This window comes from Methanobrevibacter oralis, assembly GCF_001639275.1.
GTDB lineage: Archaea > Methanobacteriota > Methanobacteria > Methanobacteriales > Methanobacteriaceae > Methanocatella > Methanocatella oralis.
Genome location: NZ_LWMU01000043.1, coordinates 1 through 44,969, shown reverse-complemented (window position 1 = coordinate 44,969; position 44,969 = coordinate 1). Strand labels below are relative to the sequence as shown.

Sequence of the window (44,969 nt, the reverse complement as noted above, 5' to 3'; positions counted from 1 at the left end):
ATCATAAATAACTATAATATAATAAAAATATAATTTACTAATATTTAATATTAACTATTAATAATACTTAAAATTAAACATAAAATAATTTAAACAAATATAAAAACTATTAAAATAAACACGTCCAATTACAAGCAAATTAAAGGAATTTAAAACAAAAAAAATAATCAAAAAATGAAAAATCAATAAAAAAAATCAAAAACCCATAAAACAAAGTAAAAAATAAAAAATAAATCATATAAACTAATACAATATCAAATAAAAGATTTAAATAAGAAAAATAAGAAAATAAAATAATATAATTAAAAATTAAAAAATAAATTTCCTAAATTAACTGGATTGTAATATTAGAAACATTTATGTATTTAGTTGTTTATAAACCTATTTAATTATATTTTTTTAAATTTTATTTTAATAAAATATAATTGAAAATAATTATTTAAATCAGGAGTTAATTATGAAAAATTCTAAATTGATTTATTGTTTAGCATTTATGTTAATGTTTATAAGTATTGGTGGAGTCTCTGCTATTGATGATGGTGATGTTGCTATTTCCGATGTAGGTTCTTCCGATGATGTTTTAAATGATCAAACAATTGCTGCAAGTGAGCAATCTTTTGAAAATGATGCGCTTGCTTCTGGTGATCGTGATAATACTGCTCAAACTTGGGTAATTGATAATGATAATTATGCTAATTATTTCGTTGCTGATAATGAAAGTGAAGATGATATAGCTGGAACAATCAGAGATGATGCCCCTATTAAAGATGGAGATATTTTAAAATTATCTAACTTAGAAGGTAAAGTATTTAATATTAATAAATCTTTAACCATTACTTCTAACTCTTCTGCTGATGTTCTTCATAATTGTATGATTAAATTATACAAAGGTGCAGATAATAGTATTATTTATGGTTTGAATATAACTGTAGATACAGATGCTAAGAATTATACTGGTGCAGATAATTTGCCATTATGGCCAATTTTAGCAATTCAAGTTTCTAATATTACAATTAAAGATAATTATATACGCAATAATGCAACTAATTCACATGCTTTAGGTTTAGGTGATGTATTTCATTCCACTATATATAATAATACATTGATTTCTGGATCACATCCATTTTATCTTTTAGGTTGTGATAATTTAATTAGTCATAATTATATCAATGCAGGAACAGTTCCCGGAGTTAATGGTATTCCCTATGTATTTTACATTACTCGTATATTAGGACATTCTATGGCAACATGGTATAGAAATCCTCAAAATGGAACCATAAGTAATAATATTATTGAATATAATACTATTGATGGTTCTGGTTCTGGATGGTTAGTTTATGGTAATGGATTAAGTGCAACTAGTACTTCTAACAATACATTTAGATATAATAATATTATTAATGGTAATATAGCATTCCAAGTTCAAAATGCTATAAATTATAAAGTATATGGCAATAATATAACCAACGTTTCTAATGGTATTAATGCAATTCAAAACACTATAGATTGGGAAGTATATAATAACTATATTAATGCTAAATTTATTGGAATTATAGTAGATTTTGAAGATAAAGTTTATAATAATACTATCATTGTAAATAGTTCATCTACTGCTACAGGTATTCAATTTAACAATGCTAAAGTCAACGGTACTTTTATCTCCAATAACAATATTACCTTAATCGGCGTTGATTCTAAGGGTATTGATATGTCTGCTGCTAAGGATATTAATGGCATTACAATTGAAGGTAATAATATTAATGTTTTAGCTATAAAAGGCTCTTCAATAGGTATTTTTGGAGGTAAAGATGCTCAAAATAATAAAATGACATACAATAATTTGAAAATTACTAATAATAATATTAATGTTAAATCTGAAAATATATCTGCTAATACAGTAGGTATTGAATTGCATCCTGTTAACAACTCTGTCATATCCAATAATATAATTGATGCTAAAAATGGATTAGGAATTTATGCTTATTCTGGTACTTCAAATTCTGGTAAAACACCACTTACAAATTTAACTATAAGTTCCAACAAGATTAATGGAAGATTTGGTATTAAAATTGGTAATTCATATAAAAATACTAAATCGAACAATATAACTGGAGTTAGTATTTTTGATAATATTATCAATTCTACTGCAGTTGCTATTGATATTTCATCAATTGATAAAATTTCAAATACTAGTATTTTAAAAAATGATATTATTGTTAATGCTATAAATGATTCTAATGCTTATGCCATATTCTCAAAAACAGTGCAAAATTTAATTATTAATGAAAATACTATTAAATTCACTGCTAATACTAATGGTACAGTTACTCAATATGCTATAAGTTTATCTGAAATTGAAAATCTTATCTTTAAGGACAATAAACTTGATGCAAATCTCAAATCTTTACTTGTTCACTATGACCCTATTACTTTGGCATCTAATTACACTAATTTAGGTTTGTATCTTGTAGATTCTAATAATATTGTAATTAAAGGTAATAAATTTAATGTTGTTGATACTGTACAAGGCGAGGGTTCTGATAATCTTTGTAATATTTATTTAAAAGATAATACTAATGTTTCATTTAATAGCAATGATGTTTCTATTTTAGCTTCTGCTAATGCTTATGTTATGAAAGTTGAAGGATATAAAGGTCATTTTAATTTAATGATTAATAATAATAAAATAACTGGCCGTTCTAATTCTATTTATGGTATAGGACTTTATGGTTGTAAAGATGTAACTCTTTTAACTAATAAAATTAATCTTGAAGGTAATTATACAATTGGTATTGCAACTAGTTCTGATTTAACTGAAATTATATGTAACGAAATTGTTACTAAAGGTTTAGCTCTTGGTAATGCTACATCTGGAGAGGAATTTATTTCTGATAACATAGGAATATATGCTAATGCTCATGCTAACAGAGTTTTTATTTCATGTAATAATATTGATTCTTCTAAATATGGTATTTTATCTGATTCTAAAGAAGCAAATATTATTGAAAATGTAATTAATATTGTTGGTATTCCAGGCAAAGACGCTATTGGCGTTAAAACTTCCACTAAAACCAATTTTATCGGTAATACCATTGTTGCTAAATGTAAACAAAATTGTTGTGAACTTGGCTTACCAATCAACACTATTACAGGTATTCTAGCTACTAATAATGCTAAAATCATTGCATTTAATAATAAAATCAATACTAATGGTAATTATACTATTAATTTAACTGAATCTTGTAAAGAGGGATTTTCTCAAAATACTATTTATAATAATAATTTAATTGCTAATAAATTAGTTGGTGATGATAGTGTCACATTTGATAAAGGATGTGAAGCTAATAACCTTATCTCTAATAATACCCCACTCATTGTTGTGATTACTGCAAGTAATGTTGTTAAAACTTATGGAAATGCTAATAAATTAGTTGCTACTATTAAAGACAATAAAGGCAATGCTATTGTAAATCAAAAGGTAACTATTACCATTGGCAAATCTACTTACACTGTAACTACAAATAATAATGGAATAATTTCTTTAGCTATTAAACAAGCTGTAGGCACTTATACAGCTTATATTAAAGTTAGTGGAGAAAAATATGTTACTGCAACTAAAAAAGTTTCTATTAAAGTAAATAAAGTTTATACTTCTGTGAAAGCTAATAAAGTTGCTGCAAAAGTTAAAAAAGCTAAATACTTCCAAGTTTTTATTAAAAATAAAGTAACTAAGAAGGTTATTAGTAAATTATCTATTATTATTAAAGTTTCTAATGGTAAAAAATACAAAACTTACAAAGTAAAAACTAATAGTAAAGGAATAGCTAAAATTAGCACTAAAGGTCTTACAAAAGGTGCCCATAAAGTAATTATTTCTTCTGCTAATAAAAATTACCATGTAAGTAAAATTGGAAAGCTTATAGTGATCAAAAAATAATTTAATTTGGGAGGATATTATAATCAACTAATTTTTATTCTTTATTTTTCCCATTTTTATTTTTTTATTAGGTTTAACAAATCTCATCTATTCTGCTAAATCCATAATTTATTGCCATATAAAGGATTAATTTGTTTAAATATTTTAATTTTGTGTTTGAACTTTTAAAAAAGAATTTTTTGATTGTATTGTAAATATGATAGCATTATAAGTTAAAAATTTAGTCATTTTATCAAAAACTTATAAAATTTAATTATCTTAATAAAATGTCTTTTTAAGTAAGTTTTTATAATATAAATAGTTAATAATTTTTATTGATTTTAGAGAGATATTTTCTATGTATTCTTGTGATTATAGTAACTCATCCATATTATAGTATATTACGAAAATTTTATCCCTAATGAGTGACAAATATTTAATCATGGAAACTATAGATAAACTCGAAGAACAAGGAATCGCAGAACTTGATAAATATTTAAAAGAATATAGGCAAGCACACAATATTTATATGAGATTATTAGCAGTTAGAATGGTTAAATTGGGTGAAACTAGAACTACAGTTGGGGAATTCATTCGTAAGGATAGAAAAACAGTAGGAAATTGGGTTAAAGATTATGATGAATATGGAATCGAAGGTTTAATACCAGATTACTCAAATTGCGGTACAAAATCCAAATTAACTAATGATCAGTTAATTGAATTAAAAATACTCTTAAGTGATCCCGATAAACATTACACCATTATTGGTGCACAAGAACTAATTAAAGAGAGATTTGGAGTCAAATATTCTTATAAACAAGTTTGGGAAATTACAAGAAAGAAATTAGGGTTTAATTATTGTAAACCGTTCCTTATTTACAATGAAGCTCCAGCAGATGCCGAAGAAATACTTTTAAAAAAACGTTCGTAATTGATTTTGAAATTGAAGATGTTATTGTCCTTGATGAATCTAGATGTCAAAATACAACTAACACAACCAGGAGATTATGTAATCCGACAATTAATGGTGTTAAAGATAAAAATAGGTTTAAAAAAAGTGGTGAGCGATATGGGGTTAATGGAGTTGGTTTTCAAGGAATTAATTGTGAATCTGCAATATTTTTCAACCCAAAAAAAATAATGCTAATAATTTTGTGTTAACTATCTGTAAATATTTAATTTCCAGAACAGAAAATCCAAAAGCACTAAAAATAATCTCTGAGATCATATCAAGTTCAAAATTAGAAATTGATAATGTAAAACTTGAATTATTGGAAAAATGCATGGATGAAAAAGAATACAAACAAATGTTTGATGATGAGCAAAAGATTATCCCAAAAAAAAATTCAAATCCAAATGCAAAAAATACCATATTAACTACTACAAAATCAATCAAATAATAAAAAAACACCTGCAAAAGATGTTAATCAACAAAAAATTAAGTTTACTCATGAAAGAAGAAAAATCATTGAATATTTTTTTTAGATAATGCAAAGATCCACAAAGCGAAAATTGTTGAAGAAGCATGTGAAATTTTATCAGTAAACCTTGTTTATTTACCTCCATATTGTCCGTTTTTAAACCCTATAGAAGACATATGGAAAGATATAAAGAGAGAAATATATAACACCGATCATAAATCATTGGATGAATTAATTAAACTTTTTGAGTCAAAATTTTATGAAAAAATAGATAAGATTTCATATTTTGAAAATTGGGTGATGAAATTCTTTGGGGTAAACATTTCGTAAAATACTATAATTAAAAGTTAATTCAAGCAAATTAAATAGGATATTCTTTTTAAACAATTAGAAGAATTATTTAAACAAAAATAGATATTAACTTGGCATGATTTTTATAAGATTAAATTTTAAAAAAAGAGGGCGACTCAAAATTAATTATTTTTTTAAAATTTTTTGGCATTAATTTTATTATTTTCAGGTATTTTGTTTGTTTTGTTGGGGGTATGAGTTCTTTTTGTATTGTTTCGTTGTATATTCTTTTTAAATTGTGTGATATTGCGAGTAATTTTGCTTCTGTTTGTGTTCTTTTTAGTCCAGTTGTGTTGAATTCTGTTACTTTTAGATTTTGTTTTATATTTCCAAATGGCTATTCTGCTGTTTTTGATCGTTTTTTATAGATTTCTTGTGCCTATGGTGTTTCCATTTTTCTGAGCATTTTTATTTTATTTGGATTTTCATAATCTGTTATTACTCTTGAATAATTATTTCCACAACATTCTTGGTGTTTTTTGCATGTTTTTGCAGTTTTTTGTCCAGTATGCGATTCGTGTGTTCTTTTTGTAGCTTTTTTTTGGTTTTCTAGTATTTGACCCATTGGGCAGATATAGGTGTTTTTTTTCATGATCGAAGATAAATTTGTCTTTTTTGAATGGTTTATCTTTTTTGTTGATTTTTTTGAGTTTTTTTGAGAGTTTTCTGGTGGATATGTTATCCATCAAGATGATTTTCTGATAGATAGTTTATGTTTTCGTTTGTTGAGTAGTCGTTGTTGGGTGAAATTTGTGTATTTGGTGTTAAATTACCAAAGGTTTCTTTTATTTGTTCTATTTGTGGAATTAGTTCGAATACGTCTGTTGGATTTTGTGTTAGTGATGATGAGACTATTATTCCTTTGTATTCGTCTATTCCGATTTGTAAATTGTAATTGAATTCCCATTTGCTTTTTTTGTTTAGCATTCATCGTGATTCGGGGTCTTTTATGCTGATTGCATCGTTTTTTTTTTTTTGTCTTTTTTAGTTCTGAATCGATTTTTTCGACTTTCTGCAAAACTTTTTTGGCAGATTTTTTTATCTTTTTTTGCTTGGTCAAGGAGCTTTTTACTGCTTCTTCGTAGTTTGAATTCGTTTCTATTTCCTTTTGTGGTTTTGGTTACTTTTTTGTAGATTTCTTCAAAGGATTTTTTTGTCAATTAATTCTTTTGGTACAGAATTTCCTGATTCGTCTCCGAGAAGTTCATCTTCTTCTTCATCGAGTTCAATACTCTTTTTTAAGATGTCTTTAAGTAAATCTATTTGTTCTTGATTGGTTAAATTATTTATGGATGCTTTGGCTTTGATTTTTATTCCATCTATTGCTATGTGTTTGAGTTTTACTAAATCTAGATGATCTTTTGGAATCAAATCTTTCAAGTCCAAAGGAACCAATAATTGCTGATCAATTTTATCCTCTCTCAAAACCATAAGAAACACAACCAAAAAGTTAATTAACTCTAATAATAAATTGTACTTCCTAATATATAAAATTAAAAGATAATAAAATAAGAAAAAAATTTAAACACAAAAATTATGAGTCAGCCTCAAAAATAAAGAAAAGAATAGATAATAAATAATAATCAAATATTAAATATCTTTTCTACCTCTATAACATCCATAAATTAACAATATAGCTAAAACAATAATCAAAATAGCAAATAGATTCATATTAGAATTAATTGAAGTAGCTGGTTTTTTTTCGGATAAATCATAAGCAATTGATCGAGAAAGTTCTTCAGAACTTATTTCCTTAGCAGAATCAGTAGTTGGTTGAGAACTAACTTCAATACTTTGATCTTTATCAAGCTCATGAGATTTACCAACATCTGAAGAACTATTAGTAATAGAACTATTAGAATTTAATGTTCCAACAGAAGAAATAAAAGAACCATCAGAACTTCCATCACTAGAACCATTTATATTATCAATAATATCAGTTATATCATTAATAATATCAGTTATATCATCAACAATGTCATTAATCATCTCTTCTATATGCTTTGGTTCAGTATTACCAGAATCAATAGGGTCGGAGTCATCATCTAAATTAACATTATTCTCAGTAGCATTACGATAATAAATAAAATCATCCTTAGTTCTTTTATGAAGGTCTACAAGATTCTCAACAGAAGAATTATTTACACTACCATCATCATTTACCAGAGTATTATCATAAATAACATTATTCAAATAATATTCAATTTGACCTCTTTGTTTAATAATTTTATGTAGATTATTCGAAATAGTGAATTTATTATTTATAGCATTAATCTTACCATATTTTGTATAGATAGAACTTTCATCTTTATAAATAGAATTAATAACAAAATCATTATTTGTTATCTTCATATCCCCATAAATTGAGTAAATATCTCCACCACCCTCAGAAGTAACATGATTGCCTATGAAAGTATTAGAATCAATTGTTAAATCTCCCCTACATAAAAGACCAATAGCTCCTGCAACAACACCAGTGTTATTGACAAATGTATTGCCTTTAATAAGAGTGTTACGAGAACCTATATCAACAGCACCATGATATCCATGATTATTCTCAAAATAATTATCTAAAATATTTAAATCCCTACCTGCATAAGTTTGAATAGCATTTTGTCTTTGATTAGTGAATTTATTATTTGAAATTTTAGCTCCACCAGAACAATATAAATAAATACCCATATCATTACCATTAAACTTATTATTTGAGATTTTAATATTAGTATTTCCTGCATCTGATCCTCCTTTAAAAGTAGGATTATAAATATAAATAGCAGCATTATTAAAAGAATATACACTACCACTTGTATCATAATTATTAAGAAAAGTATTATTTTCAAAAGTTACATTACAAGCATTAGCATATACAGTTCCCTGAGCTTGATTTTTAGAATCATTATTATTTAAGAAAGTATTACCAATATAAAGATTATTTTCACCATTATCATATATTGAAGAACCCATAAACATTGCTTTATTATTATCAAAAGTGTTATTTTCAAATATAGCATAATTAGCATCATTTTTCACAACACCATTAGCAGAACTACAATTTGTGAAAGTATTATTTAAAAGATAAAAACTTTTACCTGAAGCAATACTAATAGCACCACCATAACATCTATTACCATAGATATTAATTTGATTGCTAGAATATCTACAATGAGCAGTATCCTTATCAAAATGACAATTTTCTACTTTAGCACCTGCAACAGTATAAATAGCACCACCTTCAGCAATATTTAAACAAACTTCACCAGAACCAGCATCAGTTCTAACTTCAACATAATTACCTATAAAGTCACAACCATAGACATAAAATCCTTTTCCATAATTAGAAATAGCACCACCATAAATTGGATCATTTTTAACTTTACTAGTTTCTTTCGCATAATTACCCTCAAATAGAGAACAAGAAACAGTGAAATTATTACCAAAATTAGAAATAGCACCACCAGAAACTCCAGTAGTTTTACTCTTAGCACAATTCTTTTTAAAAATAGAATTATTAACTAAACTATTATCAGCTGAGCAGTATATAGTTCCTCCGTATGCTATTGCTCTATTATAATAGAATCTAGAATTGTTTAATATTAATTTGCCTTTAGAATAAATGGCTCCTCCATTATTAGCAGTACAATAGTTAAATTCACATCTTTGAATAATTAAAATACCTTCTGAATATATAGCCCCACCATTAGAATTATCTAAATTAGAAACATCAGCATGTGAAAAAGATAAATTACTAACAGAAAAAGTACATCCTTCTAAAACATTAAAAATCCTATTTTTAGAACCACAATTAATATATGAAAGACCAAAAGAAGTAATTGATAAATTTTTATCTATAAATAAATTACAATTTTTTTCACCAGAAAAAGAACCATTCAAGCATATTACATAACCATTTTCAGATTTGTTAATTGCTTGAGATAAACTTGCATAAGGAGAATCTATAGAACCATTACCACTTTCATCATTACCATAATTTGAGACATACACAATATTATCATTTACAGAAACAACATCTTCCAACGTATCAGAAGATAAAGAGGAATCATCTAAAACTGCTTCATTGACAATATCAATAGAGGCAGAAACCATATTTAATGATCCAATAAGTACAAAAACAACTAAAAGAATCAATGAAAACTTAAAAGATTTTTCCATTATTAATCACCAAAATTTTAATACAATATAAAGTATACTTAATAATTCATAAAGCACATTTATTAAAATAATATATTTTAAGTATAATATAATAGTTTCTAAAAAAATAGAACTCTTTTAAAAAGTTAATTGAATTGAATCAAACTGAAATTTTGGATGTTACATTTTTTTCTTTATTATCAATTTAAAGTCAACCCAGTTAATTTAAGAAATTTATTTTTTAATTTTTAATTATAGTATTTTATTTTCTTATTTTTCTTATTTAAATCTTTTATTTGATATTGTATTGGTTTATATGATTTATTTTTTATTTTTTTTACTTTTTTTTATGGGTTTTTGATTATTTTTTTTATTGATTTTTCATTTTTGATTATTTTTTTTGTTTTAAATTCCTTTAATTTGCTTGTAATTGGATGTGTTTATTTTAATAGTTTTTATATTTGTTTAAATTATTTTATGTTTAATTTTAAGTATTATTAATAGTTAATATTAAATATTAGTAAATTATATTTTTATATGGTTATTTAGAATTTTATGATTGGATTTTTTTGATTTAGGGGGATTGTTTTTGATGATAAATTTCAGGGAATATTTTGTGATGAAACTTGGGAAATAAATTAGGATAAATATGAAAATCGAAAATATATAATTAATGATGGAAAAGCACATTTTGTTCGTAATCCAACCCAGTTAATTTAAGAAATAATTTGAAAAATATTTTTTTTTATTCACATCTTCTTTGTGTTGGTGGGAATTTGTTAGTTGGATCTTATGATTAGTCTATCAGGATTTCGGTTATTTTCTCTATTTTTTTTCTACTAAATATTGATTGTGCGGTGTTTAATATTCTTTTTACGGCGTTTATTCTTTCTTGATAATCGTCAGATTAGTAAGTCAGGCATGTCTAATTTGATTAAAATCCGAATAGTACATTGAGATTGGTTTTGTATTTGTGTTTTAAGTTTTTGTTTTTTGTTTTTCTTGTATTTTTTTTTGGTCCGCGTCGATTTTCATGGCCATTAGGTAATTAAACATTGAATATGTTGGCGTAGAAGTCTCTTGTTGTATGATTTGTTCTGAGTATCCGCTGAAGTTTTCTTATGTGGATTATGTTTTTTAATCTGTCAAAATTGGTTTTCTATTTTCCATCTTTTGTTGTATAGTTCTTTTAAATCCTTGTGTGGTGAATTTTTCGGATGGTAAATTGCTTGCAAGTATTTCTGTGTATTTTTTTCCCTTTTTTTTGGTTTCGAGTTCTATTTCTGTTATTCGTATTTCACCACTTCGTGATTCTAATGCTTTTTTTTCTTGGTTTCTTCATCATGGAAGTTTTGTGTGCGTATTGCATTTATTGTGATGTCTATGGTTTCATCGTTGGTTTTCATGTTTTTTCGTTCATGGTCAAAGTCATCTACTCTTAGTCGTATTATGAAATGGGAATTTATACTCATATGTTTTAGCATTAGTTCAATGGAAGCATATCCTCTGTCGTAGGTTGTGATGGTGTTGGTCATGTTTATTCTTTGATTTAAATATGTCTAAATGTTTTAATGCTAGTTCTATTTCGTTTATTTTTTTTACTATTGGTTATTGTGGATGTTAATAATGAAATCTGTTTGTGTATCTGCTATACATGATAAATCTGATTAATTCCTTTTTTAATCTATTGAGGTGAGGATTATTTAATTCTTTTAGTTGTTTTTCACTGTATCCAATTATTATGGTGCATCGCAGATGCTAGTATCACCTGCCAGTACTGAATATCCTTTATAAAGACCAGGTCTATCCGGATCATTGTAAATTCCATCAATAAAGTCTTCATTCATATCTAACATAGCAAATATGATTAAGCAATTTTCTTCTTTGAAAAATATCGGATTTAATTAAAATCATATTTTTATCCTTCTTATCACTTCTAATAAAAATTTATAGCCTCTACAGCAGTCGTTCGACCACAATCATAGAAAGGATACTTAATTATACTTCCTAAAGTAGTTTTTCGATTACGAACAAAATGTGCTTTTCCATCATCAATTATATATTTTCGATTTTTCATATTTATCCTAATTATATTTCCCAAGTTTCATCACAAAAATATTCCCTGAAATATTTAATCATCAAAAACAACCCACCCCCATAAATCAAAAAAAAATCCAATCATAAAATCATAAATAACATATATAAAAATATAATTTACTAATATCTAATATTAACTATTAATAATACTTAAAATTAAACATAAAATAATTTAAACAAATATAAAAACTATTAAAATAAAAAAATCCAATTAAAAGCAAAATAAAGGAATTTAAAACAAAAAAATAATCAAAAATGAAAAATCAATAAAAAAAAAAAAGTAAAAACCCATAAAAAAAAGTAAAAAAAATAAAAAATAAATCATATAAACTAATACAATATCAAATAAAAGATTTAAATAAGAAAAATAAGAAAATAAAATACTATAATTAAAAATTAAAAAATAAATTTCTTAAATTAACTGGATTGATTTAAAGTAATAAATTTAATATATAAGTGAAGCTAACATATTACAGTAATAAAAACAAATATAAAAGTTTTAGATAGTAGTATTTCTGATAACAATTTAAACTTTCCAATTTGATTCCAGAATTTTCCAAATAGCTTTAAGGATAAATCTGAAATTAATTGTGATTCTATTGATAATTATTTTATAACTTATTAATTTTTAAATTATACATTGTTAAAATTTATTTTAAAAATATAAAATTAAAGATTAATTTTATAATTAAATTTATACAACTTTAAACTTAATATTAGTTTTAGTAGTACCATATGTTGAAGTAGATTTAAATCCTACAACACCACTATAAGATCCTTTTTTAATATTACAAGTTAAAGTAGTAATTCCTTTTGAATTAGTAATTAAATTATAAGTTTTTCCTTTAAATTTGAAATAAACTTTTTGGTCTTTTATAATCTTACCATTATAAGTTTTAAATACTACAATAAGTTTTTTACCTTTTTTAACCTTTTTACTTAAAGCAAATACTTTAGGAGCTACAACCGAAACTTTTATTTTTTTAATTGAAGTTTTATGATAAGTAGCTGAGAATTTAATAGTTGCTTTATAAGTTTTTTTAGAAAGACTAAGAGCTAAACTAACTTTGCCTTTCTTATCTGTAGTTCTCTTATAAGTCTTGCCATTAATTTTGATAGTTATAGATTTACTTGCAACAGCTTTATTATTAGTATCTTTTAAATAAATAACTAATTTTTTACCGTCTCCATAATATTTAACTAAATTGCCCGCAATAATTTTTGTAATTCTTGTTTTTACTTTAACTTTCATGGAGTTATATGAAGATTTATAATTAGAATCCCCCGAAAATTTAAGTGAAACTGAGTAGGTTTTAGGAGGTAAGTTAATAGCTAACGCAACTTTACCATTTTTATCTGTGATTTTCTTATAAGTCTTATCATTAATCCCTATCACAACTTTTTTATCATTAATACCCTTCCCTGTATTATCTTTTAAATAAGCAACCACACCAGAACCATCATTATAAAAAATTACAACATTGCTCGCAATAATACTAGTTGGCATCATATTAACAAAAATCTTTGAGCTTCCACCTGATCCTGTACAATTTTCATCATCATAAAATAAATAATTTATAGAATAACTACCTTTAGGAAGAATTCCAATATTAAAAGTAACTACACCATCAATAGTGATATTTTTATAAGTTTTTCCATTAACTGTAATATGTACTATTTTATCATCTAAAAGAACATTACCCTTACCTTTAAGAGTAGCTTTAATGACAATAGGGACATTATAATATGTATTAATGTCAGATGCAACTAATGAAGTACTCATATAAATGACATCTAATTTTTTATTTAATACTTGAGAAGGTTTATAAATATCATTTCCATCATGAATAACAGAAAATGTATAATTATCTATAGAGATAGCTTCTTCAAATAAAGCAATCCCATGATTATTAGTAAATAAAGAATATAACCTATCTTGACCTTTTGAATCAGTTAAATAAATTCTAATTTTTTTATTAGGGATAAAATTACCTTCAAAATCGATTAATTTAATTACTAACATAGGATTTTGATTAATAAAAGATATAGTATCTTTTACCACTAAATTAGAGATAAGACCGTCATTATCATATATAATACTATTATTTTTACAATTATTTGAATAAGATACACTCTCATCTCCTTTTAAATTAGCTAATAAATAATTATTAGAAATATTATTCTTAACAAAATCACTTGAGAAATCTCCACTATTAGTTAAATCAATAGTATAATCTCCTGTAACATTAATTAAATTATTATTTACAATTACTTTGCTTCCATAATCCACAACAATAGCTAAATTATTTGATTGAATTTTATTAGATAAAATAGTAGTAATAGATTTAGAAACAATTATTGTAGGATTTGAGGAAGAAGATACAATTAAATTTCTAATTAATGAAACATTATTCACATTATTGAAATAAATAGTAGAATTATATTCAACATCGAAATTAATATTCTCAATTATTATATTATTTGAAGTAATATTAAATTGAATATTTTTTATATTAGCATCATTTCCTAAAATATAAATAGGTTTATTAATATTAATAGAATTAATATTTAAATCGTCACTATCAAAACGTCCTTTAAATACTAAAATATCTATATCCTCACAGTTTAAATTACCATTATTATCAAAATAACGAAAGAAGGTATTTTTAGTCACGACAAAAATTTTTTTATAAGTATTATTTTCACATATGAGAGAATTTTTATTTAAAACATCACTTAAATCCATAAATAGATCATTAAAAGTTAAAATATTATTATTTATAATAAAAACATTTGTTGGATATTTGGAATTAGATTGTTTTTTAATTTGAATTCCCATACCAGACTCAGAAGTAATAACATTATACATGATACGTAAATTATTCATATATCCTAAAGTATAAACACCATTGCCAGATTCAGTGTTAATAATATTATCATAAATATTAACATTACAAGAAGAAGCACCTATATGGATACCTCTACTTGAAGCAATTACTGTAATTTTATTGCCATAAATCTCATTATTAGGGCCTGCATAAATTGCAGACCCTCCTGAACCTCCAAAAGTATACATTTTAGAATTATAAATAGTATTATTAGCAATTAAAGACCCTAAAGATCCAACAATTGCATAATCTCCACCTAAAGTACCATCATTTCCTTCATTGTAACCACCAGTAATATTAAATATAATATTACCTACAATTTCATTACCTTCACCATCAGTAGAAATTCCTCTAAAAACATTATAGATTGTATTATTTAATGCTTTATTATAAGACCCAAACATTTGAATACCATATGTCCAAGAGGAAGGATTTGACAATCCTGTTTTTGTACTTTTTGATGAACTTCTAATAGTATTATTAAAAATTATATTATAATTAGAAGGACCACATCCATATGATGATAAATAAATGGGATTAGACTCTTTTACTGTGACATTATTATTTGCAATATAATTATAATGAGATTCTCCTAAAAGAATACATGAACGAGTCCAAGAAGCATTAAAACCACTTGTAGATTGATACCAAGTTTCAAAAATATTATTTGTAACTCTTGTATGATTTGAAGCAAGCAAACGAACTGGATTTCCACTTGCACTTTCAGTATAAATAACATTGTTTGTAATCTCAATATATGCAGAATTTGTAGCAATCACTCCATTAAATCCTGAAGCAATAGTATTATTAATTCTTAAATTTGAAACTTTTGCCCATTTAGACTCAGAAGCTATTACTTTATCAAATTGAATAGTACAATCTTTAAGGTACGCATCACAAGATGTACTTATAACAGTTACCGGGATAGTGAAAATCATTACTTCAACATTATGAAAATTCCCAGATAAGTCAAGAGTATCATAAGGAGAAACTTTAGTAGTATCCACATATCCCTCTTCATTAAAATATTTATTAAAATCAGATTCTGTTAATTTAATAACTTTTCCACTAGTTTCTGAATTATTAATTGAATCATTTAAATTAGTTTCAATATCAGAAATACCAATACCCTCTTCAGAAGATTCTTCTTGATAATCTGAACTAGCTAGACTTAAATAATTATTATCAACATGATTAGAAGTTTGAATATCACTAACTAAATCCATATCTGTAGCATTAACTCCCCCTATACTTATAATCATTAAGATAAATGTTAAAATTAAAATTTTATTTAAATATTCCATTTTACCACACAAATAATTTAAATATTAATATATACTTTTAAAAAATTCAAATATAATTATATTTTAAAATTCAAATATAGTTATATTTTACTAAATAATTATTAATAAAGTTGAGTGTTGACAGAGTAGGCTCTTTCAAAACTGTGTGATTTTTTTTAGTTTTTTATGTTCCGCATGTTTCTAATTTTAGCATGAAATTCTTTAAAGTATATTTTTTAGATTTAGAACTTGTATAAACAAGAATCCTATTTTTAAAATCTATTTATCACATTTTCTAACATTAATAATTATCCTCAATTATTTTCGCAACAGGAAAAATCATCATTTGATAGAATTAGAAAACCCCAGAACAAAATCAAAAGTTTTAAATTATTTAGACTCCATACAATAATATGAAGCTTCTATTTTTAATTTAAACATGTGAATTATATTATTTTCATTCAATATATTAATTTATTCCTTTAAAAACTAAAATAAGAAAAAAATTTCATGACTCAAAAACTATGAAAAATTCAAATCACATAATTTTTTGAAATCGTCAAAAAAAAATAAAAATTTAAAATTAACTAACAATACCTTCATTAGTAATTTTAAATACACATTCACCTTCAGGTAAATGAGGACTATCTACCAAACGTGCAATTCTTTTACCTGCTAATCCTTTTTTAAGCCAAATTCTATAAGTAGACGCATGCCCTAAGACGTGACCTCCAATAGCTTTAGTAGGGCTTCCAAAGAATGAGTCTGGTTTAGCTTGAACTTGGTTTGTAATAAAAATAGCTACATTATAAGTATTAGCTATTTGTTGAAGTGAATGTAAATGTTGATTTAATTTTTGTTGCCTTACAGCTAAAGACTCCCTTCCAACATACTCTGCTCTGAAATGAGCCATTAATGAATCAACAATGACTAATTTAATATTACTTCCTTGTTGAATAAGTTCATTAACCTTATCTGCCATTAAAATTTGATGAGCAGAATTAAATGCACGAGCAACATGAATTTTTCTTAAAACTTCATCAATATCTAATTCAAAAGCATTAGCTATTTGTTCAATCCTTTCTGGACGAAAAGTATTTTCAGTATCAAGGAATACGCATTCTGCATCAAGACCACCTAATTCTTCAGGTAATTGAACTGTAACTGCTAATTCATGAGAAATTTGACTTTTACCCGATCCAAATTCTCCGAATACTTCTGTAATTGATTGAGTTTCAATTCCACCACCAATTAAATCATTGAATTCTTGACTACCTACAGTAATATGACCAACTTCTTTTCTCCTTTCTAATACATCAAATGCTGTTTCAAAATCAATATTTTCAGATTTACGGGCTGCTTCAATAACTTTTTCAGCGACTCCTTCCCCAATTTCTGCTTTAACAGATAATTCTTTAGGAGTAGCAGTAGCTAATCTCATCATATCTGCAAAACCTGCGTCTCTTAATTTTTCTGCTGTTTTTTCACCAACACTTGGCAAATCTTCTAATTCCACCATAATAATCATTCCTCTAAATTATTTAATTTTAAAAAGTTTTGGATAAAATTTTCTTAGGTCTAAGCCTATTTGTTTCATTATATTCATCGAAACTGACATCAGCAATAATTTCTAATGTTAATCCTTCTAAATCTTCAACTTTATCTTCAATACCATATCCATCTTCTACAATGTCAATAATTTCCTCTTTTTTCATACCAATAAGTTCTTCAGCTAATTTATCAAAGAAAGTAATGGATATTTCACCAGTATCATCTGAAAATCTAGCTGGAATCATTAAAAGATATTTAGGTTCTTCAATTTCTTCACCACAGTAATCACAAACAATATTTTCTTCAAATTGATCAAGATTATTATTACAGTGAGGACATTTTCTAAGTATTGTTCTGTCACTAGAAATATCTTTAAGAATACCTGTTATACGAACATTCCTATCATCTTCAGTTAATGATTCTATTGTTTTTTCAACATAGATTTCTTCTATTAATTCCTCATGAGAAGGCAAATCTTTCAATTCTTCACCAGTTGGATTAATTATTGAAGTATTTCTTGAAACAGTAAGTTCAAGATGATCTTCATTATAAGTTATACGAGGGTTTTGCAATTTGATAGCTTCACCGACTTTAAAATCTTTTTTAGCATCATTATCCCATAAAACAACTCTTATTGATCCAGTATCATCGGCTAATTCGATGTTTCTAACATGCCCTCTGTCTCCAGTGTCCCTATCAAATTCACGAATATCATACACTTCAATGATTCTACCTAAAACTATGATATTATCCTCATCCTCGTCCTCAATATCACCAATTTTCATATGAGTATAAATCATTTTTTCAAGAGTAGATAATTCTGGAATAAATCTTGCAGAAGCTTCTTCATCAGTGAGTTTAATAACTCTAGAAGCGCCACCAATATTTAAATCAACATCATACATTCCTAATCGTGTTCTTGCATTTTCAATTTGATATGCTGCTCCTATTTCATAGTCTTTTTGAGCTTTGGCATCCCAAAATGAAAGTTGAACTTTACCAGTCTCATCAGCAAAAACAGCAGAACGTACAATACCTACACTTCCATCATCTCTTTGGAATTGATTTTCATCATTTATAGAAAGTATTCTTCCAACAACATCAACTTCTAACCCATCATCATCCATTTCGGCAATTTGACCAATAGTTATAGGCCTTAATTGTTCTTTTAATTTGTCAAATAAATCTTTTTCTTCAATAGATAAATTATCTGGATTAATAGTTATTTGAGTATTAAAACCTGTGTTCATTGAATATCCACTTGAAGTGTAATCATCAAAACGAACCTCTCCTCCGATGATTTTCACAACGTCTCCCTTGTTTATTGGTAACTCTGTATCGTTACCCCAAACAGTTACTCTAATACTACCAGTATCATCTAAAACATCAAAATTTCTTAATTTACCTTCTGAACCATCAGTTTTTCTCTCAAATGTTTTAACATCCTGAAGTTTAGAAACAACGCCTAAAATTGACACATCTTTTTCTTCACTCAAATCTCCAATTTTAGAGATTTCTTGAACCAATTCAGGAGCATCATAATCACCTTTAATGATTCTACCATCCCAATGAGTTAAAGAAATTTCGCCGTTTCTTTCATTAGCTTGAGCAGCAAGTATTTTAATTGTATCTCCATCATGCAATTCTAAATCTTCAATTAAATCAACATTTTTATTCCATAATGTATAAGAAATTTTTCCACTTTTATCCTGTAATTCAAGAGAAGTAACTTGGCCTGTTTTACCATTTTTTTCATATTCTCTAACTGGTGGAATTCTAATAATCCTAGCAATAATATTTACTTTTGAATCTGGTATGATATCTGCAATATCAGTGATATTTTCTTCATAAGGAGGGAACTGGGATTCATCAGCATTTTTTAAATGTATTATACTGGATCTTGGTCTCATGTTAGCTTCTGGATTACCAGAATATCCTTCTTTAATATCAAGATTTTTAATTTGGATTAAATCTCCTTCAGAAAAATTTTTTAAAAGAGGAATATTTTGAGTCCAAAAAACAATTCTTATATTTCCAGTATTATCTGCTAATTCAACATTACAAACTTGTCCTTTTCCGCCTTTACGAGTGGTGAATTTTTTTGGATTGGAAATAGAAATTACTCTTCCAGAGATGTTTACATCTTGTTTACCTATTTCTAATTTAGAAATTGTGTTCGTTGAATATTCTTCTTTTTCTGAGAGAATATCATTTTTTTCATTAATAAATTCGCCAACAACCATATCTGCTAATGAATCATCAGTCATAAATGGATTATTTTCTTTTTTATTTATCTCTTCCATTCTTTTTAAAAATTCTTCCTGAGAAATCTCATCTTTAACTTTATCATATTTTTCTAAGATTTCATCACTCATCCTAAATCTTTCTTTTTTATCTGTTGAAATAGTATCTTGACTTAAATTCTCATCGTTTTGAGAAAAATCTTCATTTTCATCAATATAATTATTAACAACCATATGAGCGATGTCAGTATCATTCATAAAATCAACATCCTCATAATTCTCACGTAAGTTCTCCATTTCAGCAAGGAATTCTTCTTGTGAAAGTTGATCTTTTATTTTTTCATATTCTTTTAAAATTTTTTCGTCCATACCAAACCCTTCTTTTAATAAAAAGTTAATTATACTATTTATAATTATAATGTATATAAATTATAAGAAAGAGCATTTGAAAAGTAATTATATTATAATTTATTATCAAATAAAATATAAATTTTAAGTATCTACACATCTATGATAGTGTGAAAAATAGTTAATATGCATTAGGATTTTTCTTTAAAATAGTTTTAATCATTATTCCTAAATCCAATCCCATATGCCAGTTTTCTACATACTCAATATCATATTGTATACGCATATCAATTGAAGTATCCCCACGATAACCATGAATCTGAGCCCAACCTGTTAGTCCAGGTTTAACTTGATGTTTAACCATGTATTTAGGAATGGATTCTTTGAATTGATTTACAAAATATGGTCTTTCAGGTCTTGGACCAACAACACTCATTTCTCCTTTTAAAACATTGAAAAATTGTGGTAATTCATCAATACTATTCTTTCTGATAAAATCACCAACTTTTGTCTTTCTTGGATCATTTCTTGTGGTCCATTCTGATTTTTCTTCATTAGGATTTTGAACCTTCATACTACGAAACTTATACATCATGAATGGTTTTCCACTATATCCTATTCTTTCTTGTTTAAATATAATGGGTCCTGGAGAAGTTAATTTAATAGCTAATGCTGTTATTATCATGACTGGAGAAGTGATTATAATAGCTATAATTGAAATTATATAATCCGATGCAAATTTTAAGAATTTATTAAAATTATCATCTAAAGGAACATAACGAATATTTATAATAGGAATATCTTCTACCATGTCTACAGATGGTTTGGCAGGAAAATATCTAATATAATCAGGAATAATTTCTGCTTTAATTCCTACCTTTTCACAACACTCTACAAGTTCATTAATTTTATAATAATATTTTAAAGGAATTGCTAAAACCACCCTATCATACCTATTTTTTTCTAAAACACGATTAAGTTGTGAAAACGAAGCAGTAACTTTACTCCCTTCAATTTCCATCCCCACATGCTCAGATCTTCCAACAAAACCACTAACCGCATATCCTAAATAGGGGTTATTTCTGATTCTACTTGCAAAACTAAAAGCTAAATCATTATCTCCAACAATTAGAATGTGTTTTAAATTTTTATTATTAATCCTGATCCTTTTTAAAATACTTCTAACAACAAATCTTTCTATTATTCCCAAAAATGTTCCAATAACTGCTAAAAGGAAAAGCAGTATTCTTGAAAAATCTGGCTGTTCTATAATAAATAATATTGTTACTAAAACAAAGAATGCCAAAGTATTAACTTTAATTATCTGATTAGCTTCAGAAAATGCTGTTTTATAAGTTCTACGAGGTTTATATAATCCTAATCCAAAATACAAAATTAAATAAACGGGTTCAATAGCTAATAATAAGAAAATAAGATAACTTTGATAACTTAAATGTCCTCCTATTGGACCAAATAGTGTTGTTTCAAATCTTAACCAAAATGAACAGACTAAGGAAATAGCTATTACCAATGCATCCATTGCAACTAATGCTATATTCAATAATCTTTGATTTTCCCTTATCATGTTAACTACTCTTAGAATATATAATTAGTAAAACTTTGTTTTTTAATATATAATTAATTTTTCTTTTTGAATAAATTAGTTAATAATTTTAAAATACATAATATAATTATTCCTAAATAAACAAAGATATTTACTAAAAAGAAAGTTTCATTAGCATGATGTTTTTTATAATAAATATACATTGCTCTGTAGAATTCATAAATCAATTTAGATTTTTGTTTTTTGCTACTAGCTCCTTTAAGATGAGTTATACAAGATTTCCCATAATAAATTATTTTCCATTCATCTTGTTTAATACGATAACATAAGTCAATGTCCTCACCATACATGAAAAAATTTTCATCTAAAAAGGCGGTTTTGCCTAAATCACCAAATCGCATGAAGATAAATGCTCCAGTTAGGCAATCGATTTCATAAATTCCATCATCAGGCAGATTATCTAAATTATAGCTATCATTTTTACTTTTTGTTGGAATGTGAAATAATCTAAAAAAAGAATTTTTTACATTTGGAAAACTTCTTTTACAAGCTTTATCAAGCTCACCATTTTCTAAAAGAACCCTGCATCCAATTGCTCCTACATCTACATGTTCTTCCATATAATTATAAATATTACTTAAAGTATTTTCCCAAACAATAGTGTCTGAGTTTAAAAGCAATACATAGTTAGATTCACAAATCCTTAAAGCTTGATTATTACCCGCTGCAAATCCCTTATTTTCACTTGAAGCTATAAATTTAACTTCATCTTTAAAATATTCTTGTAGTTTAGCTAAACTATCATCACCAGAATTATTATCAACTACAAGAATTTCATAGCTAAAAGGATAGCTATATTGAAAAACTGAGTTGATTGTGTTTTTTGTTAACTCAAATGTTTGATAATTTACTATTACAATTGAAAGATCCATGAAATTCACTATTTATTTTTTTAAAAACTTTAAAGTGTTAATAATTAATCTGTACTCAAGTTTAAAATAATTTTTTGTATTTTTGGAATTAAATTTTACTTTATCTATTTTATTTCTAGTTTTTAAACCTTCTTTGATACCTTCTAAATAAGCCGAGCCAAATCCTTTTTTTAAGAAGAATAAATACTTAATAAAAAATCCTAAAAATAAAAATATAATATTTATAATTTTTTGAGGAATTGGAAAGTTTTTATAAACAACCCAAATATTGTTTCTAGCAGATAGTCTTACTTTAAACTCATTATATCTACTTCCACTAGTTGCGCTTCCAACATGATAAACAATAGCTTCGGGACATAAAAAATTTTTATATCCATTAATATGAGCCCTTAAGCTTAAATCAATGTCTTCTGTATATGCAAAAAAATTACTATCAAAATATCCAATTTTATCTAATATTGATTTTTTATACATTGCAGCTCCAGCACAACTTGAAAAGATTTGTGAAACTTCATTAAAATCAGAAGCATCTTGATTTTCACCTATTTTTTTACTCCATGCAAAAAGGGTATATTCATCCCCTGCATCATCAATTAAGTTTTTATTTTTATATTGTAGCATTTTAGCTTGTACAGAAAAAATATCTTTATTAGATGATATAACTTTTATTAACTCTCCAATACATCCCTTTTTAACTTCTGTATCATTATTTAATGAAAAAATGTATTCATATCTAGCTTCAGTTATTGCTTGATTAACTGCTGGTGCAAAGCCTAGATTTTCTTTATTTTCTATTAATTTAATTGGAAAATTAAAAGAGTTATTTTTAATATAATCCACACTATTATCAACAGATCCATTATCTACAATTATAACTTCACCTATGTATTCTTGATCTTCATTAAGTGAGTCAAAATAATTTTTAAGGAATTTTACGCCATTATAATTTGGAGTAACAACTGAAACTTTCATATTAATCAAATTGAGTTTTTAAATTTCTTCCACATTTTATAATATAATTTTGGGTTAAATAAAAATAATTTTATTTTAAGTTTAAATTTTTTATTTCCATCATATTCAGATAATTTTTTAAATAAATCTAATTCATCCATTTTGGAGATTACTTCATTAAAATCATAATCATTGTAAAAAAAATAATTCATATTGCCAAAAATGGCTTTTGGAATTCTTGAAGTAATAATTAATCTAGCTAAATCATTTTTATCTTGTTTTTTAAAGAACTCAGCTAAATTTTCTAAAATTTGAATAAATTCAAAACGTTTAAAGCTTGAAGTATTTATTGTAGATGATTCGTGCTGGATATAATAATAAGTGATTTCATTGCTAATAGCTATTTTATCACCAAAACTTAATGTTTTAAGAGCAAATTCTGTATCTTCACCATACATAACACCAGATGTGAATTTTAAATTATTATCTTTAATAATATCCGCTTTATACATTATTTGCCATAAGTTAACTGTTATTTCCATCATGAGTTCTTTTTTAATAAATTCATCAGTTGCCATTAGTTTTTCGTGTAAAAAATGTGGATTTGATATGGTATTTCCTTCTTTTTTGACAAATTGTACCAAGCTAAATTCATTTATATTTTTATAAAGCTCTGATAGGTGAGTTGTTAAAATATAATCATCCCCATCTACAAAAACAAAGTATTCACCTCTTGCAACTTCCATTCCATGATTTCTCGCTACACTTACGCCCATATTTCGTTGGTGAATAATTTTGTGAGGAATATCTGTTTGTTTTAATGTATCATATATAATATCTAAACTATTATCATTTGACCCATCATCAATAACAATCATCTCATAACCATCAAAATCTTGATTGATTATTGAATTTAGAGTCGTTGATATATATTCTGAACAATTGTAAACTGGAACTATAACACTGACTTTAATATTATCCATTCTATACACCATTATTTAAAATAAAATCTACAATTCGCTCACTAGATTTGCCATCGATTCTATCAAATTGGGTAGCTACAAAGCTTGCACTTTTCTCTTCATCAAAATTTTTATTTTTTATTACTTCAATTAATTGATTTGAATCATATGCAATAATCCCAGGAACATTTTCTTTAAAATCAAAGTAAAATCCACGCTCATTAGCCATATAATTATCATAATCATAAACAAAAAAGATTATAGGTTTATTTAACATTGCAAATTCAATCATTATAGATGAATAATCAGTGATTAAAATATCACTTATTAACATAAGTGCTTGTTCTGATTCATAATTACTACAATCAATATAATTACCATTATAAGAAATATTCTCTTTTGAAAAATTTTTAATTTTAGGATGGAATCTTAAAGCCAAAATATATTCATCCCCTAAATACTTATTAAAATCATCTAAATTTAAATAATTAAAAACATTATTATATTCTTCTTCATTTCTAAAGGTTGGAGCATAAAGAACTATTTTTTTATTTTCAACACCATATTTTTTAAGGAAACTTTCTTTTAACTTATCAATATCATGATTTTCAAAATAATAATCCATTCTTGGAATTCCCAATGGAATAATTTTAGAAGAATCTATTTGAAATGCTTCTTGGTAAAACTTTTCAACATGTTTAGATGTTGTGAATAAAAAATCAGTGTTTTTAGCTATTTTTGAAAGCACTTTTAAGTCTTTTTTATTAGATACTGATCCTCCAAACTTTTTAGATGCACCTGGAGCATGCCATAATTGAATAACTTTTGAATCCTTTTTAAAATTCATAAAAGCTAGTGGAAAAAAATTATCATTTAAAAATATATATTTAGAAGTAGCTAATTTCTTAAAACCCTCAAAAGACAAGTTATCTTTATAAAATAAATTAAATTCGAAATTTCCTCTTTTTCGAAGTTCTTTTTTAATATAATCAAAATTACCTCTAAATGAATTGTTTGAATCAATGATAAAAGTTATTCTATTATTTTTTAATGAAAAAATTTTAAAAAAATTAAATAGAATTCCATAAATTTTATGTTTTAAATATTTCATGAAATCAACTGAATAATGAAATTTAAATTATTAATTATAAAAAAAAGAAAATTAAGGAATAATTATAATAATTTTAGGTATTGACTCAACCATAGCTTGTATACCTAAAATAAAAATTGCTAAACCCCCAATAAAATTAATGTGTCTAGAATATTTAATAGCCATTCTTGTTCCAAAAGTTCCAATTAAAAGCCAACTAATAACAGCAACAATACTTAAAAATCCCAATATTATTGGATTTACACCAGCACTAACACCCTGAGCGGCTAAAATTAAGTTTTCTATGTTTCCAAATATTAATAAACCTAAAAACTGTTTTAAATCAGGTCTCATATTTCCACCTATTTAGCCCTAATTGAATTTATCATAGCTTGAGCTCCTAAAACAAAAATTGCAAATCCACCTATAAAATCAATTACATCCACATAATAAGCAGCAATTTGAGTTCCTAAAGTACCAATAATTAGCCAACAAATTACACATATTAAACTTGCAACAGCTAATTTGATTGGATTAATTCCTGCAACCACCCCCTGAGAAGAGAGAACCAAATTTTCAATATTACCAAAAATTAATAAACCAACGAACGGTAAATATTCTTCCAACATTAAATCACCATTTCCCATTTCATACTAAATATTTTTAGTATAATTTGACACGATTAATACTTAATACAATCATTCTATATAAAACTAGTTAATTATTGTTTCTTATTATATATAAATTAAATTTTTTATATTATAAAAAATAAAGTTTAAATTAATAATAAAATAAAAAAATAGAGTTAAAACTGTGTAATGGAAAAATTAAAAGAATTTAATTAGTTTATGAAAATTTAAAGGTAAATTTTATATTTATTTATCGCCATAAACTTTTTCATAATATTTTTGATACTGTCCACTTTTAACTTGGTTTATCCAATTTTGATTATCTAAATACCATTGTATTGTTTCTTTAATCCCTGTTTCAAAAGTATATTTTGGTTTCCAACCTAGTTCTGATTGTATTTTAGATGAATCAATTGCATAGCGTCTATCATGCCCTAATCTATCTTTAACAAATTCAATTAAAGATTCGCTACGAGATAATTCATTTAATATTAATTTTACAATTTCAATATTCTCTTTTTCATTATTACCACCAATATTATAAACCTCTCCAAGTCTTCCTTCATGTAAAACCAAATCAATGGCACTACAATGGTCATAAACATGTAACCAGTCTCTAATATTCTTACCATCACCATAAATAGGTAATTTTTTATTTTCTAATGCATTTGAAATCATTAAAGGAATTAATTTTTCTGGAAATTGATATGGTCCATAATTATTAGAACAACGAGTAATATTTATTGGTAAATCAAATGTTTCATAATATGCCCTTACAACTAAATCAGCACTAGCTTTTGAAGCAGAATATGGACTATTTGGTTGTAGAGGAGTGTTTTCCGTAAAATATCCTGTTTTACCAAGTGTTCCATAAACCTCATCTGTAGAAATTTGGATATATTTTTCAACACCATGTTCTTTAGTAGCATTAAGTAAAATTTGCGTACCTAATACGTTGGATTTAATAAATATTTCAGGATCAACAATACTTCTATCAACATGGCTTTCAGCAGCAAAATTAATTACATAATCAGTTTTACTAACTAACTCATCAACAATAGCTTTATCACAAATATTTCCCTTAATTAATGTATAATTGTCTTTATTTTCAATATCTTTTAAATTTTCAAGGTTTCCACAATAAGTTAAAGCATCCAAATTAATAATTTCGTATTCAGAATACTTGTTTATCATGTATTTTATAAAATTGCTTCCAATAAATCCTGCTCCACCCGTAATTAAAATTTTAGTCATGATAATCCCTTAATATTTAATTTGTGATTCTTTTAGTGTTTTCCATCTCTTATCTTTCTCAGACAAAATAATCTCATCAATGTCATCTAATGGCCAATTAATAGCTATATCCTCATCATTCCATATTATTCCACTTTCATCTTCACCATGGTAAAATTCTGTACAATTATAAGAAAATATCGCTTCATCAGATAAAACTAAAAACCCATGAGCAAATTTTGGAGGAATATAAATTTGTTTTTTATTATCTTGAGATAATATAGTTCCAGCCCATTTTCCATAAGTTTTTGAGTCTCCTCTTAAATCAACCCCCACGTCAAAAACTTCTCCTTTAATTACTTGTACCAACTTTCCTTGAGGATGATTAACTTGTAAATGAAGACCTCTTAAAACTCCTTTTGAGGATCTTGATTGGTTTTGTTGGACAAATTTTAAATCATGACCCGCTTGTTTAAAATCCCCTTCATTATATGTTTCCATAAAGTATCCTCTGTTATCTTCAAAAACACTAGGTTCTACAATGAACATGTCTTTAATACCTGTTTGTGTAAATTTAAATTTTCCCATATATATCATCTTTTTACTAAATTAAACAAATATTGACCATAATCGGTTTTTTTAAGTTCACTAGCTGTTTTTAATAAAATTTCATCATCAATATATCCTTTACGATATGCAATTTCTTCAAGACAAGCAATATAAAGACTTTGTCTTTTTTGTATTGTTTCAATGAAATTAGAAGCCTCTAAAAGACCTCCATAAGTACCTGTATCTAACCAAGCCATCCCTCTTCCTAATAATTCAACTTTAAGTTTTCCTCGTTTTAAATATTCTTCATTAATAGAAGTAATTTCAACCTCCCCTCTTTCAGATGGTTTTACATTTTTAGCTATTTCAATAACAGTATTATCATAGAAATAAAGTCCAGGAACAATATAATTAGATTTTGGTTTATTTGGTTTTTCTTCAATTGAAATAACATTCCAATCATCATCAAATTCAACAACACCAAACGCTTCTGGATTGTTTGTATAATATCCAAAGATTATTGCACCTTCTTGTAAGTTAGATGCTCTTTCCAAGATTTCTGTAAATCTATGTCCATGAAAAATATTATCTCCAAGAATTAATGCAACATTATCATTACCAATAAAGTCTTCACCAATAATAAATGCTTCTGCAAGCCCATTAGGATTTTCTTGTACTTTATATGTGAATTTAATCCCCAAAGAACTTCCATCACCTAATAAATCTTTATACATAGGTAAATCCCTAGGAGTTGAAATGATTAGTATTTCTTTAATTCCAGCAAGCATTAAAATAGATATCGGATAGTAAATCATCGGTTTGTCATATAACGGCAATAACTGTTTAGATACTGCTTTTGTAATTGGATAAAGACGAGTTCCAGACCCTCCTGCAAGTACTATTCCTTTCATAATAATCCCTATTTAATATTTAATTAATTAAAAAATAATTTTGTTTTTTATAATTAATTAAAATAACTATTATTTTAAATCAAAAAAGTAATTTAAAATTTAAAAATTCATTTTGTGAACATGCATCTTTAAAAGTGTTAATTAATTCTTTTGAAAGATCCTCACCACCTACAATGCAAATTTCAGTCTCAACACTTATTTCAGTTAAACAATCATATAATGCATCTAAATTTTTACCATAATACTCAGGAAAATTTAAAGCTTTTTTTAAATAATCATGTCCTTCTTTTTTGATTAATTTGGCATTTAAGTTTATAACTTGCACAGGATCACCTTATAACTTCTTTAAATGATTTATAATGGTCTTGAGTATAATACACTCTGTAATCGCCAGTGTTATAAACAATTCTCTCAGCACCCCTACTTGTTCCATTAGCATTTATATCACATTCAATGTATGCATAATCGCTATTTGGAAGAATATGTTGTCTATTTGTAAATACATCCCCACCAATACTTTTACCAGAAATATGATAATTTAAAGGTCCACCTTTCCAACCAAGAGCATGTGCGTCTTTTTTAGTAATGTAATTACTTGGTAATCTATGATACTCTTTAATATACAATGCTACTTCATCAAGTGTGCAATACTGACCTGTTTTCTCTACAGAAACTGTTTTAGAAATAGTAATAGTATCATCTTGACCTAAATTAGCAATTAATAATCCAAAAATTGCAATCACTAAAACTATAACTAATAAAATAAACTTATTATTCATTTAATCATCAATTAATTTAATATAATCAACAATAGCTTCCTTATAACTTCTTAATGGAGCAAATCCTTTATCTGTCCAATTTTTATTTTTTAAAACTGAATAACTAGGTCTAGGTGCTAGCCTTGCAAATTCACTAGCTGTAACCGGAATAACATTAATATCCTTATTAGCTATTTTAAATATATATTTAGCAAATTCACACCAAGAACAATAGTCAGAATTGGTTAAATGATAAATACCATAATAATCCGTTTCAATTAAATCAGATATTGCATTAGCTAAATCTAAAGTATATGTAGGAGAACCAATTTCATCATAAACAACGCTTATTTCTTTATTATTTTTAGAAAGTTCTAACATTGTCTTTGGAAAGTTTTTACCATTAACACCATATAACCAAGCAGTTCTAATTATAAAATATTTCTCAAGAATTTCAACAATACTTTCTTCTGCTTGAAGTTTACTTTTACCATAAACACTAATTGGACCTATTTCATCATCTTCAACTAAAGGTTCGCTTTTATTACCTTTAAATACATAATCTGTACTAATTTGAAGTAAAGGGCAATCAACTTCCTTACACCCAATAGCTAAATTTTTAACCCCCTCTGCATTTACACTAAATGCTCTATTCTGATTATCCTCACAGTCATCAACATCAGTATAAGCAGCAGCATTAATAACTAAATCGGGAGAATTTTCACGAATAAAATTAATAGTCTTATCTTTATCTGTAATATCTAAATTTTTAGAATTTGTAAGAATTAATTCGTGCTTTGGTTTTAAAACTTTAATTAAATCATGACCCAACATTCCATTAGAACCGGTAATTAAAATTTTCATATTATCCCTTAAAACTTAATATATATTAGATATATATTATCATCTAATATAAAAAGAACGGAGCTAAAATTATGAAAATATGTATTATTGGCCAAGGATATATTGGACTGCCAACAGCAGCTCTTTTTACAAGAAACCATTGCGAAGTTGTTGGAGTAGATATTAATAAAGAAATAGTCAATAAACTAAATCAAGGTATTACTCACATCGAAGAACCAGGAATAAGTGAAATTATCAAAAATGCGGTTGAAAATAAAATTTATATGGCAAGTTTAACTCCAAAAAAGGCTGATGCATATATAATAACCGTTCCAACACCATATATTGTTGAAAATTATAGTTGTGATTTAAGTTATGTTGTAAGTGCATGCAAATCAATAATTCCCTATTTAGAAAAAGAGAACACAATAATTATCGAATCAACAATAGCTCCAATGTCAACTGATGAAGTAATTAAACCAATTTTTGAAAATGCTGGTTTTACTATAGGAAAAGATTTATACCTTGCACATTGTCCTGAAAGAGTTTTACCTGGAAATATTATTTATGAATTAATCCATAATAACCGCATTATTGGTGGAATTACCCAAAAATGTAGTGATAAAGCTTGTAATGTATATGGTAAATTTGTTGAAGGTGAATTGATAAAAACCGAAGCAAAAACTGCTGAACTATCAAAATGTATAGAAAACACCTTTAGGGACGTGAACATTGCTTTAGCTAATGAACTTGCAAAAATATGTGCAGAAATTGGTGTAAATGCACTTGATGTTATTGAAATGGCAAATAAACATCCAAGAGTTAACCTTCACTCACCAGGTCCTGGAGTTGGAGGGCATTGCCTTGCTATTGATCCTTATTTTATTTATGCAAAAGCTCCTGAAACCGCAAAAATAATAAAGTTAGCAAGAGATACAAACAATTCCATGCCAAGTTTTGTATGTGAAAATGTTAAAAAAATCATTTCAAAAGGAAAAATAGCTATTTTAGGTGTTTCATATAAAGGAAATACAGATGATGATAGAGAAAGTCCAGCATATGAAATAATATCTAAATTAACTAAAGAAAATTATGAAATAGCTATCCATGACCCACATGTTAAAAATAATAACTTTGTAAGTTTAGATGAAGCATTAAAAAATGCTAATTTGATTTTAGTTTTATGTGACCATGATGAATTTAAAAAACTTGATTATAACTTAATTAAGAAAAATATGGAAAAAGCAATTATTTTTGACACTAAAAACATTGTAAAAGATGTTCCAAAAGAAATTAAGTTGTATAATTATGGAAATTTATATGAAATTTTCTAAGTTTAAAAATCAATAGATTGATCTTTTTCTATTTTATGAGAATTCCATGCTTTTAGAGAACTCCATTCAGCAAATGGATTTGACCAAAACGAATCATTGAAATCTAAACCTAAAGCTAAAAATACAGAACAACAGAAGTAAAGACTTCCCGTATTAATATCACTTTCAGAAATATCTAACTGATTCCCGTTTAAACCAATTTTTAACCAACCATTTTCATCGAAGTTTTGATTATCTTGAAATTGAACTCTCAAAACTTTGGTTAAAGCAGATCTAACTTGAGCAGGATTAATATTTTTAGGTAAAATTTTTAATAAAGCTGATTGAGATAATAAATGAAAAATTCCACAACGATAAGATAAAGATTTGCCTATAAGCGGATAATTGCCATCAGAAGAAATCATTCTCTCTAATTGAGCTGCGTGTCTACTGGATCTCATTAGTTGAACATCTAAAAATTCTCCTTCAGAAATTCCATATTTCCTCATTATTATTAAAATATCATTAAGCATTGGATGAATAATTAAGCTATTGTAAAAATCCAAATTAAATTGTTCACCATCAGCATAAAAAGAATCACCTACATATAATTCATCTCTAAATTTTCGAACACCATAAACTAAACGTTCTTTATCACATTCACCAGTGAATTCTAAAAGAGCAGCTTCAATAATAGAAGTAAATAACAACCAATGATTTTCATAAGGAGCTATTATTCTAGTTTTTTTAAGTTCAGATATAATTCTAGCTTGAACATCCATTGGTAAATTTAACCAAATTTGATTTTTAGATCTAAGTAAACCCTGAGCAAATAACGCAACATCCATCAAAGATTGTTTAGGTTCAATAACAAAAATATAATCATTGTTTTTAGGATTAACAGCATTTGCAATAGCTTTAATAGTTAAATAAATATATTTCTCACGAATAATTCCTTCTTCAGAATCATCTGCCCCTAATTCTAACCAAGGAGAGATTCCATTAAAGACGCAGGCAAAAGCTTCAAGATAAACAAATTTTTGACCCTCTAAACTTGATGACTCATAAGGCATTTTTTTCTTAAGTGAACTTTTACTAAGGTTGTTTAAAACAGGAAAAGCTATTTTTTGTAATGTTGAAACCCAAAAAATTCTATCTTCCAAAATAGGAACTTCGTCTTCAATTAATGGTTTGTCCTTTTTTTTAAATCGTCCGAGAAATGAATTATTCATAGATAAATATTTTGTCGAAGCTAATATATAATTGATTTGGTATTTAAAAATTAATAGAAAAAGGAAAGATCAAACTTCCTTTTTATTTTATAGCAACAATCTTCACAGTTTTGATTATAGTTTTAAAGTATTTGTTTCCTGCAAATTTAACTGTTCCTTTGTATGTCCCTTTTTTGTTTAGTTTTACTTTGAAGGTTGTTTGTCCTTTTTTGTTGGTTTTTGCTGTGTATTTTTTACCTTTTATTTTTAAGGTTAATTTTGTGTTTTTGAGTACTTTACCTTTGTTGTCTTTTAAAGTTGCTGTTAGTTTTTTAGTTTCAACTTTTACTTTAAAAGTTTTTTTAACAGCAATTAATTTAGGAATAGCTTTTTTAACTACGATATTTGTATTAACAGAAGTTTTATCATATTTATTATCACCTTCAAAGTTAATAATTACTTTATAGATTTTTGGAGTTAACTTTGAAATATTGAATATGGCTTGACCTTTACTATTAGTTTTAAAATAATATTTATGGTTGGCAATTTAATAATAATATTTTTTTTATTTAAAAGATTATTATTAATGTCCTTAAAAGTAATTGTTAATAATTTATCCAGATTATAAACAAAAACAATACCATTTGTTATGAGTTTAGTAGTTATTTTTGGAGCTTAAAAAGTGAAATTCTTTTTAATAGATGAAAAAGCATAATCATCATCCCTGACATATTCAACTTCAAAAGAATAATTGCCTATTAAATCTTTTAAAATGATTTGGCCATTTTTATCCGTGTATTCATATGAATTACGATTATTTTAACTACTAGCAACTCAAAATCCTCTAAAGCATTACCTTTATCATCACTAAAAGTAATAATTATTCCATTAGGTATTAATAAATAAATTAATTTCATCTAATAATTTTTAATATAATGTAAAACTATTTTAATAAAATATATTTTAAATTAAATATTTATATTTAACTAGACCAGTAACATGTTAACTATCTTTATTTAATAAATTAGTAACACAAAAAATTGAAAATTTTATCAATAAATTATATATTTTATAAAAAATAAATTTTTATTATTATATAAGAGGTTAAAATTATGCCAACAATGTCTGAAAAAATATTAGGTAAAGCAACTAAAAAAAGTAAAGTTGAAGCTGGAGATATTGTTATATCAGATATTGACATTGCAATGATTCATGATTTAACTGGACCTCTTTCAATAGAATCTTTTAAAAAAATTGGAATTAAAAAAGTATGGAATTCATCAAAGATTGTTATACCTTTTGATCATCAAGTGCCAGCTGATTCAATTGATTCTGCTAATAATCATATAATTATGAGAAAATTTGTTAAAGAACAAAATATTGAAAATTTTTATGATGTTAATGCAGGAGTCTGTCATCAAATTCTTCCTGAATTAGGCCATGTAGTACCTGGAGAAGTAATTGTAGGAGCTGACTCGCATACTTGTACTCATGGTGCATTAGGAGCATTTTCAACAGGTATTGGTTCTACAGACATGGCTATGGTACTGGCAGAAGGAAAATTATGGTTTAAAGTTCCTGAAACAAACAGATTCAACATAACTGGTGAATTAAAAAATAATGTTTATGCTAAAGATGTAATTTTAAATATTATTAGCCAAGTAGGTGCTGATGGATCAACATACAAAGCTTGTGAATTTGCAGGAGAAACTGTTAGAGATATGAGTGTTTCTGACAGGATGGTTTTGTGTAATATGGCAATTGAAATGGGTGGAAAAACAGGATTAGTAGAACCTGATAACAAAACAATTGATTATATAAAAAATCGTTCAAATAAGCCTTATGAAGTATTTAAAACAGATTTAGACTCCCCATCCCTCAATATAATAGATATTGATGTAAGTGATTTGGAACCTCAAGTTGCTTGCCCTCATAATGTTGATAATGTAAAAACGGTAAATGAAGTTGACCAAGAGATTGACCAAGTATTTTTAGGATCATGTACAAATGGTAGACTTAGTGATTTAAGAGATGCTGCAAAAATATTAAAAGGCAAAAAAATATCTAATAAAACCAGAATGTTAGTTATTCCTGCATCTAGAGAAGTTTATTTAAATGCTCTTGAGGAAGGGTTAATTAAAATATTTGTAGAAGCAGGAGCTCTTGTATCTGCTCCATGTTGTGGGCCTTGCCTTGGAGGACATACTGGAATTATTGGAAATGACGAGGTAAGTCTTTCAACTTCTAATAGAAATTTTAAAGGTAGGCAAGGAAGCCATAATGCTAAAGTATATTTATCTTCTGCGGCAGTAGCTGCTGCTTCAGCTATTGAAGGTAGAATTGTAGCTCCTGAAGTGATATTATGAAAGGAAAGGTTTGGAAATTTGGAAATGATATTGATACAGACTTAATAATTCCTGGGAGATATTTAATTTATACTGATGAAAAAATATTATCTAATCATTGTATGGAAGGATTAGATAGTGAATTTAATAAAAAATGCAAAAAAGGAGATTTTATTGTAGCAGGAACCAATTTTGGTTGTGGATCTTCGAGAGAACATGCTCCTATTGCCATTAAAGGTCTTGGAATTGCATGTGTAATAGCCGAATCATTTGCAAGAATTTTTTATAGAAATGCAACAAATATTGGAATACCCCTTCTTGAGGCGCCAGGTATTACAAAACTTGTAGAAAATCAAGATGAAATCACAGTGAATATGGAAACTGGAATTATAACTACAAATAAGAATGAAAGTATTAAATTTAAAAAATTACCACAATTCATGTTAGAGATATTAGAAAAAGGTGGATTAATTGAGTACCTTAAAAACAAAAAATAAATATAAAATTGCAGTTATTCCTGGAGATGGAATTGGTAAGGAAGTAATGGAAGCCACAATCTCTGTTTTAGATGCATTAGATATTAATTTTGATTATAATTATGCTTTGGCTGGAGATGAATGTTATGAAGAAAAAGGAACTCCACTACCTCAAGAAACTATTGATATTATAAGAGAGTCTGATGCATGCTTATTTGGTGCTGCTGGTGAAAGTGCAGCAGACGTAATTGTTAAATTACGCCAAGAACTTAAAATGTATGCAAATTTAAGACCAATTAAAGCTTATCCAAGTACTAATTCATTATTTGATAATATTGACTTTATGATTGTCCGTGAAAATACAGAAGGGTTATATATTGCTGGCGAAGAAAAAGAAACTGATGATGGAGCAATAGCTAGACGTATTATTACAAGAGAAGCTGAAGAACGTATTATTAACTATGCATTTAAATATGCAAAAAATAATAATAAACATAAAGTAACAGCTGTTCATAAAGCAAATGTTTTAAAGAAAAGTGATGGATTATTTAAAAAAATTTTTTATGAAGTTGGTGAAAATTATCCTGACATTGAAAAAGAAGATTTTTATGTTGATGCAACAGCAATGTATCTTATTACCCAACCACAAAACTTCGAAGTTATTGTAACGACCAACCTTTTCGGAGATATTTTGTCTGATGAAGGAGCTGGTCTTGTTGGTGGTCTTGGATTAATTCCTTCCGCAAATATTGGTGAAAATGGTGCATTATTCGAACCAGTTCATGGTTCTGCACCTGATATTGCAGGTCAAGGAAAAGCAAACCCAATAGCTATGATGCTTTCAGCTATTATGATGTTAAGACACTTAGGTGAAAATGCTGCAGCAGATAAATTTGATGCTGCAATTTTAAAAGTTCTTAATCAAGGAAATGTTTTAACTGAAGATTTAGGTGGAAGTTCTAGCACTATGGAAATTACTTTAGAAATTAAAAAAAATTTATAGGTGAATTAAAATGAAAAAATTAAGTGGATTGCAACTTGCAGCACTATTTATCATAACTATTATGGTATTAAGTGGGGTTGCTGGATTTTTACTTATGGTATTTTATTAAATAAAAAGAGGTTATAATAATGGTAAAATATGAAATAGCAGCAGTAGTTGCTGAATTTAATTATGATATTACACAAATGATGTTAGAACTAGCTAAATCAGAAGCTGAAAATAGAGATTGTAAAATTACAAAAGTAGTTTCAGTACCTGGTGTCTTTGATATGCCGCTTGTAATTAAAAAATTATTAGAAAAAGGTGAATATGATGCAATAATCACATTAGGTGCAGTAATTGAAGGAGCAACTGACCATGATCAAATTGTTGCTCAACATGCTTCTCGTAAAATTGCAGATTTAGCTTTAGAATATAACACCCCAGTAGCTCTTGGAATTACTGGACCGGGTATGACTAGGTTAGATGCTCATAAACGTGTTAAAAATGCTAAAAGTGCAGTTGAAGCAGCAGTTAAAATGTGTAACAGATTAAATGAGATTTAGATGGTTAGATGGAAATTTTAAAACCTAATGAATTAAAAGAAAAATTTAATGACCCATGGATTGCTCCATATGAAAAAGTATTAACAATGGTTGACAACGATAAAGTAGAAATTGTCGAGTATCATCCATGCATATCTGGTTCCCATTGGTTATTAAATCAATACAAAAAGAATTCTAAATTAATTGATTCTGCTTATCGTGATGGAAATAAACATGTTTATTCCTGTCATGTAGGATGCAGTCTTTTAGATTTAAAAGCAAGTTTTAATGCTGCTGGAATTGAAGAAATCATTATTGATGGAGATGAAGTTAAAGTAACTCATTCAGGTCTTGCTGGAGCAGGTGTTGGAGCTGGAATGTGTAGAGGAATGGGTAAAGGTGTTAAATACATAGAACTTATTGAAAGTGGTGGAGGCTCAAAAGTTGGAAAAGCAACTGTAGTAACTCCCAAACTTGAAAAAGTAGTTATTGGTATTGATGATACTGATACTAAAGATGAAGGAGCTACTTGGACAATGGCACATAACTTAGGTGTTGAACTTGCAAAAGAAGGTTTTGAATATTTAGATCATATTATTGTTCAACTATATCCCCACAACCCACATAAAACCCAAAATTGTGTTTCAATTGCTCTTACTTTTGCAGTTGAAGAGTCTAAAAAAGAAGAACTAATAGCTAAAGTCATTGAAATTCTTAAAAGAGATACTTTATCTGATAAGACAGCAATAGCTATTTTAGAAGGACTTAGCATTCCTAAAGAATTAAGGGATTATTCAATAGCAACAAAGTCTGGAATGATTGATGTTAAAACTGCTGAAAAATTAGCGAGTGAATTAAATATTCCGTTAATTGCAATAACAGGAGAACAAGGGAAGGTTGGGGCTTTAGCTGCTCTTGGTCTTTACAATGATGTTGAAGAAGCTGTTAAAGCTTACGATGAATAATTTTTTTCTTTTTTTATTTAAAATTAATAAAATTACCGTTTCCAGCATTTATAAAGGTTTTGGTTGAAGTTATATTCTCATTTTTAAATAGTATTTTAACAGTTGAATTGTCATATTTAAAAGAAGTTTCATTAGTTTTATTATTATATTTAATAGTTTCAATGACTTCTCCATCAAATGCAATACTATAAGTGTTATTTTCTATAAATTTACCAGTAAAATTAGCTATTGAGGAATTATTAAGCATTATTTCAACGACTGAAGAATTTTGGTGTCTTTGGTTTATTATAAAGCTTTCAGCAAAGCTGAAATTATCTATTTTATGATTATGAAAAACTTGTGATCCTTCAAATGATTGAGTTAAAAGACTATTTTGAATAACATCCCCTACCTCTACATTTAATCTATTTTTAGCCTCAATTGGCACTCTCAACATGTTTGGTTCTCCATCTCTTGTTTGATTAATAGTGTATTCTTCCCCACTAATAATGAGCGTGTCATTTACACCAACACCTAAAGTAGCCATTGCATCGTATGGAACTCTTATCATGTCTGATTCATTTTCAATAGCTAAGTCCACAGTATATGGGCCTCTTACTGAAATGGTATTATTTGATGGTGAATCATCACCTGCATAAATAATTAAATTTCTTGAACTTGGTTCTATTGAAATTACCCCACCTTCAAAATGAGCTGCCCCAATGAATGTCGAAATCATTAATATTAAAATAATCATTGATATTATAAGTGAAAAATGAATTTTAATAAAAGACCTTATTAAATTACCTCTAGGTGTCTTTTTATACATTGAAATTGATTGTAAAATTACTTTTATAATATAATAAATAGCTATGATTATCCCAATAATCGAAATAATAACTCCAATAGATAAAGGAACAGGGTTTACAAAAAAGATAGTAAATAAACCCAAAATAATTAAAGATAATCCAACAACAGACATTCTAATAAAATAACCAATGTCATCGATCATCACAACCCTACCATACTTATTAGCTCGATCCATGATAGTTCTTACAACTTCATTAGCCATTAAATTTAAATCTTCAAGCGGAGACATATCATGCTCTATTGCACCAATATCCACCTCTAAAACAGAAAGACCTAAAACATCAGCATCAATAACAATACCAACATCAACACCATAATCTTTTTCAAAATTAATTCTTTTTAAAGCTTCTTTTTTCGCAGCAAATTGTCCACTTAATGGTTGTGCAAATGAGATTTCAGGAAAAAAATAATTAAGAAGGGGTTTTGCTGTTAGTTCTGTTACACGACCACTAGCTCGTGAAAATTTAGTTTTAGTAATATCTGCTTTACCTAATAATATCGGTTTAAGCATTTTATCAACTTTACTAGAAGTTAAATTATGAATATCTGCATCAATAAATGCTATAATATCACATTTTGCTTCTAAATAGCCAGTACATAGGGCTTCACCCTTACCTTTATTAGTATTATGATTAATTACAGTAGCTCCAGCTTTTTTAGCTTCTAATTCAGTATTGTCACTAGAACCGTCATTAACAACAATGATTTCATCAATATAAGAAACATTTTTAACAACTTCAACAACAGATGCAACTGTTTTTTCTTCATTGAAAGCTGGAATAATAACTGAAATTTTTTGATATTTTTTAGTTTTTTCAGTTTTTATAATAGCTAGTAAAAAAGTTAGTATTACAAGTAACCATGACAAATCAAATTCACCGCGAAGATTTAATATTATAATTATGTTTTTAAATATTATAAAAGTTTTAGTAAATAGATTTTTATTTAATTAAAATATAATAAAACATTTTATAAGATAAGAATTGTAATTTAATGATTGTTGAATCACTTCAAAAGGAACTAAATCTTAAAAAATGGCAAGTTGAAATGGTAATTAAATTAATTGATGATGGAAATACAATACCTTTTATTGCTAGATATAGAAAAGATGTTACTGGTTCATTAAATGATGAAATACTGAGAAAATTTGAGAATAGGCTTAAATATTTAAGAAATCTCAAAGAAAAAAAATCAAAAACCATAGAAAGACTTGATGAAATTAATAAATTAGATGATAATCTTAAAAAGCAAATTTTAAATGCAAAAACATTAGTTGAATTAGATGACATATATCGACCATTTAAAAGTAAAAAAAGAACAAGAGCAACTATAGCACGTGAAAAAGGTCTTGAAAAATTAGCTAATACTATTTTAAAACAAGAGATTAATGAAAGTATTTATAAAATAGCCGAAAAGTATATCAATATTGAAAAAGATGTTAAAAGTGTACAAAACGCTATTGATGGTGCTAAAGATATTATTTGTGAAATAATCTCTTATAATTCCGAATTTAGAAAAAAAATCAGACAAAATACATTTTATACTGGTAAAATTGAAACTAAAGCAAAAAATAAAGAAGATAGTAGTGAATATGAAATTTACTATAATTACTCAGAAAATCTAAAAAAAATACCTTCTCATAGAATTTTAGCAATTAATAGAGCTGAAAAAGAAGGAATAATCAAAGTTAAAATTCAATGCGAAGCTTCTGAAATAACAAATTATCTTAAAAGACATGTTTTAAAAAATATTTCTAAAATACCTGAAAAAATTGAATATAACCCACACACAACCTCAATTATTGAAGAATGTGTTTTAGATTCATATAAACGATTAATAGCACCTGCAATTGAAAGAGAAATTAGAAGTTACATTACAAAAAATGCAGAAAAAAGATCTATTAAAGTTTTTTCAAAAAATTTAGAACAATTATTATTAGAAAGTCCTTTTCCTGGAAAAACAATACTTGGTTGGGATCCTGCATTTAAAACTGGTTGTAAATTAGCTATTATTGATAAAACTGGAAAAGTACTAGAAACCTCATTGATATATCCTACAAAACCTCAAAAGAAAGTTAAAGAATCAATTAAAACCGTGCGTAGTTTAATTGAAAAATATGATATTGATGTGATTGCTATCGGTAATGGAACTGCTTCAAGAGAATCAGAGAAAATTGTAGTTGATATAATAAAAAATATGAATGTAGAGTATATTATTGTAAATGAAGCAGGGGCCTCAGTTTATTCTGCTAGTAAACTTGGAAGTGAAGAGTTTCCAGAATTAAATGAAGGTGAACGAAGTGCCATATCTATTGCAAGAAGATTACAAGACCCTTTAGCAGAACTTGTTAAAATAGAACCTAAATCCATTGGTGTTGGTCAATATCAACATGATATGAATCAAAAGAAATTAAATGAATCTTTAAGTAGTGTTGTTGAAAAAATAGTTAATGAAGTAGGTGTTGATTTAAATACTGCCTCTTATAGCTTACTTAATTATGTTTCTGGTATTAGAAGTTCAACTGCTAAAAATATTATTAAATATAGAGAACAACATGGTGGTTTTAACAGTAGATCTGAATTATTAAATGTAGAAAAACTAGGTAAAAAAACATTTAAACAATGTGCTGGTTTTGTAAAAATAAAAAACCCAAAATGCCCATTAGATAATACCATTATCCATCCTGAATCTTATAATATTACAATAAAATTATTAAAAACTTTAAATTACTCTCTTGATGATTTAGGATCTAATAATTTAAAATTAAATAATATTGATTTAGAAAAATTAGCTATTGAACTTGATGTTGGTGTTGAAACTTTAAAAGATATTATAAATGAACTTAAAAAACCTTGTCATGACCCTAGAGAAAATATGCCAAAACCACATTTAAGAAAAAACATATTATCAATAGAAGATTTAGAAAAGGACATGGTTTTAAAAGGAACTGTTAGAAATATTGTTGATTTTGGAGCATTTATTGATATTGGTGCTCATCAAGATGGATTAATTCATGTATCTCAATTAGTAGCCGATAAATTTGTAAAACACCCTCTAGACATAGTTAGTGTTGGGGATATTGTTGATGTAAAAGTTTTAGATATTGATTTAGCTAGAAATAGGATTCAATTATCGATGATACTTTAAATATTATAAAAACAAATAATGTATATAAAAATTATTTTTAAAGAAGGAATTTTAAATGACACCAAAAGTAATGATTATTCTTGGTAGTGGCTCAGATATTGCAATTGCTGAGAAAAGTATGGACATTCTTGAAAAACTTGAAATTCCATACAGCTTAAAAATCGCTTCTGCACATAGAACCCCTAATCTTGTACGTGAACTTGTAAAACAGGGGACTGATGCTGGAATTGAAGTTTTTATTGGTATTGCAGGTTTAGCCGCACATTTACCTGGTGCAATAACTGCTTTTACTCCAAAACCAGTGATTGGAGTTCCTGTTGATGTTAAAACAAGTGGTTTAGATGCACTAGAATCAATTATTCAAATGCCTTATCCTTCACCAATAGCAACCGTTGGAATTGACAGGGGAGATAATGGTGCAATATTAGCTGCACAAATTTTAGGACTTTATGATGAAGAAATACGTCAAAAAGTAATGAAATTAAGAGAGGAATATGCTCAAAAAGTTATCAAAAGTAATGCAGAAATTGTTCAAAAAATTGATAGAAAATATATTGTTAATGATTTTTTAACTGTTAAAAACCTTGAAAAAACTCCTGAAGAAGAAGAGAAATGTTGTTCTAAAAATGAAAATGCTGAAGTTGTTATTATTGTTGGTAGGCAATCAGACATAAAAGTAGCTAAAAATGTTACTGTTATATTGGATAGAATCAAAATTAGCTATGACATGAAAGTCCTCTGCCCAATAAGATCAAATAAAAAATTCAAAAGTTATATTAAATCAATGAACAATTCAAAGGTTTTTATTGGAATTAGTTCTAATTCTTCACAAGTTACCGGTGGTATTGTAGGACTTACAGATAGGCCAGTAATAGGGGTTCCTTGTGAAAATGAATCAGGGAATGATTATTTACTTACAACTGTAAATATGCCTCCAGGAGTTCCTGTTGCAACAGTTGGCGTTAATAATGGAAAAAATGCAGCAATACTTGCTGGTGAAATACTTTCAATTGAAAATCCAATGATCACCGAAATTTTGGGTAAGTTAAAAAATAAAAAGATTACTTTGTAGGGATTTTAATGAAAATTAATGAAGAAAATATAATTGAAATAACTGAAGAGCTTTCAAGTGAATATGAAGTATCTAAAGTCTTAAGTAAATATCCTAAAGATACCATTATTGTTAAAAATGTAAAAGACTTTGACATGCCAATCATATCTGGGATTTCAAATACAAGAGAAAAAATAGCTAAATCTATTAACTGTGAAGTATCTGAAATTACCAAAAGAATAATCGAAGCTATTGATAACCCAATTAAAGTAGAAAAATTCACAGATTTAAGTGAATATAATTCATCAAAAGTAGATTTAGATAAAATACCAATTTTAACTCATTATAAACGTGACGGAGGTAAATATATTACTTCTGGTGTTGTATTTGCTCGTGATCCTGAAAGTGGAATTCAAAATGCATCAATACATAGAATGATGGTGCTTGACAATGAAAGACTTGTTATTAGAATTGTTCCAAGAAACCTTTATACTTACTTTCAAAACGCTCAAAAATCTGGTAAAGACCTTGAAATTGCAATAGCTATTGGAATGGATCCTGCAATTTTACTTGCAAGTACTACTTCAATACCAATTGATTATAATGAAATGGATGTAGCTAATGCTTTTAAAAATGGAAAATTGGAATTAATTAAATGTGGTAATTTAGAAGTTCCAAAAGCAGATATTATATTAGAAGGTAAAATATCTGTAAAAGAAAATGTAGCTGAAGGACCATTTGTTGATCTAACTGATACTTATGATATTATACGTGACCAACCGGTTATTAATTTAAGTAAAATGCATATTAAAAAAGATAATCCTCATTATCATAGTATTTTACCTGCTGGATTTGAACATAAATTATTACAAGGCCTTCCACAAGAGCCAAGAATATTTAAAGCTGTGAAAAATGCTGTTCCTACTGTTGAAAATGTTGTTTTAACAGAAGGCGGTTGTTGTTGGTTACATGCAGTCATATCTATTAACAAACAAACTGAAGGAGATGGAAAAAATGCCATTATGGCCGCATTATCTGCACATCCCTCTCTTAAACATGCTATTGTTGTAGATACGGACGTGAACATATTTGATGCTGAAGATGTTGAATATGCGATAGCTACTCGTGTTAAAGGAGATAAAGACATTATGATTGTTCCAAATGTTAGAGGTTCTTCTCTTGATCCGGTGGCTGAAAGTGATGGAACTACTACTAAAATTGGAGTAGATGCTACAAAATCATTCAAAAGTTTAGATAAATTTGAAAGAGTTAGCCATTCAAGTTAATATTATAGTTTTAGACAAAAAATATTTATATTAAATGTGACTAAAATAGTAATATGAGTAGAAATGCTTATATTAATAAAGATATCCCACTTTCTAAAATTCATGAAGTTAAAGCTGATTTAAAGCATTA

General features: G+C 26.7%; 39 protein-coding genes. 14 read left to right on the top strand and 25 right to left on the bottom strand.

Annotated elements, in window-relative coordinates:
- The first annotated feature begins 457 nt into the window (after positions 1-457).
- The 4 genes from MBORA_RS01535 (at position 458) to MBORA_RS11420 (ending at position 5,667) form a co-directional block, all read left to right on the top strand.
- Complete coding sequence (locus MBORA_RS01535; RefSeq protein ID WP_042693738.1) at positions 458-3,937, top strand: right-handed parallel beta-helix repeat-containing protein; 3,480 nt, start codon at positions 458-460, stop codon at positions 3,935-3,937.
- Positions 3,938-4,358: 421 nt separating this feature from the next.
- Positions 4,359-4,847 carry a helix-turn-helix domain-containing protein gene (locus tag MBORA_RS01530; protein WP_042693740.1) on the top strand — a complete coding sequence of 163 codons (489 nt, stop codon included), beginning with the start codon at positions 4,359-4,361 and terminating at the stop codon, positions 4,845-4,847.
- A gap of 223 nt (positions 4,848-5,070) precedes the next feature.
- A complete protein-coding gene (locus MBORA_RS01525; RefSeq protein ID WP_063720135.1) occupies positions 5,071-5,316 on the top strand; it encodes a hypothetical protein in 246 nt (81 codons plus the stop codon).
- A gap of 72 nt (positions 5,317-5,388) precedes the next feature.
- On the top strand, positions 5,389-5,667 hold the full coding sequence (locus MBORA_RS11420) for a transposase (protein ID WP_082853371.1): 279 nt from the start codon (positions 5,389-5,391) through the stop codon (positions 5,665-5,667).
- Positions 5,668-5,779: 112 nt separating this feature from the next.
- Here MBORA_RS11420 and MBORA_RS11415 read toward each other — a convergent pair whose 3' ends face one another.
- From MBORA_RS11415 to rfbD, 22 genes are all read right to left on the bottom strand, one after another.
- Complete coding sequence (locus tag MBORA_RS11415; protein WP_220607763.1) at positions 5,780-6,013, bottom strand: hypothetical protein; 234 nt, start codon at positions 6,011-6,013, stop codon at positions 5,780-5,782.
- Positions 6,014-6,067: 54 nt separating this feature from the next.
- Positions 6,068-6,280, bottom strand: a complete 213-nt coding sequence (locus MBORA_RS11055; protein ID WP_232817564.1) for a hypothetical protein — start codon at positions 6,278-6,280, stop codon at positions 6,068-6,070.
- A gap of 86 nt (positions 6,281-6,366) precedes the next feature.
- Entirely contained in the window at positions 6,367-6,615 is a 249-nt protein-coding gene (locus MBORA_RS11050; protein ID WP_231475891.1) for a hypothetical protein, read from the bottom strand.
- Between the two features lie 213 nt (positions 6,616-6,828).
- Positions 6,829-7,119 carry a hypothetical protein gene (locus tag MBORA_RS01510; protein ID WP_052331826.1) on the bottom strand — a complete coding sequence of 97 codons (291 nt, stop codon included), beginning with the start codon at positions 7,117-7,119 and terminating at the stop codon, positions 6,829-6,831.
- 159 nt (positions 7,120-7,278) lie between these two features.
- On the bottom strand, positions 7,279-9,858 hold the full coding sequence (locus MBORA_RS01505; RefSeq protein WP_042693746.1) for a right-handed parallel beta-helix repeat-containing protein: 2,580 nt from the start codon (positions 9,856-9,858) through the stop codon (positions 7,279-7,281).
- A 1,292-nt stretch (positions 9,859-11,150) separates the two neighbouring features.
- On the bottom strand, positions 11,151-11,372 hold the full coding sequence (locus MBORA_RS10775) for a hypothetical protein (RefSeq protein WP_187115421.1): 222 nt from the start codon (positions 11,370-11,372) through the stop codon (positions 11,151-11,153).
- A gap of 1,256 nt (positions 11,373-12,628) precedes the next feature.
- Positions 12,629-16,126: a right-handed parallel beta-helix repeat-containing protein gene (locus MBORA_RS01500; protein WP_063720133.1), complete on the bottom strand. Its 3,498-nt coding sequence runs from the start codon at positions 16,124-16,126 to the stop codon at positions 12,629-12,631.
- A 562-nt stretch (positions 16,127-16,688) separates the two neighbouring features.
- Positions 16,689-17,624 (bottom strand): DNA repair and recombination protein RadA, encoded by a 936-nt coding sequence (gene radA / locus MBORA_RS01495; protein WP_042693752.1) that lies wholly within the window; start codon positions 17,622-17,624, stop codon positions 16,689-16,691.
- A gap of 28 nt (positions 17,625-17,652) precedes the next feature.
- Positions 17,653-20,268: an OB-fold nucleic acid binding domain-containing protein gene (locus MBORA_RS01490; RefSeq protein WP_232817565.1), complete on the bottom strand. Its 2,616-nt coding sequence runs from the start codon at positions 20,266-20,268 to the stop codon at positions 17,653-17,655.
- Positions 20,269-20,428: 160 nt separating this feature from the next.
- Complete coding sequence (locus MBORA_RS01485) at positions 20,429-21,832, bottom strand: undecaprenyl-phosphate glucose phosphotransferase (RefSeq protein WP_042693754.1); 1,404 nt, start codon at positions 21,830-21,832, stop codon at positions 20,429-20,431.
- A 53-nt stretch (positions 21,833-21,885) separates the two neighbouring features.
- On the bottom strand, positions 21,886-22,743 hold the full coding sequence (locus tag MBORA_RS01480) for a glycosyltransferase family 2 protein (protein WP_042693755.1): 858 nt from the start codon (positions 22,741-22,743) through the stop codon (positions 21,886-21,888).
- A 12-nt stretch (positions 22,744-22,755) separates the two neighbouring features.
- A complete protein-coding gene (locus MBORA_RS01475; protein ID WP_063720132.1) occupies positions 22,756-23,715 on the bottom strand; it encodes a glycosyltransferase family 2 protein in 960 nt (319 codons plus the stop codon).
- Positions 23,716-23,720: 5 nt separating this feature from the next.
- Positions 23,721-24,677 (bottom strand): glycosyltransferase family 2 protein, encoded by a 957-nt coding sequence (locus MBORA_RS01470; RefSeq protein ID WP_063720131.1) that lies wholly within the window; start codon positions 24,675-24,677, stop codon positions 23,721-23,723.
- A gap of 1 nt (position 24,678) precedes the next feature.
- The gene (locus MBORA_RS01465; protein ID WP_063720130.1) at positions 24,679-25,767 is read right to left on the bottom strand and encodes a CDP-glycerol glycerophosphotransferase family protein; all 1,089 of its coding nucleotides are present in this window, start codon (positions 25,765-25,767) and stop codon (positions 24,679-24,681) included.
- 51 nt (positions 25,768-25,818) lie between these two features.
- A complete protein-coding gene (locus MBORA_RS01460) occupies positions 25,819-26,100 on the bottom strand; it encodes a hypothetical protein (RefSeq protein ID WP_042693759.1) in 282 nt (93 codons plus the stop codon).
- Positions 26,101-26,108: 8 nt separating this feature from the next.
- Complete coding sequence (locus tag MBORA_RS01455; RefSeq protein WP_042693761.1) at positions 26,109-26,375, bottom strand: hypothetical protein; 267 nt, start codon at positions 26,373-26,375, stop codon at positions 26,109-26,111.
- 246 nt (positions 26,376-26,621) lie between these two features.
- Positions 26,622-27,629, bottom strand: coding sequence for a dTDP-glucose 4,6-dehydratase (gene rfbB / locus MBORA_RS01450; RefSeq protein WP_063720129.1), 1,008 nt, complete (start codon positions 27,627-27,629; stop codon positions 26,622-26,624).
- Positions 27,630-27,638: 9 nt separating this feature from the next.
- Positions 27,639-28,196, bottom strand: coding sequence for a dTDP-4-dehydrorhamnose 3,5-epimerase (rfbC, locus tag MBORA_RS01445; protein WP_042693763.1), 558 nt, complete (start codon positions 28,194-28,196; stop codon positions 27,639-27,641).
- Positions 28,197-28,201: 5 nt separating this feature from the next.
- Positions 28,202-29,068 (bottom strand): glucose-1-phosphate thymidylyltransferase RfbA, encoded by an 867-nt coding sequence (gene rfbA, locus MBORA_RS01440; protein WP_042693765.1) that lies wholly within the window; start codon positions 29,066-29,068, stop codon positions 28,202-28,204.
- A 79-nt stretch (positions 29,069-29,147) separates the two neighbouring features.
- The gene (locus MBORA_RS01435; protein WP_063720128.1) at positions 29,148-29,393 is read right to left on the bottom strand and encodes a barstar family protein; all 246 of its coding nucleotides are present in this window, start codon (positions 29,391-29,393) and stop codon (positions 29,148-29,150) included.
- Positions 29,394-29,397: 4 nt separating this feature from the next.
- On the bottom strand, positions 29,398-29,847 hold the full coding sequence (locus MBORA_RS01430) for a ribonuclease domain-containing protein (RefSeq protein WP_042693766.1): 450 nt from the start codon (positions 29,845-29,847) through the stop codon (positions 29,398-29,400).
- Positions 29,848-30,690, bottom strand: coding sequence for a dTDP-4-dehydrorhamnose reductase (gene rfbD / locus MBORA_RS01425; protein WP_063720127.1), 843 nt, complete (start codon positions 30,688-30,690; stop codon positions 29,848-29,850). It abuts the gene before it with no gap.
- A gap of 71 nt (positions 30,691-30,761) precedes the next feature.
- On the opposite strand from rfbD, the gene MBORA_RS01420 reads away from it, so the two are divergent.
- Positions 30,762-32,003, top strand: a complete 1,242-nt coding sequence (locus tag MBORA_RS01420; RefSeq protein WP_042693767.1) for a nucleotide sugar dehydrogenase — start codon at positions 30,762-30,764, stop codon at positions 32,001-32,003.
- Positions 32,004-32,005: 2 nt separating this feature from the next.
- Here the strand turns inward: MBORA_RS01420 and MBORA_RS01415 are convergent, their stop codons facing one another.
- Positions 32,006-33,214 carry a DUF2264 domain-containing protein gene (locus MBORA_RS01415; protein ID WP_042693769.1) on the bottom strand — a complete coding sequence of 403 codons (1,209 nt, stop codon included), beginning with the start codon at positions 33,212-33,214 and terminating at the stop codon, positions 32,006-32,008.
- Between the two features lie 260 nt (positions 33,215-33,474).
- Here MBORA_RS01415 and MBORA_RS10475 point away from each other — a divergent pair, with 260 nt between their 5' ends.
- Entirely contained in the window at positions 33,475-33,660 is a 186-nt protein-coding gene (locus tag MBORA_RS10475) for a hypothetical protein (protein WP_156482686.1), read from the top strand.
- Positions 33,661-33,960: 300 nt separating this feature from the next.
- Here MBORA_RS10475 and MBORA_RS10470 read toward each other — a convergent pair whose 3' ends face one another.
- Complete coding sequence (locus MBORA_RS10470) at positions 33,961-34,110, bottom strand: hypothetical protein (protein ID WP_155930822.1); 150 nt, start codon at positions 34,108-34,110, stop codon at positions 33,961-33,963.
- A 195-nt stretch (positions 34,111-34,305) separates the two neighbouring features.
- Here MBORA_RS10470 and hacA point away from each other — a divergent pair, with 195 nt between their 5' ends.
- The 5 genes from hacA to mmp11 all read left to right on the top strand — a co-directional run bounded on the left by hacA (position 34,306) and on the right by mmp11 (position 38,506).
- Positions 34,306-35,559 (top strand): homoaconitase large subunit, encoded by a 1,254-nt coding sequence (hacA, locus tag MBORA_RS01410; RefSeq protein ID WP_042693772.1) that lies wholly within the window; start codon positions 34,306-34,308, stop codon positions 35,557-35,559.
- Positions 35,556-36,035: a 3-isopropylmalate dehydratase small subunit gene (locus MBORA_RS01405; RefSeq protein ID WP_063720126.1), complete on the top strand. Its 480-nt coding sequence runs from the start codon at positions 35,556-35,558 to the stop codon at positions 36,033-36,035. The genes hacA and MBORA_RS01405 overlap by 4 nt, the downstream gene beginning before the upstream one ends.
- Positions 36,010-37,017: an isocitrate/isopropylmalate family dehydrogenase gene (locus MBORA_RS01400; protein ID WP_063720125.1), complete on the top strand. Its 1,008-nt coding sequence runs from the start codon at positions 36,010-36,012 to the stop codon at positions 37,015-37,017. The genes MBORA_RS01405 and MBORA_RS01400 overlap by 26 nt, the downstream gene beginning before the upstream one ends.
- Before the next feature lie 128 nt (positions 37,018-37,145).
- A complete protein-coding gene (ribH, locus tag MBORA_RS01395) occupies positions 37,146-37,562 on the top strand; it encodes a 6,7-dimethyl-8-ribityllumazine synthase (RefSeq protein WP_042693774.1) in 417 nt (138 codons plus the stop codon).
- 8 nt (positions 37,563-37,570) lie between these two features.
- A complete protein-coding gene (gene mmp11 / locus MBORA_RS01390) occupies positions 37,571-38,506 on the top strand; it encodes a methanogenesis marker protein 11 (protein WP_042693775.1) in 936 nt (311 codons plus the stop codon).
- A 13-nt stretch (positions 38,507-38,519) separates the two neighbouring features.
- Here mmp11 and MBORA_RS01385 read toward each other — a convergent pair whose 3' ends face one another.
- Positions 38,520-40,223, bottom strand: coding sequence for a glycosyltransferase (locus MBORA_RS01385; protein WP_063720124.1), 1,704 nt, complete (start codon positions 40,221-40,223; stop codon positions 38,520-38,522).
- Positions 40,224-40,348: 125 nt separating this feature from the next.
- On the opposite strand from MBORA_RS01385, the gene MBORA_RS01380 reads away from it, so the two are divergent.
- From MBORA_RS01380 to MBORA_RS01370, 3 genes are read left to right on the top strand one after another with little or no spacing between them, the layout of a single operon-like run.
- On the top strand, positions 40,349-42,502 hold the full coding sequence (locus MBORA_RS01380; RefSeq protein WP_063720123.1) for a Tex family protein: 2,154 nt from the start codon (positions 40,349-40,351) through the stop codon (positions 42,500-42,502).
- A 55-nt stretch (positions 42,503-42,557) separates the two neighbouring features.
- Complete coding sequence (purE, locus tag MBORA_RS01375) at positions 42,558-43,574, top strand: 5-(carboxyamino)imidazole ribonucleotide mutase (protein ID WP_063720122.1); 1,017 nt, start codon at positions 42,558-42,560, stop codon at positions 43,572-43,574.
- A gap of 8 nt (positions 43,575-43,582) precedes the next feature.
- Positions 43,583-44,839 carry a UbiD family decarboxylase gene (locus MBORA_RS01370; RefSeq protein WP_042693780.1) on the top strand — a complete coding sequence of 419 codons (1,257 nt, stop codon included), beginning with the start codon at positions 43,583-43,585 and terminating at the stop codon, positions 44,837-44,839.
- The last annotated feature ends 130 nt before the right edge of the window (positions 44,840-44,969 follow it).

What these genes read in the sequence shown, in the direction of transcription:
- MBORA_RS01535 (WP_042693738.1), top strand. Translation starts at nt 458, where the DNA reads ATGAAAAATTCTAAATTGATTTATTGTTTAGCATTTATGTTAATGTTT.
- MBORA_RS01530 (WP_042693740.1), top strand. Translation starts at nt 4,359, where the DNA reads ATGGAAACTATAGATAAACTCGAAGAACAAGGAATCGCAGAACTTGAT.
- MBORA_RS11055 (WP_232817564.1), bottom strand. Translation starts at nt 6,280, where the DNA reads ATGAAAAAAAACACCTATATCTGCCCAATGGGTCAAATACTAGAAAAC.
- MBORA_RS11050 (WP_231475891.1), bottom strand. Translation starts at nt 6,615, where the DNA reads ATGCTAAACAAAAAAAGCAAATGGGAATTCAATTACAATTTACAAATC.
- MBORA_RS01510 (WP_052331826.1), bottom strand. Translation starts at nt 7,119, where the DNA reads ATGGTTTTGAGAGAGGATAAAATTGATCAGCAATTATTGGTTCCTTTG.
- MBORA_RS01505 (WP_042693746.1), bottom strand. Translation starts at nt 9,858, where the DNA reads ATGGAAAAATCTTTTAAGTTTTCATTGATTCTTTTAGTTGTTTTTGTA.
- MBORA_RS10775 (WP_187115421.1), bottom strand. Translation starts at nt 11,372, where the DNA reads ATGACCAACACCATCACAACCTACGACAGAGGATATGCTTCCATTGAA.
- MBORA_RS01500 (WP_063720133.1), bottom strand. Translation starts at nt 16,126, where the DNA reads ATGGAATATTTAAATAAAATTTTAATTTTAACATTTATCTTAATGATT.
- radA (WP_042693752.1), bottom strand. Translation starts at nt 17,624, where the DNA reads ATGGTGGAATTAGAAGATTTGCCAAGTGTTGGTGAAAAAACAGCAGAA.
- MBORA_RS01490 (WP_232817565.1), bottom strand. Translation starts at nt 20,268, where the DNA reads ATGGACGAAAAAATTTTAAAAGAATATGAAAAAATAAAAGATCAACTT.
- MBORA_RS01485 (WP_042693754.1), bottom strand. Translation starts at nt 21,832, where the DNA reads ATGATAAGGGAAAATCAAAGATTATTGAATATAGCATTAGTTGCAATG.
- MBORA_RS01480 (WP_042693755.1), bottom strand. Translation starts at nt 22,743, where the DNA reads ATGGATCTTTCAATTGTAATAGTAAATTATCAAACATTTGAGTTAACA.
- MBORA_RS01475 (WP_063720132.1), bottom strand. Translation starts at nt 23,715, where the DNA reads ATGAAAGTTTCAGTTGTTACTCCAAATTATAATGGCGTAAAATTCCTT.
- MBORA_RS01470 (WP_063720131.1), bottom strand. Translation starts at nt 24,677, where the DNA reads ATGGATAATATTAAAGTCAGTGTTATAGTTCCAGTTTACAATTGTTCA.
- MBORA_RS01465 (WP_063720130.1), bottom strand. Translation starts at nt 25,767, where the DNA reads ATGAAATATTTAAAACATAAAATTTATGGAATTCTATTTAATTTTTTT.
- MBORA_RS01460 (WP_042693759.1), bottom strand. Translation starts at nt 26,100, where the DNA reads ATGAGACCTGATTTAAAACAGTTTTTAGGTTTATTAATATTTGGAAAC.
- MBORA_RS01455 (WP_042693761.1), bottom strand. Translation starts at nt 26,375, where the DNA reads ATGTTGGAAGAATATTTACCGTTCGTTGGTTTATTAATTTTTGGTAAT.
- rfbB (WP_063720129.1), bottom strand. Translation starts at nt 27,629, where the DNA reads ATGACTAAAATTTTAATTACGGGTGGAGCAGGATTTATTGGAAGCAAT.
- rfbC (WP_042693763.1), bottom strand. Translation starts at nt 28,196, where the DNA reads ATGGGAAAATTTAAATTTACACAAACAGGTATTAAAGACATGTTCATT.
- rfbA (WP_042693765.1), bottom strand. Translation starts at nt 29,068, where the DNA reads ATGAAAGGAATAGTACTTGCAGGAGGGTCTGGAACTCGTCTTTATCCA.
- MBORA_RS01430 (WP_042693766.1), bottom strand. Translation starts at nt 29,847, where the DNA reads ATGAATAATAAGTTTATTTTATTAGTTATAGTTTTAGTGATTGCAATT.
- rfbD (WP_063720127.1), bottom strand. Translation starts at nt 30,690, where the DNA reads ATGAAAATTTTAATTACCGGTTCTAATGGAATGTTGGGTCATGATTTA.
- MBORA_RS01420 (WP_042693767.1), top strand. Translation starts at nt 30,762, where the DNA reads ATGAAAATATGTATTATTGGCCAAGGATATATTGGACTGCCAACAGCA.
- MBORA_RS01415 (WP_042693769.1), bottom strand. Translation starts at nt 33,214, where the DNA reads ATGAATAATTCATTTCTCGGACGATTTAAAAAAAAGGACAAACCATTA.
- MBORA_RS10470 (WP_155930822.1), bottom strand. Translation starts at nt 34,110, where the DNA reads ATGAAATTAATTTATTTATTAATACCTAATGGAATAATTATTACTTTT.
- hacA (WP_042693772.1), top strand. Translation starts at nt 34,306, where the DNA reads ATGCCAACAATGTCTGAAAAAATATTAGGTAAAGCAACTAAAAAAAGT.
- MBORA_RS01405 (WP_063720126.1), top strand. Translation starts at nt 35,556, where the DNA reads ATGAAAGGAAAGGTTTGGAAATTTGGAAATGATATTGATACAGACTTA.
- ribH (WP_042693774.1), top strand. Translation starts at nt 37,146, where the DNA reads ATGGTAAAATATGAAATAGCAGCAGTAGTTGCTGAATTTAATTATGAT.
- mmp11 (WP_042693775.1), top strand. Translation starts at nt 37,571, where the DNA reads ATGGAAATTTTAAAACCTAATGAATTAAAAGAAAAATTTAATGACCCA.
- MBORA_RS01380 (WP_063720123.1), top strand. Translation starts at nt 40,349, where the DNA reads ATGATTGTTGAATCACTTCAAAAGGAACTAAATCTTAAAAAATGGCAA.
- purE (WP_063720122.1), top strand. Translation starts at nt 42,558, where the DNA reads ATGACACCAAAAGTAATGATTATTCTTGGTAGTGGCTCAGATATTGCA.
- MBORA_RS01370 (WP_042693780.1), top strand. Translation starts at nt 43,583, where the DNA reads ATGAAAATTAATGAAGAAAATATAATTGAAATAACTGAAGAGCTTTCA.